General features: G+C 63.3%; 55 protein-coding genes and 2 pseudogenes (2 of these 57 only partly in view). 39 read left to right on the plus strand and 18 right to left on the minus strand.

Going from position 1 to position 56,010, the window contains the following annotated elements:
* The 11 genes from DV709_RS14775 to DV709_RS14820 form a co-directional block, all read left to right on the plus strand.
* Positions 1 to 643: the 3' portion of a hypothetical protein gene (locus tag DV709_RS14775; RefSeq protein ID WP_117595159.1), read on the plus strand. 41 nt of this gene lie to the left of the window's left edge; the window shows 643 of its 684 coding nt (coding positions 42–684); the start codon falls outside the window, past its left edge; it ends in the stop codon at positions 641 to 643.
* Positions 644 to 740: 97 nt separating this feature from the next.
* Entirely contained in the window at positions 741 to 1,427 is a 687-nt protein-coding gene (locus tag DV709_RS14780) for a hypothetical protein (RefSeq protein WP_117595160.1), read from the plus strand.
* Positions 1,424 to 1,831 carry a hypothetical protein gene (locus DV709_RS14785; protein ID WP_232819751.1) on the plus strand — a complete coding sequence of 136 codons (408 nt, stop codon included), beginning with the start codon at positions 1,424 to 1,426 and terminating at the stop codon, positions 1,829 to 1,831. The genes DV709_RS14780 and DV709_RS14785 overlap by 4 nt, the downstream gene beginning before the upstream one ends.
* Positions 1,832 to 1,929: 98 nt before the next feature.
* The gene (locus DV709_RS14790) at positions 1,930 to 2,196 is read left to right on the plus strand and encodes a hypothetical protein (protein ID WP_117595161.1); all 267 of its coding nucleotides are present in this window, start codon (positions 1,930 to 1,932) and stop codon (positions 2,194 to 2,196) included.
* A 262-nt stretch (positions 2,197 to 2,458) separates the two neighbouring features.
* Positions 2,459 to 3,652, plus strand: coding sequence for a hypothetical protein (locus DV709_RS14795; protein ID WP_232819752.1), 1,194 nt, complete (start codon positions 2,459 to 2,461; stop codon positions 3,650 to 3,652).
* 264 nt (positions 3,653 to 3,916) lie between these two features.
* Positions 3,917 to 4,924, plus strand: a complete 1,008-nt coding sequence (locus DV709_RS17820) for a hypothetical protein (RefSeq protein WP_157972750.1) — start codon at positions 3,917 to 3,919, stop codon at positions 4,922 to 4,924.
* Between the two features lie 211 nt (positions 4,925 to 5,135).
* Positions 5,136 to 7,376 (plus strand): hypothetical protein, encoded by a 2,241-nt coding sequence (locus DV709_RS14800; protein ID WP_117595163.1) that lies wholly within the window; start codon positions 5,136 to 5,138, stop codon positions 7,374 to 7,376.
* A gap of 222 nt (positions 7,377 to 7,598) precedes the next feature.
* Positions 7,599 to 7,850: a winged helix-turn-helix domain-containing protein gene (locus DV709_RS14805; protein WP_117595164.1), complete on the plus strand. Its 252-nt coding sequence runs from the start codon at positions 7,599 to 7,601 to the stop codon at positions 7,848 to 7,850.
* A complete protein-coding gene (locus tag DV709_RS14810; protein WP_117595165.1) occupies positions 7,840 to 8,280 on the plus strand; it encodes a hypothetical protein in 441 nt (146 codons plus the stop codon). Before DV709_RS14805 ends, DV709_RS14810 begins: the two co-directional genes overlap by 11 nt.
* Positions 8,280 to 8,819 carry a hypothetical protein gene (locus DV709_RS14815; RefSeq protein WP_117595166.1) on the plus strand — a complete coding sequence of 180 codons (540 nt, stop codon included), beginning with the start codon at positions 8,280 to 8,282 and terminating at the stop codon, positions 8,817 to 8,819. Before DV709_RS14810 ends, DV709_RS14815 begins: the two co-directional genes overlap by 1 nt.
* Positions 8,816 to 9,919 carry a tyrosine-type recombinase/integrase gene (locus DV709_RS14820; RefSeq protein ID WP_117595167.1) on the plus strand — a complete coding sequence of 368 codons (1,104 nt, stop codon included), beginning with the start codon at positions 8,816 to 8,818 and terminating at the stop codon, positions 9,917 to 9,919. The genes DV709_RS14815 and DV709_RS14820 overlap by 4 nt, the downstream gene beginning before the upstream one ends.
* Before the next feature lie 88 nt (positions 9,920 to 10,007).
* On the opposite strand, the gene DV709_RS17825 is transcribed toward DV709_RS14820, so the two are convergent.
* The 3 genes from DV709_RS17825 to DV709_RS14835 form a co-directional block, all read right to left on the minus strand.
* Positions 10,008 to 11,159, minus strand: coding sequence for a hypothetical protein (locus DV709_RS17825; RefSeq protein WP_157972751.1), 1,152 nt, complete (start codon positions 11,157 to 11,159; stop codon positions 10,008 to 10,010).
* Positions 11,156 to 12,250, minus strand: coding sequence for a hypothetical protein (locus tag DV709_RS14830; RefSeq protein WP_117595169.1), 1,095 nt, complete (start codon positions 12,248 to 12,250; stop codon positions 11,156 to 11,158). The genes DV709_RS17825 and DV709_RS14830 overlap by 4 nt, the downstream gene beginning before the upstream one ends.
* Before the next feature lie 100 nt (positions 12,251 to 12,350).
* Positions 12,351 to 12,893, minus strand: a complete 543-nt coding sequence (locus DV709_RS14835) for a hypothetical protein (RefSeq protein WP_157972752.1) — start codon at positions 12,891 to 12,893, stop codon at positions 12,351 to 12,353.
* Positions 12,894 to 13,069: 176 nt separating this feature from the next.
* Between DV709_RS14835 and DV709_RS17830 the strand changes: the two genes are divergently transcribed.
* The 3 genes and pseudogenes from DV709_RS17830 to DV709_RS18425 all read left to right on the plus strand — a co-directional run.
* Entirely contained in the window at positions 13,070 to 14,077 is a 1,008-nt protein-coding gene (locus DV709_RS17830; RefSeq protein ID WP_157972753.1) for a hypothetical protein, read from the plus strand.
* A gap of 26 nt (positions 14,078 to 14,103) precedes the next feature.
* A pseudogene (locus DV709_RS14845) lies at positions 14,104 to 14,577 on the plus strand (A/G-specific adenine glycosylase); the annotation flags it as partial.
* A gap of 160 nt (positions 14,578 to 14,737) precedes the next feature.
* Positions 14,738 to 15,106, plus strand: a pseudogene (locus tag DV709_RS18425) (NADPH-dependent FMN reductase); the annotation flags it as partial.
* Positions 15,107 to 15,339: 233 nt separating this feature from the next.
* On the opposite strand, the gene DV709_RS14855 reads toward DV709_RS18425, so the two are convergent.
* Positions 15,340 to 16,506 (minus strand): glycoside hydrolase, encoded by a 1,167-nt coding sequence (locus tag DV709_RS14855; RefSeq protein ID WP_117595174.1) that lies wholly within the window; start codon positions 16,504 to 16,506, stop codon positions 15,340 to 15,342.
* A 106-nt stretch (positions 16,507 to 16,612) separates the two neighbouring features.
* Between DV709_RS14855 and DV709_RS14860 the strand changes: the two genes are divergently transcribed.
* The 3 genes from DV709_RS14860 to DV709_RS14870 all read left to right on the plus strand — a co-directional run bounded on the left by DV709_RS14860 (position 16,613) and on the right by DV709_RS14870 (position 20,181).
* On the plus strand, positions 16,613 to 17,200 hold the full coding sequence (locus DV709_RS14860; RefSeq protein ID WP_117595175.1) for a thymidine kinase: 588 nt from the start codon (positions 16,613 to 16,615) through the stop codon (positions 17,198 to 17,200).
* Between the two features lie 7 nt (positions 17,201 to 17,207).
* Positions 17,208 to 17,840 carry a YIP1 family protein gene (locus DV709_RS14865; RefSeq protein WP_117595176.1) on the plus strand — a complete coding sequence of 211 codons (633 nt, stop codon included), beginning with the start codon at positions 17,208 to 17,210 and terminating at the stop codon, positions 17,838 to 17,840.
* Between the two features lie 214 nt (positions 17,841 to 18,054).
* Positions 18,055 to 20,181 carry a DHH family phosphoesterase gene (locus DV709_RS14870; RefSeq protein WP_117595177.1) on the plus strand — a complete coding sequence of 709 codons (2,127 nt, stop codon included), beginning with the start codon at positions 18,055 to 18,057 and terminating at the stop codon, positions 20,179 to 20,181.
* A 112-nt stretch (positions 20,182 to 20,293) separates the two neighbouring features.
* On the opposite strand, the gene DV709_RS14875 is transcribed toward DV709_RS14870, so the two are convergent.
* Complete coding sequence (locus DV709_RS14875; protein WP_117595178.1) at positions 20,294 to 21,154, minus strand: helix-turn-helix transcriptional regulator; 861 nt, start codon at positions 21,152 to 21,154, stop codon at positions 20,294 to 20,296.
* 140 nt (positions 21,155 to 21,294) lie between these two features.
* Here DV709_RS14875 and DV709_RS14880 point away from each other — a divergent pair, with 140 nt between their 5' ends.
* From DV709_RS14880 to DV709_RS14930, 11 genes are all read left to right on the plus strand, one after another.
* On the plus strand, positions 21,295 to 22,404 hold the full coding sequence (locus DV709_RS14880) for a class I SAM-dependent methyltransferase (protein ID WP_117595179.1): 1,110 nt from the start codon (positions 21,295 to 21,297) through the stop codon (positions 22,402 to 22,404).
* 1 nt (position 22,405) lies between these two features.
* Positions 22,406 to 23,689: an MFS transporter gene (locus DV709_RS14885; RefSeq protein WP_117595180.1), complete on the plus strand. Its 1,284-nt coding sequence runs from the start codon at positions 22,406 to 22,408 to the stop codon at positions 23,687 to 23,689.
* A 1-nt stretch (position 23,690) separates the two neighbouring features.
* Positions 23,691 to 24,188, plus strand: a complete 498-nt coding sequence (locus tag DV709_RS14890; RefSeq protein WP_157972754.1) for a PaaI family thioesterase — start codon at positions 23,691 to 23,693, stop codon at positions 24,186 to 24,188.
* Between the two features lie 139 nt (positions 24,189 to 24,327).
* Positions 24,328 to 26,037, plus strand: coding sequence for a tRNA uridine(34) 5-carboxymethylaminomethyl modification radical SAM/GNAT enzyme Elp3 (locus DV709_RS14895; RefSeq protein ID WP_117595182.1), 1,710 nt, complete (start codon positions 24,328 to 24,330; stop codon positions 26,035 to 26,037).
* 485 nt (positions 26,038 to 26,522) lie between these two features.
* Positions 26,523 to 27,347: a DUF4397 domain-containing protein gene (locus DV709_RS14900; RefSeq protein WP_117595183.1), complete on the plus strand. Its 825-nt coding sequence runs from the start codon at positions 26,523 to 26,525 to the stop codon at positions 27,345 to 27,347.
* Between the two features lie 60 nt (positions 27,348 to 27,407).
* Positions 27,408 to 29,531 carry a ribosome rescue protein RqcH gene (gene rqcH, locus DV709_RS14905; protein ID WP_117595184.1) on the plus strand — a complete coding sequence of 708 codons (2,124 nt, stop codon included), beginning with the start codon at positions 27,408 to 27,410 and terminating at the stop codon, positions 29,529 to 29,531.
* A gap of 155 nt (positions 29,532 to 29,686) precedes the next feature.
* Positions 29,687 to 30,397 (plus strand): DUF4013 domain-containing protein, encoded by a 711-nt coding sequence (locus DV709_RS14910; RefSeq protein ID WP_117595185.1) that lies wholly within the window; start codon positions 29,687 to 29,689, stop codon positions 30,395 to 30,397.
* 84 nt (positions 30,398 to 30,481) lie between these two features.
* A complete protein-coding gene (locus DV709_RS14915) occupies positions 30,482 to 31,417 on the plus strand; it encodes a DUF4013 domain-containing protein (RefSeq protein WP_117595186.1) in 936 nt (311 codons plus the stop codon).
* A gap of 94 nt (positions 31,418 to 31,511) precedes the next feature.
* A complete protein-coding gene (locus tag DV709_RS14920; protein ID WP_117595187.1) occupies positions 31,512 to 32,216 on the plus strand; it encodes a DUF4013 domain-containing protein in 705 nt (234 codons plus the stop codon).
* Positions 32,217 to 32,481: 265 nt separating this feature from the next.
* Positions 32,482 to 33,549, plus strand: a complete 1,068-nt coding sequence (locus tag DV709_RS14925) for an mRNA surveillance protein pelota (RefSeq protein WP_117595188.1) — start codon at positions 32,482 to 32,484, stop codon at positions 33,547 to 33,549.
* 104 nt (positions 33,550 to 33,653) lie between these two features.
* Positions 33,654 to 34,097: a hypothetical protein gene (locus DV709_RS14930; RefSeq protein ID WP_232819753.1), complete on the plus strand. Its 444-nt coding sequence runs from the start codon at positions 33,654 to 33,656 to the stop codon at positions 34,095 to 34,097.
* Positions 34,098 to 34,130: 33 nt separating this feature from the next.
* On the opposite strand, the gene DV709_RS14935 is transcribed toward DV709_RS14930, so the two are convergent.
* Both DV709_RS14935 and DV709_RS14940 read right to left on the minus strand, forming a co-directional pair.
* On the minus strand, positions 34,131 to 35,129 hold the full coding sequence (locus tag DV709_RS14935) for an ornithine cyclodeaminase family protein (protein ID WP_117595189.1): 999 nt from the start codon (positions 35,127 to 35,129) through the stop codon (positions 34,131 to 34,133).
* Positions 35,130 to 35,343: 214 nt separating this feature from the next.
* Positions 35,344 to 35,568 (minus strand): hypothetical protein, encoded by a 225-nt coding sequence (locus tag DV709_RS14940; protein WP_117595190.1) that lies wholly within the window; start codon positions 35,566 to 35,568, stop codon positions 35,344 to 35,346.
* Between the two features lie 346 nt (positions 35,569 to 35,914).
* Here DV709_RS14940 and DV709_RS14945 point away from each other — a divergent pair, with 346 nt between their 5' ends.
* Positions 35,915 to 37,291 (plus strand): MFS transporter, encoded by a 1,377-nt coding sequence (locus tag DV709_RS14945; RefSeq protein WP_117595191.1) that lies wholly within the window; start codon positions 35,915 to 35,917, stop codon positions 37,289 to 37,291.
* A 33-nt stretch (positions 37,292 to 37,324) separates the two neighbouring features.
* Here DV709_RS14945 and DV709_RS14950 read toward each other — a convergent pair whose 3' ends face one another.
* On the minus strand, positions 37,325 to 37,744 hold the full coding sequence (locus DV709_RS14950; RefSeq protein WP_117595192.1) for a DUF3054 domain-containing protein: 420 nt from the start codon (positions 37,742 to 37,744) through the stop codon (positions 37,325 to 37,327).
* Between the two features lie 227 nt (positions 37,745 to 37,971).
* Between DV709_RS14950 and DV709_RS14955 the strand changes: the two genes are divergently transcribed.
* Together DV709_RS14955 and fen are read left to right on the plus strand one after the other, a co-directional pair.
* On the plus strand, positions 37,972 to 38,592 hold the full coding sequence (locus tag DV709_RS14955; protein WP_117595193.1) for a GNAT family N-acetyltransferase: 621 nt from the start codon (positions 37,972 to 37,974) through the stop codon (positions 38,590 to 38,592).
* A gap of 25 nt (positions 38,593 to 38,617) precedes the next feature.
* On the plus strand, positions 38,618 to 39,598 hold the full coding sequence (gene fen / locus DV709_RS14960; RefSeq protein WP_117595194.1) for a flap endonuclease-1: 981 nt from the start codon (positions 38,618 to 38,620) through the stop codon (positions 39,596 to 39,598).
* On the opposite strand, the gene DV709_RS14965 is transcribed toward fen, so the two are convergent.
* On the minus strand, positions 39,599 to 40,072 hold the full coding sequence (locus tag DV709_RS14965) for a hypothetical protein (protein ID WP_117595195.1): 474 nt from the start codon (positions 40,070 to 40,072) through the stop codon (positions 39,599 to 39,601). It lies immediately after the preceding gene.
* A gap of 149 nt (positions 40,073 to 40,221) precedes the next feature.
* Between DV709_RS14965 and DV709_RS14970 the strand changes: the two genes are divergently transcribed.
* The 3 genes from DV709_RS14970 to DV709_RS14980 all read left to right on the plus strand — a co-directional run bounded on the left by DV709_RS14970 (position 40,222) and on the right by DV709_RS14980 (position 42,500).
* Entirely contained in the window at positions 40,222 to 40,827 is a 606-nt protein-coding gene (locus DV709_RS14970) for an HdeD family acid-resistance protein (protein WP_198665727.1), read from the plus strand.
* A gap of 106 nt (positions 40,828 to 40,933) precedes the next feature.
* Positions 40,934 to 41,191: a BolA family protein gene (locus DV709_RS14975; protein ID WP_117595196.1), complete on the plus strand. Its 258-nt coding sequence runs from the start codon at positions 40,934 to 40,936 to the stop codon at positions 41,189 to 41,191.
* Positions 41,192 to 41,270: 79 nt separating this feature from the next.
* Positions 41,271 to 42,500: an AGE family epimerase/isomerase gene (locus DV709_RS14980; RefSeq protein WP_117595197.1), complete on the plus strand. Its 1,230-nt coding sequence runs from the start codon at positions 41,271 to 41,273 to the stop codon at positions 42,498 to 42,500.
* Positions 42,501 to 42,503: 3 nt separating this feature from the next.
* Here DV709_RS14980 and DV709_RS14985 read toward each other — a convergent pair whose 3' ends face one another.
* From DV709_RS14985 to DV709_RS15000, 4 genes are read right to left on the minus strand one after another with little or no spacing between them, the layout of a single operon-like run.
* Positions 42,504 to 43,643 (minus strand): ABC transporter ATP-binding protein, encoded by a 1,140-nt coding sequence (locus DV709_RS14985; protein WP_117595198.1) that lies wholly within the window; start codon positions 43,641 to 43,643, stop codon positions 42,504 to 42,506.
* Position 43,644: 1 nt separating this feature from the next.
* Entirely contained in the window at positions 43,645 to 44,529 is an 885-nt protein-coding gene (locus tag DV709_RS14990) for a carbohydrate ABC transporter permease (protein WP_117595199.1), read from the minus strand.
* Positions 44,526 to 45,566, minus strand: a complete 1,041-nt coding sequence (locus DV709_RS14995) for a carbohydrate ABC transporter permease (protein ID WP_117595200.1) — start codon at positions 45,564 to 45,566, stop codon at positions 44,526 to 44,528. Before DV709_RS14995 ends, DV709_RS14990 begins: the two co-directional genes overlap by 4 nt.
* A gap of 12 nt (positions 45,567 to 45,578) precedes the next feature.
* Entirely contained in the window at positions 45,579 to 46,934 is a 1,356-nt protein-coding gene (locus DV709_RS15000) for an ABC transporter substrate-binding protein (protein WP_117595201.1), read from the minus strand.
* Positions 46,935 to 47,196: 262 nt separating this feature from the next.
* Here DV709_RS15000 and DV709_RS15005 point away from each other — a divergent pair, with 262 nt between their 5' ends.
* The 3 genes from DV709_RS15005 (at position 47,197) to gatE (ending at position 51,057) form a co-directional block, all read left to right on the plus strand.
* On the plus strand, positions 47,197 to 48,603 hold the full coding sequence (locus DV709_RS15005; RefSeq protein WP_117595346.1) for a class II fumarate hydratase: 1,407 nt from the start codon (positions 47,197 to 47,199) through the stop codon (positions 48,601 to 48,603).
* A gap of 162 nt (positions 48,604 to 48,765) precedes the next feature.
* Positions 48,766 to 48,936, plus strand: coding sequence for an HVO_2901 family zinc finger protein (locus DV709_RS15010; RefSeq protein ID WP_198665728.1), 171 nt, complete (start codon positions 48,766 to 48,768; stop codon positions 48,934 to 48,936).
* A 201-nt stretch (positions 48,937 to 49,137) separates the two neighbouring features.
* Positions 49,138 to 51,057, plus strand: a complete 1,920-nt coding sequence (gene gatE, locus DV709_RS15015) for a Glu-tRNA(Gln) amidotransferase subunit GatE (RefSeq protein ID WP_117595203.1) — start codon at positions 49,138 to 49,140, stop codon at positions 51,055 to 51,057.
* Positions 51,058 to 51,129: 72 nt separating this feature from the next.
* Here gatE and DV709_RS15020 read toward each other — a convergent pair whose 3' ends face one another.
* Complete coding sequence (locus DV709_RS15020; protein WP_117595204.1) at positions 51,130 to 51,435, minus strand: HalOD1 output domain-containing protein; 306 nt, start codon at positions 51,433 to 51,435, stop codon at positions 51,130 to 51,132.
* Between the two features lie 138 nt (positions 51,436 to 51,573).
* Complete coding sequence (locus DV709_RS15025; RefSeq protein ID WP_117595205.1) at positions 51,574 to 52,059, minus strand: Lrp/AsnC family transcriptional regulator; 486 nt, start codon at positions 52,057 to 52,059, stop codon at positions 51,574 to 51,576.
* A 192-nt stretch (positions 52,060 to 52,251) separates the two neighbouring features.
* Here DV709_RS15025 and DV709_RS15030 point away from each other — a divergent pair, with 192 nt between their 5' ends.
* Positions 52,252 to 53,208 (plus strand): DMT family transporter, encoded by a 957-nt coding sequence (locus DV709_RS15030; protein ID WP_117595206.1) that lies wholly within the window; start codon positions 52,252 to 52,254, stop codon positions 53,206 to 53,208.
* 21 nt (positions 53,209 to 53,229) lie between these two features.
* On the opposite strand, the gene DV709_RS15035 is transcribed toward DV709_RS15030, so the two are convergent.
* Complete coding sequence (locus DV709_RS15035) at positions 53,230 to 54,522, minus strand: MFS transporter (RefSeq protein WP_332871839.1); 1,293 nt, start codon at positions 54,520 to 54,522, stop codon at positions 53,230 to 53,232.
* Positions 54,523 to 54,731: 209 nt separating this feature from the next.
* Here DV709_RS15035 and DV709_RS15040 point away from each other — a divergent pair, with 209 nt between their 5' ends.
* On the plus strand, positions 54,732 to 55,172 hold the full coding sequence (locus DV709_RS15040; RefSeq protein WP_117595207.1) for a MaoC family dehydratase: 441 nt from the start codon (positions 54,732 to 54,734) through the stop codon (positions 55,170 to 55,172).
* A gap of 6 nt (positions 55,173 to 55,178) precedes the next feature.
* On the opposite strand, the gene DV709_RS15045 is transcribed toward DV709_RS15040, so the two are convergent.
* Together DV709_RS15045 and DV709_RS15050 are read right to left on the minus strand one after the other, a co-directional pair.
* Positions 55,179 to 55,949 (minus strand): RNA methyltransferase, encoded by a 771-nt coding sequence (locus tag DV709_RS15045; RefSeq protein ID WP_117595208.1) that lies wholly within the window; start codon positions 55,947 to 55,949, stop codon positions 55,179 to 55,181.
* Positions 55,946 to 56,010 carry the final stretch of a hypothetical protein gene (locus tag DV709_RS15050; RefSeq protein ID WP_117595209.1) on the minus strand. It continues 538 nt past the right edge of the window, so the window shows 65 of its 603 coding nt (coding positions 539–603); its start codon lies off the right edge, out of view; its stop codon occupies positions 55,946 to 55,948. Before DV709_RS15050 ends, DV709_RS15045 begins: the two co-directional genes overlap by 4 nt.

Genomic DNA, 56,010 nt, shown 5'->3' on the forward strand with positions numbered 1-56,010 from the left:
CAACGTCGGGGACGTCATCAGCCAGTTCACCGACGAACTCCCGCACGAGAACACGGCCATTGAACATGTCGCCCTCCGGAAAGCGTACTACTTCCTGAAGGACGCGAGCAGGGCCAGCGCCGACGCCATCGCCCTGGTGGTGTGGGAGGGGAGTAACCTGGGTCGGCAGTATCCGCGACGGTCGGCATGGTGGACGGACGCCGGGGAACCGTTCTTGCCGCTTCTCCCCGGTATCGTCCGGGATGACGTTGGCTGGCGGTACGACCCCGACGCGAACGGGTCACGGCCGCAGGTCCCGGACGACCCGACTGACCCGTCTGAAGACGCTGTCGACGCGGTCATCCAGGCGTTCGACTACCCCGGCGTGGAAGGAGACCGCGTGAAGACGAAGAATCGCCTGGGCGTGGAACGCGCCTTCGAGTACCTTCAGGAACACGCCGAAGCGGATGTCGAGGATCTGAAGGACCAGTTCACGCCGTCGGCCTACGGGCGGCAGGAAGGCCACTTCGCCAACCCGCACGACTGGTTCCGGGAGGTAGGACGTCCGGTCCTCCGTAGCCTGCCAGGAGTCGACCCGCCCCGTGTCGCGGGCCAGCCCTGGCGGTACGTCGGAGTGGACGCAGCGACCGGCGAGGACCAATGACGTCCGCCAGCATCACCACCGCCACCGACCGTGGCGACCTGGCGGGACCCATCGTCGCCCAGGACGCCGGAGAGACGACCGACACCGGCACCGAACGATGACTAACACAGAGGACACGTTAGACGACGCCAGCACGCCCATCTGTGAGTCGAAAGAGACGACGACCGACGACCCGTGCCAGCGTCCCGTGTCGAACCCTGGGGACCGCTGTTACCTTCACCGGGACGACGCCGACGGTCCTCCAGCCGGACACGGCGCACCGGAGGGGAACGACAACGCCCTTCAGAACGACGGCGGCGCACCGCCCGTGAACGGGAACGCCGAACGTCACGGTCTCCACGCCGACCGTTCGCTCTACTACCAGCGCCTGGAGGACGACGAACAGGCCTGGGTGGACGGTATGGTCAACGCCTGGCTAAAGGACGCGCCCTTTACACGCGAGAACCTGGCGGGGCTGGAACTACTCCGGAAGGCGGCCATCGACGAACACAAGCGCCGGAAGGCGAACGACTACATCGCCGCGAAGGGGGTCATCACGGAAAACGTCGTCGGCTACGACGACGAGGGCAACCCCATCGTCAAGAAGTCAGAGAATCCGGCGCACCTCCCGTACAGCCGCCTGGCCGGGGACACGATTCGGACCCTGAAGGAATTGGGCGTACTGGAGAGTCCCGACGCCCAACTGGCCGACTCCGTCGCATCCTGGGGCGAAGCCGCGCAGAAGGTGGCCCAGCGCAAGGACCGCGACATCGACGCGCCCTCCGGAGGTGACGATCACCGATGACGCCCGGCGACGGCTCTTCTGCGAACGGCGGCGGCGATCCCCTGGCCGCTGAAACAACTCAAAGCGGTCTACTCCAGTTCCTTCGAGCGGACGCTCTGGATGTCTACGACGACCTTCCCGCGGACGCTAGGGAGAACGTGGACCGTCTGTGGGCCGACTACCGAGCGGACGTCTCCGGGGACATGGACGACGACACGGAGCGTCTGCTGAAGCGCGTGGCCGTCGACCACCACCGAGAACGAGTGGCGATGACTGCCATTGTCTGGGACGGCCTGACGGTCAACGAGGACGGCGAGAACGTCCCGAACCCGGTGGTCGATGAACGGGTCCGTCTGTCCCGTCGCCAGCGTCACCGGCTTCGACGGCTAGGCGTGTATCCGGCCGGACCAGGTGGTAGTGTGTAGTTCTCAGAGGAAAGCCGTCAGGTGCTGGAATCACCCGACGGCGTTCGGACAACCGCCCCGCCAGGCTTCGAATTGACTCAACCTGAGGCAGTCATCCAATGCAGAAAAACGACACACGAACTCATAAATCCACGGCAGAGACGGAACGAGAAACGACCGACGACGAATCACTGGGTAATCCCGCATCCCGGCGAACGGCGAGTATCAATACGGACGGGTCCGGCGATCCCATCGGCGTCGCCCTGTGGGTGAACGCCGACGAACTGACCGACATCGGCATCAACCCCGCGGTCACGGATGCCGTCGACGTGTGGATCGAAGACGGCGGCCTCCGCGTCTCCCCAGCCGGAGGTGACGGCGAGTGATGACGCCGATGTCGAACCGGACGCTGACGTGCTTTTTTTGTGCGAACGTTCCGCGACGGCGTCGGGAGGGGTGTCGAAGGACAACAGGAATGACTCGGATCACCCGACTTGAACGGGATAGACGACCGACCGACGGGACGTCGAGAGGGGACGACGGTCCGTCATTTATCCTTGTCTGCCCCCAGTATGGTGTAAGTAGTGGTGGTGAGAGACCCCGGTTTACACCAGCTTGGTGTAAGCCCGTTCGTAGACGGTGGTCGGTGTGACGGTCCGTCCGAAAGTCGACTGGCGCGTCCCGTCCGACGAGTGGGATGCGTTCATCGACTTCGTCCACGGCGAACACGGGGAAATCCAGGGGTACGTCTCCCGTGAAGTCGAACGAGCGATGCTGGAGTGGGTCGACGGTGACGACTACGCGCCGGTCGAAGACCTGGTCGACCAACTGGTTCGGGCGGCTGGACACACTCCCGCGAACCTCACGGAGAAAAAACCCGTCACGGTCCCCCCAGACGGCGAGGAAACTACCCGCGTGTCCTGCCGCGTGGACGGCGAGGTGAAGAACAACTTCGCCGCGTTCGTGAAGGAGACGTCGGACGACCGGCTGGGCGTCGCCCTGGCCCGCGCCCTTCGCCAACGATGTGACGGCGGCCGCGCCCGCCGAGTCCGGGAGAAGATGGAACGAGTGGCCAACGACGCCGAAACCCTGCTGGCCGACGACGGGATCATGCTCCGCGAACGACGGACCGTGAGGATCTGCCGTCGGTTGGGCGAACAGTTCACCCAGGACGACCTTGAGGACGCCATCGCCGCCGTCGCGGGCGACTCCGCCCCGACGATTCGGGACTACACCGAGAAGGTCCTGGCCCGGTTGGAGTACGTCGAACATCCGCGGAACGGCGACCTGTTCATCTCGAAGGACGACGCGGAGGACATCGCCACCGACTTGGGCGCTCCCTCCCCGGACGCGCCCGCCATTGACCGGAAACCCTACGACTCCCTGTCCCGCACAGAGAAGGTCCGCGGGGTCCGCATTGAACTGGCGCGGGACGCACAGACGAACGGCGGGAAGAGCCAGATGAATGCGACGACAGTCCGCCGGGACATCTTCGAGGACCGGCCATCGCCAGGTCACGTCCAGGACCTCCTGCGGCTGGCGGGCGACGCGGATGGTTTCGATGTCGTCACCCGTCACGGGAAAGAACGGCTACGGGTTGACCTGTCGGATGTCACGGACTTAGATGTCCTTGAAGCCGCCTGCGACGACTTGGAACAGACCAACCGGGCAGACTGGGTCCGGCGAAAATGCACGTTTTTACCCCATAAAACTCCGGATTCGACCGGGAAGAGCGCCGTACGTGATGGCGAATATGGGGCGGATTCTAATTCCGATACAGCGTCGGTGGACGAGCAAATAGATAATCTGTTGGCCGCGATGCCCGTTACCGATGGTGGCTAGGTGGAACGATAACAACGAGTCGGGTATCCCGGTCAATTCGGTCCTGGTCGAACGTCGTCCACGCCTGAGACCTTCAGCCGTCTCCCAGTTCGACCGACGGAGAAAGGCAGAAATTGACTCCGTTGAAACCCTCAGAGTACGATAAGATCTACATGCTAAATACAGAGAATCTATTTAACACACCGATTCCCCGCTATTAGCAGATTTCACAACGTTAGTGTAGGAGTCGTTAGATTCATCTTCGCATAAATAATGTCATACTTAATGGTTAATCCGGCTTGGTTCTTTTCTACACTTTCCCAAGGAATTGCGGCAATTGTTGGTCTCCTTGTCTCTGCGCGGTTGATTCAATATCAGCTTGAAAGACAACGACGAGAAAGACGGACTGAAGACCTTCGTGAGGAGATTCAAGACTTTGACGAGAAATTTGGTCATATTCTCTCACCGATGGCTGGGACATTTGCAGAAAGTGCAGATCTCTCGTTCTGGTCTCAGTCCAGATTTTTGTGGCTGTCAGGAGACAAATTAAATTTTGATATTGCGATAAATTCGCCTACGCCGGTAGTAACCATGTACTGGATACATATGGCTCGAATTAGTCATGTACTGATGACGGGTATTTATCCATCTCCCAATCCACGAGCGCACTATTTGTTTTCACAAAAGGAGTTCGATAGGCTGCGTGAATCAATTACTTGGCTCAAAGAGAATGTCGATGAGCGGTCGCTGTTCATTGAGTATCTCTACGCGGACCTTGGGATACAGGGGAACAAACCGTATACGGCAAATGTCTTCAATCCAGATCCTCCGGGTGAGTCACTTCAGGATTGGCTGCAGCGCTACCAAGATTATGCAACCCGGCACAGTACTTTGCTATCTGGTAAGAATCTACAATCATACCAGCGGGTGTTCGGTGAGCTTCACCGAGATTTTCAGCGGCTTGACTCGCTTCGGCAGAATACAATAATTACATTCAATCCAGGTATCAATACATTTCTTGCAAAGGTATCTTCGTTGATTCTTGTAGGAGTAATACTGCCATTGGCAGCAATCACTTCTGATGTTCCTGATTTACTTGCTTGGTTGGTGATTGATTCAACGTTATTGTACCTATATGAGATTGTTTTATTGTCTACGTCAACCGTACTAATATTTGTATTACTAGATGATCTTCAGCAAGAGTTTGGGACTACATCGTTTCCGGAGTACCTGAAAGAGACAATAGGGGAGTATCAGCAGCGGGTCCGGGAACGGGCAGATTCTGTTTTGTGAGAACCGGTTGAGTGAGTTTGTTTGCCCAGTGAGATACGCACCTGCAATTCTGCACGAACGGTCCTAATAAGTCTCCGAAAAAACCTTTGTTTCACTGTATTGTCTAAGAGACGAGAATACCATTTGAAAGACTCTGGAATCAATCCACCAAATATCTGCTATTGATAAGTCACCGAAACCTTACTGTGGCATAGGCGAAAGTTAGTTCCTAATGAAGAAGCTTCAATGGATTGTTCTGAAGCTGACCGGTTTTCTTAAGCCGATATATAGGCGTCTTGGAATTTTCCCATACCGAGGATCCATTTCACTACAAAAACACGCCAAAACAAAGACGTGGGCCAACACAGGTCAAATAAAGCAGTTAGGAAGCGCACTCTATGAACAGCGACATACATCCATCACCGCCCTTCTGCTGCTGATTGGTACACTCCTCCTCACGATTGCAGCGGATATCTCACCGTTCAAAGCTGCAAGTTGGTTTTCGATTAACACGGTCTGGCAAACCCACGCAACGATAATCGGTTTGAGCTTCGTCGTCCTAATTTTCCTCTTAGAGATTGTGTCCCAAAGTCGTCTCGTTGAGGGTGCATTAGAACAATTCCTGCGGAAATCGATGGTGCTGCCTATACTGGTCTACTCATTGCTTGGAAGCCTTATCATCGGTGTCTTGGCAATCTATCCAGATCTCCGCACAGGCTGGATCAGCCCAAATTTGCCAGCCATGCTTTTTGCTGGCACTGTTTTCGGTGTGATATTCGCCTACTGGAAAGTCATAACACTGGTCTTAACTGATAAAATAGATCAAGAAGCCTATATTATCTTGAAGGAGAATATATCACAAAAAATCCAGCAGGATACCACTATTTACGAGTACGACCAAATCCTAGAAACATATCTGCCTGACGGCGTTAAAACCGAGAAAACGCTGTACCCATACTATGGAGGGCGAACAGATTCGCTGACAGCGCATGATTTGGAGCTAAACGGTGTCATCGCAGACATCCACCTACCGACCTTCGTCTACGGAATCTCTGAGATCGTACGTATCGGTGAGAAGCACCGAAAAAACGATGCAAAAACAGACGGCGATGAAACATCACCTGACGATGAAGAGGATACTCCCGTCGAGGTCCGCGTTAAAATCGGGGACAATCTGCAGGAACTCTCGTCGATACTTTACATCGACTCAGACTTCTTCCACGAAGACATGGAATCTGTCTACCCCATCATCGCTGCCAGTATCCTCACCCGGCCAGGAACAGGACGTGACGACAGCATCCAGAAAATCCACAAATACACAGACTTCATTGATCAGGAAGGAAAGCGGATAGTCAGAAATGCAGAATCAAGGGCATTCCTCCATTTTTTGAACCAATACGAAGATGTAGTACAGCACTCCTTCCAAGAACTGGACGAAGCTCGGTTCCTTATTGAGGAACACCGATATACGAACGCTGATCTCCCCTTCTACAATCTCGACCAGATACTATTCCGCGTCTTCGAAGAATCCCTTGACGAGATGAACCGTGAATTCACTAACCACATCTTAGAATTACTGGAAGCACTCGTCCATACCACTACCCAAATGGAGCTGTACGGAGCCTATCAGAGATATATGAACCAATATTCACGGTTCTACTTCGCTGTTGCACTACGGGATGACAACCTCCCGGAAAATTTTTCGGTTGGAATCATCGACCATCTTATTGAGAAATTCGAATTTTCTGCCCTAAACGGGATGCATAGAGATTATAACACCTTCGACAACCTTGACGGATTTGAATATTACATAACCAGTTACAGCGAGGTTGCATTGGAGCAGGCTCACCGAATGTTCAAGTACGCCTTTGAGAACCAGGATGCTCGTGGATTCACAAAGATTTGGGACACAGTGACCCCTCAACGAGACACCGGCAACGATGCTGTCCAAGAAACAATCCGGAAGGAAAAACAAGATCTACGGTTCAATGCTGCTGCAATGACATATGACGTCTCAAAAGACCACGAAAAGTATCAAGAGACGTTTGACACTATCTATAATCGGTGTATATTGAAGACGTATCATGATTTACCAGAATTGTTTGATATCTACTTTAGGATCAAAGAGAAGGAAGGGAATCGGACTCGATGGGGACAATGGCAGCGACAAGAGCATGACATAATTCAAGAGATGCATGGAAAGCCGTACTCAATTGAGCCAGTGTACAGTTTGGGCGAGTTCTATTGTTTCACCGGTATCTTGACAGGGTATCTCTATGATGACCGCGATGTCAACCCTTTGAATGGGAAATCTTTAAGCGAGGAGGATTTTCGCCGTATTCGTATGTCAGTACACGATGTGAAGCGGAAAAAGCCGTTTATCGACGTGCGCCAGTACATCGATGAAGACGATTATGATAATTTGGCTGACCGGTTCTTGAAATATCACAAAGAGATTGTTGACGAGACCTAACTAAGTGAAGCTGCTGTTCATCTAAAAATCCACAACAGAGAGGATTTTGTCGATTCCTATTTGTTTTGAGAAGCATGGTTGGTGGATATGCGCCCTTTTTCAGCACGACCGGTGAAATCTATCACGTTTTAATGATTTCAACAAGGCCAATGATACGAATGCGACACCGTTTCGAAGTTAGGAAACGGTTAAGTGACTGGTATCCCGTTGCGAATGTAGGATATGGCAGAAGACAGACCTTCGAAGAACGACCGCGACAACTCTGGAAAGTTCTCCGAACAGTACGACCCGGACGAATTCGTGGACGCGCTCCGTCAATTGGGCGGCGACGGGTCAACAAAGGAAGTTGCGGACAAAGTCGGATGTTCTCGCCGTACCGCTACCTATCGTCTGTCGTCGCTCCGCGACGATGGCCGAATCGGCGGCCGGGAAATCGGCCGGTCGATGCTATGGATGGTCAACGATGGGGAGTAGCAAGCACGCTGCGACGTACCCGTCCGAACAGCAGTACGAGCGATGGCAGGACTGCGCCGACGACCTAGGGATGTCGACGTCGGAATTCATTGAAGCGATGGTCGAAGCGGGAATGAAGAAGTTCGACGCTGCCGTCGAACCCGACGAGACGAACCAGGAACTGCGGACCCAGCGGAACCAGTTGAAGACGGAACTGGATCGGACCAGAGGCCGGGTTCAGGAACTGGAGGACGCTGTTTACCACGGCGAGCGTCGGACGATAAAGCGGTACGTCGAAGCGAACCCGGGGGCGACCTACGACGAAGTCATCCAGCACGTCATCAACACGGTTCCGGAGCGAGTGACGACGCACCTAGATGACCTGGAGGGCGACGAACTCTGCTTCGGGGACGGCGGGTACTACCCAGCTGACAATGGAGGCGGTTCGTGATGCCGCGAGCCGACGTCGACGTCTCAAACCGTCCCGACGACGCGCCCGGTGTCCGTGACGTCGAATACTGGCTGGGCGTCTACAAGTCGATGGACGACATCCCAGACCGCTACCGGCTGAAGAGTTTTGAATCCAGGTTCCGGGAGGAAGACACCTGGGCAGAGTACCTGGCGACACGAGACGACCTGGCCGAATCTACGAAGAAGAATTCCTGGTATCCCTGCGGGGACCGCTTCAAGAAGTATATGCGGGAGGAAATCGGCCGACATCACGTCCTCCCGCACCCGGACGACATCGAAGCGTACCTGGCGCACATCAAGGATGGAGGGTATTCGATTAAGGTGACGGAACGGTCGACAAACACGGTCTACTACCAGCACCTGTCCCCGCTGAAGACGTTCTTCAACTGGCTGGTCCATCACGTCGACTATCCGCACGTCTACAACCCGGTCCTGCTGGCGGCGCACGCCGGTGGTGTCACCCGCGAGGTGTGGTACTGGCAGACAGATTACAAACCCGACTACGAAGACAGAGAATGAGTGACAACCAGACGACCCACGAGACGATAGCACAGGCGTTCGGACGGACGACGGACCCGCTGGCGGAGTACGACACCCGCTTTCGGGATCTGGATATCGACCCATTCGAACTCTGGATGGACGAACAGGTCCACAGTCAGGACTACTCCGACGGAACGGTGACGGCGATACAGCGTCGAATCGACCAATGGCGCGAATATATGGAGGACAACCACGACCGTCACCCGGCGGTCCCGACGACCCGTCACGTCCTCGACTTTGCGCACCACTACCTGGAGGAACGAGACAACGCGAAGAACACCGTCGCGGCGAAACTGGGTACGCTCAGCCGGGCGTTCCGGTATTTCCAGAACGAACCAGCGTTCCCGCATCCGACGGACTTCAACCCGTTTGATGCCGCAAAAGGGAAAATCGACCTGAACGGCGAGGATCCCCAGGAACCGCGACCCATACAACTGGAGGAACTACGCGACGTCATCCGTGACATCAAGCACATTCGGGACCGTGCGGTCATCGTCACCCAGTTCAAACTGGGGCTTCGTGCGTCGGAGACGTCGAACATCAAACTGAGTGAACTCCATATCGCCAACACAGAACTTCAGGACCACTACGGGGAACTAGGGACGCACCCAGCCCTAGAGGGACGGGAGAACGCAGTCTACATCCCGCATGACCGGGACAGGAACAAGTCGGAGCGTCCACGCGTCCTTCCGCTGGATGACGAACTCCGACGGGTCCTTCTCCAGTACCTTCTGTGCCGTCCCGACAACGGCCGCCCGTGGCTGTTTTTGTCAAAGTCGGGCGGGAAGAAGGTCAACCACACGAACATCAACGACATATGGAAGAAACACTTCCGCCCAGAGTACGGCCCGACGGAACGGTATCGGGGCGTGTCGTCGCACTACGGGCGACACTACTTCACCACCTGGTTCCGCATCGAACGCGAGTGGTCACGGGACCTTATCAAATATCTTCGTGGCGACCGGCAGAGTGGTGGTAAGATTCGGTCAACTAGAGACGCTATTGACTCCTACATCCATGCCTGGTATGAGGATATCGATAACGAGTACCGCGAAGAAATCTACAAGCTACGAATTTAAGGTAGAATTCAATCGATTTAGATAATCAAGACCACGTGTCCTAAATCCAGAACTTTCCAGTTTTCCTCTTGTGTGATGTCAGTGATTCTTACGAGTCACTTGCGTAAGCGTCATAATCAATGTCAGTGAGTGACTCATTTGGATTCTCCCATTGGGACTTAGCCTTCTCAAAGGCAAGCCTTCCACATTCATCGGACATCCTATCTCGGAAGTGCTTGTACTTCACCATTTCTTTGATATCTCCTGCATTTTGTGAACTCCACATAATTTTGTAGTCATTTGGAGCTTCGGCGTCCTCAGAAAGTATTTCCAAGTCAAGCGCAGCCGTTATCAGATTCTCAACTTTCTCATGTACAATATCTTCGATTTCTGACCGATTGCTACCCAGTTCGATTTTGCTACGGTAGCACTCATGAAACTCAGATGCCTTCAATTCCTTAGGGTTATCCTTGTTTTCCCCTAAATGCTGAAGATAGATTCGCATACAGACTTCTCCGATTGGGAATATAGGATTTGACGTCAAGCAGTAACGAATATCATCGTTTTCAACCCGAGTTACATCGATACCACGTTCACCGATTTCACGCAACTTTGCGTGGTGTACTGTACCGTTCTTATGATGAATTGTCTGGTCATTCTCTTCAGGTAGTTCACCCTCTACGAGCGACCAAATAGCATACTCATCAGGCTGAGTGGCTATTTTGACGACATCATAGTCAAGATCGATTAGGTCTCTGTCTCGTGTGAGAGTCAAGTATTGGACACTTCTGATGTTTTTAGATTCTGAATCCAAGTGAGATTTTAGACGGTTTTTGTTATCCTCTGATTCAACTACAGTAGCGATACTGTTGATTTCTGTTGCTATCTTTTGAGAGTCCTCTGTACCGACGATACAAGAAACAAAGCAGAGGTGTATTTGACCATTAGCCTGAGATTTGGCTAATAATATCTCGGCGTCGGATTGTCCTGCCTCAAAAAGGGGGTTGACTATAGTGGTTTCAAACCCACTATCGCTACCATCAGCTCCATCTTTCGGAGAAAATCCGTCAACTACAGCCCTGAATAAGCGGTGTTTTGGTTGGACTTGCGATTCAAAGTTAGTCCGTAGACTATCAAGGATAAATTCTTCATCAAGAGATTTGTATATTCTATTATAGAGCCTTTTGAAATCCTTCTGGCTACTCTTGGGTATATTCTCATCTATCCAATCGTTTTCATCGTATTTCGACGGATCCCTCATACGACTTCGCGTGCCTCACACTCAGAATCAAAATGGTCGCTCACGAAATTGAAGATGCGAACAGATTGGTCAATGTCCGTCTGTTCCCTAGGGAATATCCGTATTTTATCATTTTTCGACTTTAGAGTTAGAAGTTCGTGAGATGAGTCATCAATAATCTCTGCTTGGAAAGAGTCTGCATCAGAGGCAGTCTGGAACTCAGAAACGTTGAATTCGTAAAAGTCCTCACTCAGATGGGACTCGAATCCCTCAAGTCCGGCTTTCTGAATTCCTCCATTCACTTTGATTTCCCACGGGGAGCTGATGTGCATCTCTCTATTCTCAAAGAATGTACTCTGCACATCACCAAATCCACCGGTATTGGCCGATTCTTTGATCGAGAGAGTTCTCTCCATTTCACGCTTTAACGCGCCCCAGAGGTCAAATATACTTCCTTTGACATGAACGAAGACACCATTCTGTTTAACTCGGAACTTAAACCGGTGTGGCCGCTCAAAGACCATAATCTTAGGAAGAATCCCATAATTGTACCTCATTTCCTTATAGGTCTCAATGCCATCTATTCCGCGGTACTGAATAGAACGTTCTACGTCAGGTCGACGACGAGCCGGAGTATTCGAGTCATACGACCTTCTGGCGCTGAAGTAGGGGATAATCAGGTCATCGTATTCAGAGACAAGCCGCTTTCTCAAATTATCTATTGCCCTTTTAGGAAGTTGAAGTCTCCCTACGTCCTGTGTCTCCTGCAGAAAGGCCCAAATCGTCGGCGGGAGTTCGTCGGTCTTGTTCGCAGTCGTAAAGAATACCGGAAAATCATCCTGAAGATAAACGTAGGTGTAGACCGATTTTCCTTCGTATGAGGCTCGTAGAAGCTTCAAATCATCTGATTCCTCAGAGATGACAAAGTGGTCACTCAACTTGACAGCCTCCAGGAACTCTTGTTTATCTTTTAAATTATTCACCGCTGCGAATATGTTGAATTCACCTGACAGCGATGAGAGGTCCGCCTCTGTGTCAAGATAATGGACAAGATTATCCGCCGAAGTGAACCGACGGTCCATCAATTCTAGGAAGTCGGGCTTCTGGCTCATAGAATCTCACCCACCACTTCGAATAGCGAGTTGAATTCTGGCGAGTACCCGTGCATAACTGATGATAAACCCTTTCATAGAAAGTCCTTATGCAAAACGACTAACTGATAAACGAGTTAGAATCGATTATCTGGTTACGCCTGAGAGAGATATCTTCGATATCGTCATAGAGGTCTTCCTGATCTGCGTCCGAAACCTCTTCGTTTCTCACATCCTCAATTATCGATTTGTACCTCATTACCTTGGAATAGAACTCTACGACCTCCTCCAGTTCCTTAGTGTTAAAGAATGATCCAAGTAAGCCTATTTGGCCCGTGTTATTTTCGTAGACGACGGTAGGTATCGAGTTGGGAGCGGGGACATCATCCGGTTGAAGAGGACGTGAAGAAGGATCTGTTGAGATTCCGTCCATCTGGTCAGCACACTTCTTTATACCATTCATCTGTCTCACCTCAGTGAGCAGGGCTATTCGAAGTTTTCTCCTCTCCCAGGCTTGTCGGGCGGAATAGACTATCAACGCCGCAATGACGGACACTGCGATACCGACGAGTGTCGAGTCCGGTAATCCAGAAGAAACGGACTGAGCAGCCGTAGTTGTGACTTGAACGCTGTCCGGAGTAGTGGGGACCGTTACAGGAGTCATATTGATTATCAGTCTGCGTTGCTATCTGCTGGTGTAGCGAATGACATAAGATGCGTTGATAACTCTTCTAACAGTGACTCATGAGTTGAAGTGACATACGATACTTTCCCTTATTATCGCGCTTAAGGATAAATTTGTGTAGGTAGTCTTTAGTATCTCTCCTACGGGGAAGGGACATGGCAGGTCCATTGGAAGTAAAGAGAAGAGAATGGAGACCGTCTATGAAAGATGATCCACTGGCGGTTGATATTGAAGATAGAAGACATACTGCATCCCAAATAGATACTCATCCAGCGGATATTGAAACTCTTGATTCGTATGAAGAACGAATTGGAGATTATAAAGCAAGAGGATTTACGTATATACCAATGCCGAAAAATGGTAAATATTATAACACAGAAGAAGGGTGGATTAGGGACCTGAATTCTAGCCAATTGATTGACGAAGAAACACATCTGCTGGAGGTTTTACGCTTGTTACAGGAAGAAGCGTTTTTGCTGGTGGATTATTCTTCAATAAGTGCTGTCCTGATATATGAGGGAGATGAGCCTTACCTCCTTTACGGACAAAAGGATGAGGGCAAAGAGTACACATCAAGTGAATATGCAAGATATGTTGATAGTTTAGAAGAAGAACGAACAAAAGATGCTCATTTCTATACTATTGGTGAAGCGAAAGAGGAATTCCCGGAATTAGCCGAATTGATCGATAGACAAGCCTGGGAACATATAGAGCATGATGAAGACCGATATGGGATAATTACCCTGGCAGATGTTAACCGAAGGGGAGTCAAACTGATGATATATGTTGTTTTATCTGGACTAGTGTCTAAACTATCGCATAAGATAGAGGATGAATATCCTGAGTCCGAGCCAATATTGAAATATTTGCGAGCTGACACCATTGGCAGATGGTACAAGAATCAAATGGAGGGGCTAGAAATCCACGCTGCCGAACAAATGCATATGATCGAAATAATGCAGGTAATTCAGGCATCTGATGAATCTTTTGTGAAGGAATGTGGATTTGATTCGAAAAGTGAAGTACAGGACTTAAATTCTATCAATGAAATTCGGAACAGCGTAATGCATGCCAACCGATCACTTATTTACGATAGGCGTGATATTGAAGATATCCTGACAGCAATCAAGAGGGCTCAGGAGATCGTTTCCAATATCTCCTAAACACATATATTGTATATTTCTGCAATTACCGCGCGTTCGACGTTCCCGACGACGACGCGGCGTTCGAGGCGGCGGCAGCCGAACTGATGCCCGAGGGCGAGTCGCGCGTCTGGAACAACGCCATCATGGAACTCGGCGGCGTCGCCTGTACGAAGACGCCGACCTGCGACGAGTCGGGGTGTCCGTGGCGGAAGTGGTGTCACGCCTACGAAACCGGTGACTTCACCGCGCCGGACGTCCCGACGCAACCGAGTTTCGAGGGGAGTCGACGGCAGTTTCGCGGGCGGGTGATTCGGATTCTCGGCGAGTACGACGAACTCGCGCTCGACGCGCTCGGCCCGCGAGTCCGCGTCGACTACGGCGGCGAGACGGGTCGCGAGTGGCTGCGCGGGTTGGTCGGCGACCTGGCGAGCGACGGCCTCGTCGAAGTCGTCGCGGTCGGTGGCGAGGACGAGGGTGAGAGCGGGAGCGACGAGACGCTTGTTCGTCTCCGACGCTGAGCCCTCGGTTCGGGTGACTTCGAGGTACGCGTAGCCGTCGGTCTGTCGACGCGTGAGTTCGGCGACGGCCTCCTCGACGGCGACGACGCTCGGAGGGATGAGTGTGGGGTGACGACTACTCGGCCGTACAGTTTTGTCGGGCGGCATCCGAGAACTCGTCATGCCGACACACGTCGTCGCCGTCTGCGGGAGTCTCCGAGAGCGAAGCTACACCCGACTGTCGCTGCAGCGCGCGCTCGAAGCCGCCGAAGAGGCCGGCGGAACCGGTGAACTGGTCGACCTTCGGGAGTTCGACCTCCCGATGCTGGACGCCGACGAGCGGACCGCGGGCGACGCCGAGCGGTTGCGTCGAACGCTCCGCGAAGCGGACGCGGTCTTGCTCGGGACGCCGGTGTACCATGGGTCGTACTCGGGCGTGCTGAAGAACGCGCTCGACTACTGCCGGTTCGACGAGTTCGAGGGGAAGACGGTCGGACTGCTCGCCGTCGCCGGCGGCGCGTTCCCGGTGACGGCGCTCGACCACCTCCGCTCGGTCTGCCGGGCGTTCAACGCCTGGGTGCTCCCGCACCAGGTCGCCGTCCCGCGCGCCAGTGGCGCGTTCGAGGACGGGGAGTTCGTCGACGAGCGACTCGACTCGCGCGTCGCCACGCTCGGACGGCGCGTCGTCGAGTACGCGACCATCGAACCCGACCCGCCGACGTTCGAGAGCGACCAGAACGTCGGCGCGGGCGAACGCTCCGCGGAGTGACTCGGGCAGAGAACTCAGTCCGTCTCGGCGCGGGTGAGGTCCGCCGGCAACCACGACGGTTGTCGGCGTCGCTCCTCGAACTCCGCCGAATCGTCGCCCGCGAGCGCTCGCGCGTCGACCGCCGAGTAGACGCTGCCGTCTCGGTGAAAGACGCCGTTGATTCGGCCCTTCTCGCGCTGGTCGGGGAGGTACGCCGGTTTCAGCATGAGCGACCAGAAGAAGTCGCCGTCGACGGGGCCATCGCGGATGGTCCCGGCGAGCGACGCGTAGTTCGGGAGGAACTTGTTCGGCGGCTCTTTGCGCGTACGCTGCCACTCGGTGAGCCACACCGGTCTGCCGTGGTCGTCGGCGAACTCGCGGGCGTTCTGCATCCGCTCCTCCATCTTTTTCGCCGTCGGCGGTAGGTTGAGGTGGAACTGGAACACGTCGAGTTCGGGCTCGTCGTACAGCGCGTTGTATCTGAGACCCTTACAGCCCATCGTCAGCGGCACGTCCGCTCGGTTGTCGTCGGCGACGCGGAGCATCCGACGCGCGAACTTCAGGCGTCGGTCCCAGTCGCCGGGTTCGTTCATGATTTCGAGCGCGAGCAGCGCGTCGTCGTCGCCGTAGCGGTCGACGAACCACTCGACGTACTCGCGCGGACCGCCCGCTCGCCGACCGAATCGGTCGTCGCCGTCGCGTCCTTCCTCGGCGTGTGTCGCGTCGTCGCCGAGGCCGAGCGCCCGCTTCGCCTCCGAGAGGACGCCGCCGTCTCGGTCGTCGCCGTCCCCGCTTCCGCGGCCGTCGTCTCGACCGCTCCACCGACTCTCGTCGTTGATGACGTCGTGCGACGGCGACCGGACGGCGCAGGCGGTGTGCGGGTCGCGGTCGCGACGGCGTTCGCGCGTCGGCTCCTCGCCCGCGCTCTCGAAGAGAATCGGGACGATTCGAAGTCCCTCCTCCTCGGCGGTCGACAGCAGGTTGTCGACGCGTCGTTCCATCGCCTCGGGGGCGTCGAACCAGTACTCGTAGCTGAGAAAGAGGCGGAGTGCGTCGCGGTTCAGTCGCTTGGCGAGGCGAAAGTCGCGCTCGGTCTCGTCGGGGTCGTACGCCTCCCAGAACTGGTAGGCGTTGAACGCCCGCGCGGGGACGTACACCGCGCCCCGAACGTCCGAGAGAGCTCGGTCGCTGGCGGTCGTCATGGTGTTGACGGGTGCCACTCGGAGTCGGTTATCGGTTCGGTGCGATGCGACGACAGTCCGACGAAGAAGACAATCGTTTTGGTCTCGCTCGCACCGAGGACACCTCATGCACGCCATCACCCGGAGCGGATGGGTCGAACTCATCACCGGCTCCATGTTCTCCGGAAAGACCGAGGAACTGCTGCGACGCCTCCGTCGCGCCGAGATCGCGGGACAGGAGGTGGCGGTGTTCAAACCGGCCATCGACGACCGCTACGGCGAGACGACCATCGGGTCGCACAACGGTCGGCAGTGGGAGGCGGCCGTCGTCGACAACGAGGGCGAGGGCGTCTGGCAGATGCTCGACGACCTCAACGGCGAGCAGGTCGTCGCCGTCGACGAGGCGAACTTCTTCTCGGAGACGCTGGTCGAGGTGTGCGAGGCGCTCGCCGCCGACGGCCGCCGCGTCATCGTCTCCGGAACCGACCAGACGTTCCGCGGCGAACCGTTCGACCCGGTTCCGCAGTTGATGGCGCTGGCCGAGTACGTCGACAAGCTACAGGCGATCTGTACGGTCTGCGGCGAACCGGCGACGCGGAACCAGCGGCTCATCGACGGCGAACCCGCCCACGTCGACGACCCCACCATCATGGTCGGCGCCGAGGAGTCGTACGAGGCGCGCTGTCGGAACTGTCATACCCTCCGGAGCGACTAGGTCGACCGTGACTACGTGGGTGGAGAATCCCCGGAACGGTCGCGACCGCGGCCCGCGCGGCCTCGCCCGCGCGTGGGTCGAGGTGCTGATTCGCCCGCGGCGCTTCTTCCGCAACGGCGTCGCCCCCGGCGACCAGGCACCGGGGCTGGTGTTCGGCGTGCTGGTCGCGCTCTGCTTCGTCGGCGGGATGCTCGCGTTCTCCAGCGAGACGGTGCTGGGGACGGAACTCGTCCCCCTCGTCGCCGACAGCCGAGCGGTGACGAGCCTCCTCGTACTGTTGGTCGTCGCGCTGTTCGTCGCGCCCGCGACGCTTCACCTGACGGCGGCGCTGCAGACGGTGCTTCTCGTCCTCGCGGTTCGGGACCGCGCGGGCGTCAGCGAGACGGTCCAGACCATCGCGTACGCGACCGCGCCGTGCGTGTTCGCCGGCGTCCCGATACCGGAACTCCGGGTCGTCTGCGCGCTCTACGGGGCCGGACTCCTGACCATCGGCATCAGCGAGATACACCGGACGTCGCTGTTTCGGGCGGCGCTCGTCTCGGCGATTCCGTCGGCGTTCGTCTTCGGCTTCGCCTTCCGTGGGCTCGGTCCGCTCGTGGCGCTCGCCGAGGAACTGCTCCGCTCGCTGACGCTCATCTGAGCGTCTCGGCCGGTACGGCGACCGTCGGCGCACCGCGAGGGCGACGCGGAATCTGAGAATTAGTCCGGGAATCGACAGACTCCGTCGGGGTCAGCGCCGACCCGCGTGAGCGAGCGTTCGCTCGAACGCGGCGCGTCGTCGCGGTTCGCCTCGCCGCTCGCTCGCAGAGGACTTTCGACAACCGTTTTAGGGCGGGGCCATTTTCTCCGAGCAAATGGGTACGTGTATCATTTGCGGCACGCCCGTCGAGGGCCGAATTTGCGACAGCCACCAGGAGGACGTCGTGTTCGAGTTCCGTGGTAACGAAGCTTCACAACTAACCCCCGGCCGCTTCTACAGCGGCGTCGTCGACGGCTACGCCGACTTCGGCGTGTTCGTCGACCTCGCGTCGGGCGTCACCGGTCTGCTCCACCGCAGCGAGCTGGACCGTCGATTGGAGAGTCTCGACTGGGAGCCCGGAGACACCGTCTTCGTGCAGGTCAAGAACGTCCGCGACAACGGCAACATCGACCTCGGTTGGTCGATTCGCCAGTCCGAGCGCGACTTCCGCGGTGCGCTCGTCCAGGACGCAGACGGTGACCACGACGCGGAGGAGAGCGACGAGAGCGGCGACGCGGAGGACGAAGTCGAGACGCCGACGGTCCGACACGGCAGCGCTTCCCGCGACGAGAGCAGCGAAAGCGACGAGAACGGCAAAAGCGACGAGAACGGCAAAAGCGACGGAAGCAAGGAGAGCAGCGAGAGCAGCGAGAACAGCGGGGCCGACGACCGAACCGGCGACGCACGCGAGGCCGAACCCACCGCCGACTACGAACGGGTCGAGATCGGCACGCTGAGTGACCGCGTCGGCCAGACCGTCCGCATCGAGGGCGAGGTCGTCAGCGCCCAGCAGACCGGCGGACCGACCGTCTTCGAGGTCCGCGACGAGACGGGCGTCGTCGACGCCGCCGCGTTCGTCGAGGCGGGCGTCCGCGCCTACCCCGAGGTCGACGTCGGGTCGGTCGTTCGCCTCGACGGCGAGGTCGAACTCCGCCACAACGAGATTCAGGTCGAAACCGAGGCGCTCGTCTCCCTCGAGGGCGACGACGCCGAGACGGTCCAGTCCCGCCTCGACGACGCGCTCCGCGGCCGCGCGCGCCCCGACGACGTGACGCCGCTCGCCGACCACGACGCCATCGCCGCGGTCGGCACCCAGTTGCAGGACGCCGCCGAGGAGATTCGCCGCGCCGTCTTCGAGTCCCGCCCCATCATCGTCCGCCACACCGCCACCGCCGACGGCTACGTCGCCGGCGCGGCCGTCGAGCGCGCCGTGCTCCCGCTCATCCGCGAGGAGCACGCCAAATCCGACGCCGAGTACCACTACTTCGACCGACGCCCGCTCGAAGAGGCCGTCTACGGCATGGACGCCGCGACCAACGACGTGACTCGGATGCTGCAGGACCGCGACCGACACGGCGAGAAACTGCCGCTCGTCCTCCTCGTCGGCACGGGTTCGACGGTCGAATCCAGCGACGGACTCGACCTGCTGAGCATCTACGGCGCCAAGCGCGTCGTCGCCGACGCCGCCGCCGTCGACGCCGAGATAGAGGAGTCCACCGACGTGCTCGTCTCGCCGGTGCTCGCCGACGCCGACGCGTCGGACCTCTCGACGGGCGCGCTCGTCGCCAACCTCGCCGCCGCCGTCAACGACGACGTGCGCGACGACCTGCGCCACCTCCCCGCGGTGAGCTACTGGGAGGACGCCCCGCAGGCGTACCTCGACGCCGCGACGGACGCGGGCTACGACGAGACGTACGTCCGCGAACTCCGCGAGGCCGTCGCGCTGGAGGCGTACTACCAGTCCTACGAGGACAAGCGCGAACTCATCACGGACCTGCTGTTCGACAACGGCGTCACGCCCGACGGCGAGGGCGAGAACGCGGGTAACCTCGCCAGCCACGTCTCCGAGCAGTTCCGCCTGAAACTCGACGCGGAAGTCGAGACGGCGAAGGCGAACCTCGAATCCCGCGAGGCTGAGGGCGTGCAGTTCGCCGTCCTCGACACGGACGCGTACACCCACCGCTTCGACTTCCCACCGACGGCGCTGCTTCTCGACGAACTCCACCGCCGCGAGCGCGAGGGCGAGAAATTCGTCACCGTCGGCGTCGCCATGGACGAACTCTACCTCCGCAGCACCGCCGACGTGGACCTCCGAGCGGTCGCCGAGGCCGCGCGCGAACGCGCCCCCGAGGCCGGAATCACGGCCGTCGGCATCCGCGAGGGCCGCATCGAGTTCCTCTCGGGTCGCCGCGAACAGGTGAAGGAAGCCGTCGTCGAAGCCGTCGCCGAGCAACTGGCGTAGACGGGGTCGAAACGCACCTTCTCTCGTCTCTGTCTCTCCCCCTCTCGTCTCCGTCTCTCTTCTCACCGCTCCTTTCTCGCCGCACCAGCCGCGTTCGACAGCGGTCGCGCCGTCACGTCTCGACCGTCGATTCCAGCGGTACCGAGTCGCGGCGGTACGCCTCGAAGACGCGGCGCGCCCACTCGCGGGCGATACCGTCGTCGGTGTCGACGAAGACGCGCATCGTCCCGGTCTCGTCGTCGTAACCGCCGATACCGACGCGGCCGTCGAAGATGGCGAGGCCGTACGGGAGCGCCTCGCGGGTCCGCAACGCGAGGTGTCCGTGTCCGATGGCGTCGGCGACCTGCTCGGGGTGCGTCGAGCGGAGCGTCTCGACGACGACGGGGAGGTAGATTAACTCGGTCTCGGTGTCGTCGAACAGCGAGGCGTAGAATCGCCCGACGCCCGGCGGGACCATGTGCGTCGTGTTGAACCCGCGGAAGGTGTTGCTGTTCTCCAGGAGTGAGAGGAACCGTTCGACGGGTTTGTAGGGGTCCTCGGGCGTCGGCGTCGTCACGACGGCGTCGGCGAACGGTTCGATGATGAACTCCTTGTGGTCGGGGCAGATACACTCCAAGAGCGGTTCGAGTCGGGCCGCCGCGCGGAGGTTCCGCTCGAAGCGAAGCACCTCCTCGGCGACCGTCTCCCCGTGCCCGGTGAGACCCCAAAGGCCGTCGCGACGCTCGGCCAACCCCTGTTGTTCGAGCCAACGCGTGAATCGGTGGCTGGTCGCGCGCGAGACGCCCAACTGCGTCTGGATGTCCCGCCTGTCCGACGGCCCCTCGATGAGCAGTTCCAGAAGTTCCCGGTGTCGGAGCACGTCCAGCAGTTCGTCCGTCTCCAGTCGTCGGCGTCCGGTCTCTCGCTCCAGCGAGTCCCGCCGGAGCGCGTACGACTGCTGGAGTAGCTCCTCGAATAGCGATGTTCCGTTCATTGTCTCCCCCGTGAGGTGCCCTCACAGAATCGGAGGCCGTGTCACGCCATAACCCTTGTCTCAGGGGTCGAGACACGTCGCTTCTCGGAGTATTACTCTCAGAAATTAACTATAGCAGGGTCGGTCGCCTCCGATTCTCTATGGCAGAGACAGCCGACACGACGACACCGACCCCGACCGACCGGACCGAAGCGCTCGCCGAGGAACTGTTCGCCGGCACGAACGCGGCCCTCACGCTGTTCAGCGTCTACCTCGGAACGCGACTCGAACTGTACGACGCGCTCGCGGCTGCGGGAGCGCAGACGTCCGCCGAACTCGCCGCGCGCACCGGAACCGACGAGCGGTACGTCCGCGAGTGGCTCGAACACCAGACCGTCTCGAACGTCCTCGCCGTCGACGACGAGCGCGCCCCGGCGGACGAGCGACGCTACTCGCTCCCCGAAGCGCACGAACCCGTTCTCGTCGACGCCGACAGCCTCTACTACCTCGCGCCGCTGGCGCAGGCGGCCGCCGGCCTCGTCGGTCCCTTAGAGGATGTCGTCGACGCCTACCGCACCGGCGAGGGCGTCGCCTTCGCCGACTACGGGGCTGACCTCCACGAGGGGCAGGCGGCGATGAACCGCCCGGCGTTCCTCTACCTGCTCGGCGAAGAGTGGCTACCGAGCATCCCCGACGTTCACGAGCGACTCTCCTCGGAGACGCCCGCCCGCGTCGCCGACATCGGCTGCGGCCACGGGTGGTCAAGCGTCGGTATCGCGCAGGCGTACCCGAACGTCAGAGTCGACGGCTACGACCTCGACGAGGCGTCTATCGACGCGGCGAGACGGAACGCCGAGGCGTACGGCGTCGCGGACCGCGTCACGTTCGAGGTGCGCGACGCCAGCGACCCGGAGTTAGAAGGCACGTACGACCTCGTCACCGCCTTCGAATGCGTCCACGACATGGCCGACCCGGTCGGCGCGCTGGCGACGATGCGCCGCCTCGCCAACGGCGACGGCGTCGTCGTCGTGATGGACGAACGCGTCGGCGACGAGTTCAGCGCCGACGCGGGCGAGATGGAGCAGTTCCTCTACGGCTGCAGCGTCTTCCACTGCCTGCCCGTCGGGCGCGTCGGCGAGCACTCGGCCGCGACGGGGACCGTGATGCGAACCGAGACGCTCCGCGGCTACGCCGAGGAGGCGGGCTTCGGGACGTTCGAGGTGCTGCCGATCGAGAACGAGTTCTGGCGGTTCTACCGCCTGGAGGCCTGAGATGAGCGCGACGGCTTCCACGGAAAAGGCGTCGGTCCCGTGGCGCTCGCCGGTCGTCCAGGTCGTCCTCGCGAGCACGCTGCTCGCGCCGCTGGGCGTCCCCTTGGTCAGTCCGGCGCTGCCGGTCATCAGAGACGTCTTCGGCGTGACGGACGCCGCGGCGAGCCTGCTCATCACCGCGTACTTCCTGACGGGCATCGTCCTCTCGCCGTTCATCGGGATGCTCGCCGACCGAATCGGCCGGCGGCGCGTGCTCGTCGTGAGCCTCCTGGTCTTCGGTCTCTCCGGCGGCGCGGTGTACGTCGCCGCCGACTTCGCGACGGTGCTCGCGCTCCGCCTCGTCGGCGGGACCGCGGCGGCGGGGGTGTTCATCACGACCGTCACCATCATCGGCGACGCGTTCGACGGCGTCCAGCGCAACGCCGTCCTCGGCGCGAACACGGCGTTGCTGTCGGCGGGCGCGGCGGCGTTTCCCATCGTCGGCGGCGCGCTCGTCGCCTACGGCTGGAACGTCCCGTTTCTCGCCTACCTGCTGGCCGTGCCGCTTGCGGTCGTCGCGTGGTTCGCCCTCGCCGATCTCGAACACGACACTGAACCCGAGGACGAGGGACCAGTCCGGTACCTTCGCGGCGTCGCGGCGTCGCTCGTCGCCTCCGGAACCGTCGTGTACTACGTCGCGACGTTCGCCGCGGAGTTCCTCTTCTTCGGCGCGGTGCTGACGACGCTGCCGTTTCTCCTGACGGGAACGTTCGCGCTCACGCCGCTTCTCGTCGGGCTGACGCTGACCGCGGCGGAGGTGGTCGCCGTCGGCGTCTCGGCGGCCAACGGCCGGTTCGCGGCGCACGCCTCCAACGGGACGCTCGTGGCCGCCGGCTTCGCCTGCGCGGCCGTCGGCCTCGTCATCGCGTGGGGCGCTACTGGCCTCGGCCCCGCGTCGGCGGTTTCGGGCGTGCTCGTCGTCGGCGTCGGCGTGCTGTTCGTCGGCGCGAGTGCGGGGCTCGTCCTCCCCTCCGTCGACGCCGAGGTGAGTCGGCTCGTCCCGACGCACTTCCGCGCCGGTGCGCTCAGTCTGCGCAACAGCGCCACGTTCCTCGGGCGCGCCGCCGGACCCGTCGTCTTCGCCGGCGTCGCCGTCGCGGCCGGCTACGCGACGTTGCTTCTGGCTGCGGGCGTCGCGTCGCTCGTTTGCGCCGTTGCGCTCGCGGTGCTGACCGGCCGCGTCGTCGACGATGCGGCCGACGAGGCGGTCGTCGACGAGGCCGTCACCGCGTCGGAGGCGCGCTGAAATGGCCGCCAAACGACGCGAGGACGGTTCTCCGCCGTTCACCGCCGCCGACATCCCCGTCCAGTCGTCGTGGCCGGAGTTGACCTGCTACGGCTGCGGCCCGGCGAACCCGCACGGCCACCACCTGCACAGCTATCTGAGCGACGACGGCGAGTCGCTGGTGGCAACGGTCGACCCCGACGCTCGGTACAACGCGGGTGCGCCGAACGTGATGTACGGCGGCTACGTCGCCTCGCTGCTCGACTGCCACTCGATATGGACCGCGATGACGTTCGCGGCACAGGCCGAGGGGATACCGCTCGACAGCGACCCGCACGTCGCCTACGTCACCGCCGAGTTGCGCGTCGAGTATCGGCGACCGACGCCGCTGGACCGACCGATTCGTCTCCGCGCGTGGGTCGACGGCGACGTGGGTCGGCGGATGCGTATCCGGAGCGAACTCGGCCCCGAGGGCGAGGTGACGGCGACGGGGACCGTCGTCGCGGTGCGGGTCGCCTGACGCCCGCGGCCGTCGACGCTCGGCACTCTGCGCTCGACGCTCGACCGTCGCCCCCGGGAGCGACACCCTTAACCCCGAAAACCGACGACACGGAGGTAATGAATCGACTCGTCGCCCACGCGGAGGTCCCACCGACGCGATGAGTACCGACAGCCCCGACGCCTCCGAAGAGGAACCCGAAGCGTTCCGCGAGGCGTGTGCCGAACTCGCCCGACGCATCGTCGACGGCGAGATCGACCGCGACGACCTCGAATCCGAGAAGCTGAGCGTCTGCTCGGAGTTCTCCTCGCCGAAGGTGCCGAAGAACGCCGAGATTCTCGAACACGCGCCCGACGAGCACCGCGACGACGTGAAGGAGGTCGTCCGCCGGAAACCCGTGCGGACGGCGTCGGGCGTCTCGCCGGTCGCCATCATGACGTCTCCCGAGATGTGCCCGCACGGGAAGTGTCTGTACTGCCCCGGCGGGCCGGCGTCGGAGTTCTCCTCCTCGCAGAGCTACACCGGCCACGAACCCGCCGCCGCCCGCGGGGTGCAGAACGACTACGACCCGTACGGGCAGGTGACGCTCCGGCTCGAACAGCTCCGGCACATCGGCCACCCCGTCGACAAGGTCGAACTCATCCTGATGGGCGGGACGATGACTGCGCGGAGCCACGACTACCAGGAGTGGTTCGTCAAGCGCGCGCTGGAGGCGATGAACGACTACGACCTCGACGAAGAGCCGGCGCCCGCCGAGGACCAGTCGTTCAAGCCCGACCCCGACGAGGTCGAGTTCCGCTACCTGGAGGACGTCATCGCCGAGAACGAAACCGGAGACATCCGGAACATCGGGACGACGTTCGAGACCAAACCCGACTGGTGCGACCCCGAGCAGATAGACAGAATGCTCGACCTGGGCGCGACGAAGGTGGAAGTCGGCGTCCAGACGACGTACGAGCGCATCAACCGCGAGATGCACCGCGGCCACGGCAATCAGGCCTCCATCGACGCCAACCGCCGCCTCCGCGACGCGGCGTTCAAGGTCGGCTTCCACATGATGCCCGGTCAGCCGGGGATGACCCGCGAGATGTGCATCGAGGACTTCCGCCAGCTGTTCGAGAACCCGCAGTGGCGACCCGACTACCTCAAAATCTACCCGACGCTCGTGGTCCGCGGGACGCGCATCTACGACTGGTGGCGGCGCGACGACTTCGACCCGCTGACGAACGAGGAGGCCGCCGACATCGTCGCCGAGGCGATGGGGAAGATTCCGAAGTACACGCGCCTCCAGCGCGTCCAGCGCGACATCCCCGCGGACTTCATCGACGCCGGGGTCTGGAAGTCGAACCTGCGTCAGTTGGCCGAACAGCGCGCCGAAGAGCGAGGAATCGAACTCCGCGACATCCGCGCCCGCGAGGTGGGGATGAACGAGGCGAACCCCAACCCGGAGGACGTGGAACTCGACGTGATGACGTACGAAGCCGGCGGCGGCGTCGAGAAGTTCATCAGTTTCGAGGACACCGAACAGGACTTACTCGTCGGCTTCTGTCGGCTCCGCTTCCCGTCGTACTCGCACGCCGCCCCCGACGGCGGCGCGGAACTCTCCGCGCGCGACCCGGTGCGTCGCGAACTCGAAGACGCGGCGCTCGTCCGCGAACTCCACGTCTACGGGAGCGAGGCGGGCATCGGTGCGGAGGGCGAATGGCAGCACAAGGGCTACGGGAAGAAGCTGTTGAGAGAGGCCGAGGATATCGCCACAGACGCCGGATTCGAGAAGATTTCGGTCATCTCCGGCATCGGCGTCCGGCAGTACTACCGCGAGAAGATGGGCTACCATCAGGACGGACCGTACGTCAGCAAGCGGCTGTAGCTGTCCTCGTCACCGCTCCGTGAGCGAGTGAAACGAGCGAACGGGTCGAGGAGGAGCGGAGACGCCACCGGCGTCGGAGTGACCGACGAGCGCTTTTGGCCGAGCTTTTGCCGAGGGCCGCTTGCGGCCCGTAGCGCAAAAGGTCGTCGTGGCATCGGCGTCCGGCAGTACTACCGCGAGAAGATGGGCTACCACCAGGACGGTCCGTACGTCAGCAAGCGGCTGTAGCTGTCCTCGACGCCGCTCCGTGAGCGAGTGAAACGAGCGAACGGGCCGAGGAGGAGCGGAGACGGACGGCCGCACGCGGACGAGACCGTCTCGCGAACGGACCGTGCCACTTCTCTGAGATACCGTTGTCGATTATTGTACGTCACTGCGGAAGAACTGCCAAATGAACCAATTTGTTCGCCACAATTTCCAAAATTTTTGAAGTAGTAGAGACTTTTGATGGTAGAACACCAGATACTGCATGGAGGAAACTCGAAATGATAGACACGTCACGTCGAACAGCACTGAAAGTTCTCGGGGGGAGCGCACTAGCGTTGGGAGCGGGGTCCCAAACCGTCGCCGCACAGCAGCAGCAAACCGTCCGGGCGAGGGCGGTCCACGCGTCGCCAGACGCGCCAGCCGTCGACGTCTACATAGACGGCGACGCCGCGGTCGAAGGTCTGGAGTTCCAGGACGTCAGTCCGTACCTGTCGGTCCCGGCCGGGACGTACCAGATCGCCATCGCCCCCGCGGGTGCCGGCGAAGACCAAGCGGTGATAGACCAGGAGGTCTCACTCGAGAAGGGTAACTACTCGCTGGCTGCCATCGGGCAGGTGAGCGACGGAAGCATCCAGCCGCTCGTTACGCGGACGCCGGTCATCCACGGTCAGGCGGGACAGGCGTTAGCGGTCGCGCAAGCAGTGCACGCGGCGCCCGACGCGCCACCGGTCGACGTGACGGCCGTCGTCGAGGACGAACAGCTCAACCGGCAGCTACGGATGCTCCCGCCGGAGCTGGTGATGGGTATTCCGGAGAGCCAACTCCGGTTCACCGACGAGGACCAGGCCGAACTGACGCTCATCGACGGGCTCAGTTTCGGTAACGCGAGCGACCCGCTGCCGGTGCCGGCGACCGAGTACACCCTGCAGATTCGCGCCGCGACGCCGAGCAACGACGGCGACGTGGTAGCGAGCGTTCCCGTCGCACTCGACGGTGGCGTCAGCTACACCGCCTTCGCCTCCGGCTACCTCGAACCGCCGCAGGAGATCGTCGACGAGCTCGGTAACCGCGACTTCGAGCTGTTCTTCGGGACGACCGAATAGACGCCGACGAGCGGTCGCGGGAACGACACGCCTTTTTTGCCGCCGCGGGAACCGAACGACATGGACCCAAAGCGGGAGCTTTCGAGCATCGACCTCGCCGCGCTCGTCACCGAGCTGCGCCGATACGAGGGCGCGAAGGTCGACAAGGCCTACCTGTACGGCGACGACCTCCTGCGCCTCAAGATGCGGGATTTCGACCGCGGCCGCGTCGAGCTGCTCGTGGAAGTCGGCGACGTCAAGCGCGCGCACGTCGCCGCCGCAGAGCACGTGCCGGACGCCCCCGGCCGCCCACCGAACTTCGCGAAGATGCTCCGCAACCGCCTGTCGGGCGCGGACTTCGCCGGCGTCGAGCAGTTCGAGTTCGACCGGATTCTCGTCTTCCGCTTCGAGCGACCGGACGCCGACACGGAGATCGTCGCGGAACTGTTCGGTCAAGGAAACGTCGCCGTCCTGGACGAGAACCGCGAAGTGGTGAGCAGCCTCTCGACGGTGCGGCTCAAATCGCGGACCGTCGCGCCGGGGAGTCAGTACGAGTTCCCGAACTCGCGGGTGAACCCCCTCGACGTGCGCTACGAGGCGTTCGCGCACAAGATGGACGACTCCGACACCGACGTCGTGCGGACGCTCGCGACGCAGCTCAACCTCGGCGGCCTCTACGCCGAGGAGGTGTGCAGTCGCGCGGGCGTCGAGAAGACGCTCGACATCGCCGACGCGGGCGACGAGCAGTACGAGAAACTGTACGACGCGCTCGGCCGACTTCGAGACCAACTCACCCAGGGGGAGTTCGACCCGCGCGTCTACCTCGAAGACGACGCCGTCGTCGACGTGACCCCCTTCTCGCTCGAAGAGCACGAATCCGAAGGGTTGGACGCCGAGGCGTACGACTCGTTCAACGAGGCGCTCGACGAGTACTTCTACCGCCTCGACCGCAGCGACGACGACGGGAGCGGCGGGAGCGGGGCCGCCGGCGACACCGGCAGACCCGACTTCGAAGAGGAGATAGAGAAGAAAAAGCGCATCGTCGAACAGCAGGAGGGCGCTATCAGCGGCTTCGACGAGCAGGCGCAGGAGGAACGCGAGCGCGCCGAACAGGTGTACGCGCGCTACGACCTCGTGAACGAGATTCTGACGACGATACGCGGCGCGCGCGAGCAGGGCGTTCCGTGGGACGAGATCGGCGAGAAGTTCGAGGAGGGGAAGGAACAGGGAATCGACGCGGCCGAGGCCGTCCGCGGCGTCGACGGCGCGAACGGCACCGTCACCGTCGCACTCGACGACACGACGGTGACGCTCGACGTGTCGATGGGCGTCGAGAAGAACGCCGACCGGCTGTACAAGGAGGCAAAGCGCGTCGAGGAGAAGAAGGAGGGCGCGCTCGAAGCCATCGAGAACACCCGCGAACAGCTGGAGGCGCTCGAAAAACGCCGCGAGGAGTGGGAGGCCGACGACGAGGACGAAGCGGCCGACGACGACGAGGACGACGAACGCGAGGAGATAGATTGGCTCTCACGGGAGTCGGTGCCGATTCGCCAGCAGGACCACTGGTTCGAGCGGTTCCGCTGGTTCCGCACCAGCGACGACTTCCTCGTCATCGGCGGGCGCAACGCCGACCAGAACGAGGAGCTGGTGAAGAAGTATCTCGGCAAAGGGGACCTCTTCTTCCACACGCAGGCCCGCGGCGGCCCGGTGACGATTCTGAAAGCGACCGGCCCGAGCGAGCCCGCCCGCGACGTGGAGATACCCGAGCGGAGCAGGGAGGAGGCCGCGCAGTTCGCCGTCTCCTACGCCTCCGTCTGGAAGGAGGGGCGCTTCGCCGAGGACGCGTACATGGTGACGCACGACCAGGTGTCGAAGACGCCCGAGAGCGGCGAGTACGTCGAGAAGGGGTCGTTCGTGATTCGCGGCGACCGGACGTACTACCGCGACGTGAAAGCCGAAGTCGCCGTCGGCATCGCCTGCGAACCCGAGACGCGCGTCGTCGGCGGACCGCCGTCGGCCATCGAACCGCAGGCCGAAACGTCGATTCGGGTCCGACCGGGTCGCTACGCGCAGAACGACATGGCGCAGATGTGCTACCGCGAACTCCGCAAGCGGTTCGCCGACCAGTCGTTCGTCCGTAAAGTTGCGAGCGCGGATAAGATTCAGGAGTTCCTCCCGCCGGGCGGCAGCGAGATAGTCGAGTAAAGGGGAGGGAAACCGTCCCGAACCCCGGACAATCCGTTTTCCACGGAGAAAGAGATATATCCTCACGAGGAGTATCAAGAGGCTGAGAACTACACGAGGAGCGTCGCGTTCGTCACGAACGCCCGAGCGACTCGCGGGGGTTCTCGGAGAACATCATGCTTACCGAATCACTCTCGTACGTGCGAAACAGCGACGACTGGGCGAAGAACGTCCTCATCGGCGGAATCCTCAGTCTGCTCGGCTTCCTCGTCGTCCCGACGTTCCTCGTCATCGGCTATCTGCTCCGCGTCGTCCGCAGTTCTATGCGCGGCGACGAGGAACCGCCCGCGTTCGACGAGTGGGGTGAGATGGGCGTCGACGGGCTGAAAGGGTTCGCTATCGCCCTCGCGTACGGCCTCGTCCCCGTGGTCCTGGCCGTCGTGTTCGCGGTGCTCGCCGGCCTGACGGCCAACGGCGGGAACGTCGGCGTCGTCAGCGGTCTCTTCGGTCTCGTCGGCGCGCTCCTCGTCTTCGTGACGGGGTTGGCCGTCGCCTACGCGCTGCCCGCCGGACTGGCGAACTACGCCGAGACCGGCCGGATGGGTGCCGCGTTCGACACCGGAACGCTCCGCTCGACGCTCACCTCCGGAACCTACGCGACGGCGTGGGTGACGGCGGTCGTCGTCTTCCTCGCCGCCGGCCTCGTCGCGGGCGCGTTGAACTTCGTTCCGGTGCTCGGCACCGTCGTCGGCGTGTTCGTCACGTTCTACGCCGCCGTCGCCGGCTACTACATCATCGGCCGCGCCTGGGGTGAGATGCACCCCGTGGAGCTGTCCGACGGTGAACTGTCCGACGGCGAGATATCCGACGAGCGCGCCGCCATCTGAGCGCCGCCGGCGACCGACTTGATTTTTTCTGACGGACCGCGTCGGAGGTACGGTTATGTGTCGACGGTTCGACTGTGCGAGTAGATGTTCCGCGACGCGCTGAACGCACCGGCCCGAACCGCCGACGCGATTCAGACGCTGTTCTTCGGTGGGTTTCTCTCGCTTCTGGCTCTCGCCTTTCCGCTCGGCTGGCTGGCGGCGGTCGCTACCGTGCCGCTTTCCGTCCTCGCGCTCCCGCTCGCAGTTCTACCGTCGCTGTTGCTTCGGGGCTACTACGTCCGGACGATGCAAGCGGGATTCGAGAGACGAGACGCCGCGCCGTCGTTCGTGCAGTGGAGCGGACTCGTTCGGGACGGAGTCCGGTCGTACGTCGTCGCATTCGTCTACTTGCTGCCGGTCGTCACGCTGTGGCTCCTCGTCGCAGCGACGGCGATACCAGTTCAGCTACGTGGCGTCGGGGGAGACGCTGGCGGAAGTTTGATCGCCATCTCGGCGGCGCTCTCGGCGGTCGTCAGCGTGCTCTACCTGCCACTCTTCGCGTACCTGTACCCGGCTGCGCTCGTGAGCTACGCAGCGACGGGGCGGCTCGGCGCGGCGTTCTCGCCGCGGACCGTCGGCCGCGTCCTCGTCGACCGGGAGTACGCAACCGGGTGGCTGCTGGCGAGCGGACTGCTGTCGGTCGTCGTCTTCGTCGGCCTCCCGCTGTCGCTGTTTCTCGTCGGCGTGGTCGCCGTTTTCTACCTCCAGACCGTCGTGTATTCGGTGTACGGTCGGGCCGCGCGGACGGCCCTGGCGACCGAACTCGACGGCGGGAGGCCGAAACCCGAGACGCCCCGACGCGAACCCGAAGCGACGGCGGCGGTCCAGGTCGGGCGAAGCGTTGCCTACACCGGGGATCGTCTCGAAGTCACCGTTCCGGTCGACAACCCGGACGACGCCGAGAGAACGTCTCCACGGGAATCGACCGACGACGCGCTGACGACCGACGACGCGCTGACGGCTGACGAGACGACCGAGTAGACGGAGGCCGTTCGGCGACGACGAGTCCGGGGGTGTCGCACTCCAGCGACGCGGAGCGATACCGTGAAGCGACTCGCTCGAAAACGACCCACCGATGCTACGGGAGTCGCTTCGGTATCCGCTCGGCGGCGACGGCGCAGCAGAGCGGATAATCGTCGGCGGCGGTCTCCACGTCGTCACCGCGTTCGTCCCGCTCGTGCCGCTGATTCTGGTGTTCGGCTACCTCGTTCGGGTGCTCGACCACGTCGGCGACGGTCCCGCGGCGTTCAGAGACGGGACGCCGCCGGGATTCGGGGACTGGCGCGCACTCGTCGTCGACGGGGTGAAGGCGACGCTGGTGATTCTCTGCTACGTAGCAGGTCCGCTCGTCGTGCTGCTCGTAACCCTCGGTGGAGCGAGCGAACTCTCGCCGGAGACGTTGGCCGGAACGGCCAGTATCGCCGTCCTCGCCGGGTCGACGGCGGCGCTGCTCGCGGCGCTCGGTGTCGCGTACCTCCTCCCGGCGGCGCTTGCCGGGTACGCGCGTGAGCGTCGGGTGCGAGCCGCGTTCGACCGGTCTCTGCTTCGGACGACGGCGACCGACGCGCGCTACTTCGTCGCCGTCGTCGCCGCCGCCGGCCTCCTGAGCGTCGCTGCGGTGCTGTCGTCGTTGGGCGCACCTCGGTCGGTTCCCCGCTTCGTCGGCTTCTTCCTGTTGTTCTACGCGGAAGTCGCGGCGGCGGCGCTGGTCGGCCGCGTTCTCGGCGAGAGCGTCCCGGCGGGAGAGAACGTCCCGGCGGGGCGGACAGAGGCGGGTTGACGCACGGCTACCGCGACTGACTGGCGAACTGGCGGTCGTCGTCTCGGTCTGCGGGCGGCGACCACGCGACGGCTTCGACCCCGCTCCGATGGTTGCTCGGAGCGACCCGCAGTCAGGTTTCGACGCACGGGACGGTGTGGTCCCGTTATCCCTCATAAGGGTTCGTTGCGCGTCTCCTTCTGCACGTCGTCGGCTGTCACGGTCGCACGCGGCCGCGACTGCGACGATGCAAAGCCACCTTAACCCCCGAGGGCGAGATTCGAACATGCGAATCGCAGGCCGTGGTCGCGGCGAGGAGGGGCGCGAGCGCATCACGCTCGTCCCCGAGAACGTCGACGACCTCTGGCACCTCTCGTACGTACTCGAGCCCGGCGACCGCGTCTCGGGCGACACGACCCGGCGCATCCAGCGGGCCGACGACCAGATGCGCGACACCGGCGGCGAGCGCGAGCACCTCAACGTCACCATCGAAGTCGACGACGTGGAGTTCGCCCGCTTCGCCAACCGTCTCCGGGTCGGCGGCGTCATCGTCGGCTGTTCCCGCGAGGACCAACTCGGCCACCACCACACGCTCAACGTCGAGGAGCGCGGCGAGATAACCGTCGAGAAACACTTCAAGCCCGACCAGATAGACCGCATCGAGGAGGCCGAACGAGCCACCGAGAACCCCGACGTGGTCATCGCCACCGTCGAGGAGGGCGAGGCGTACATCCACACCGTCGCGCAGTACGGCACCGAGGAGTACGCGTCGTTCACCGCGCCGACGGGGAAGGGCGAGTACGCCCGCCCGCGGAGCGAGCTGTTCGACGAACTGGGCTCCGCGCTGTCGCACGTCGACGCCGACACCGTGATTCTGGCCGGCCCGGGCTTCACGAAGCAGGACGCCCGCGACCACATCGCCGACAACTACCCCGAGGTGGCCGAGAAGCTGACGACCGTCGACACCGCGAGCGTCGGCGACCGCGGCGTCCACGAGGTGCTGAAACGCGGGGCGGTCGACGACGTGCAGAAGGAGACGCGCATCGCCCGCGAGGCCGAGCGCATCGACGACCTGATGGAGCGCATCGCAGAGGGCGCGAAGGCCGCCTACGGCGTCGAGCAGGTGGCACAGGCCGCGGAGTTCGGCGCGATAGAGGAGCTGTTGATACTGGACTCCCGCCTGCGCGACGAGCGGCAGGGCCGCGGCGACTGGGAGCGGGACGTCAACGAGATAATCGAGACCGTCGAACAGAAGGGCGGCGAGGTCACGGTGTTCTCGGCGGAGTTCCAACCCGGCCAGCAGTTGAAGAACCTCGGCGGCGTCGCGGCGCTGCTCCGCTACCGGCTCGAATAGCGCTCCGGGCCGTCGTTTCTCCGCCTGCGGTCGACGCATTCACCCGTGAGAGACCGTCACGTCTCGGGGATGACGCTTTTGCCCGTCGAATCCTACCTCCGTCCGTGGCGCGCCGCAGACGGGACGGACGGACGACGACCGACCGGTTCGAGCGGTGGCTCGGCTTCGTCTTCTTCGCGGCGATGGAGGTGTCGTTCCTCACGCTACCGGTGCTCGTGCTCCTGCTGGGCGTTCGGCCCGCGGGGCCGGTGTCGGCAGCGGCGCTGGCCTCGCTTTCGATCGCCGTCGTCGCCGTCGGCAGTTTCCGGGGACGGTATCTCGACGTCGGCGCGTGGCCGCGCGTCGGTCAGGTTCGGACGATGCCGATTCGGTCGGCGTACTACGGCGGCGCCGTCGCCGCCGGGACGCTTCTCGGTACCGAACTCTACCTCCGTACCGGCGTTGGCTGGCTGGGCGTCTTCGCCCCGGTCGTCTTCGTCTTGCTCGCGTTAGCGGCGTTTCCCCGTGCGCTCGATGGGCTGTTCCGCATCTCCCGAGCGACCATCTAACTCTAACCGGCGGCGGGCCGAAACGGAGCCCGCTCACTCGCCGGTGAGCGCCTCGCTGGCGGGCGCGAGGCCGATGGACGTTCCGAGCCCGTCGTCGCGCGCCTTCTCGTACAGCATGTACGCCGCGGCGACCGTCTCGATACCGGTACCGCCGCTGTCGAACAGCGTGATCTCCTCGTCGTTCTCGCGTCCCGGCACCTCGCCGGCGACCACGTCACCGAGTTCGGCGTAGATGTCCTCCTCGGTGACGACGCCCTCCTCCATCGCGTGGAGGAACGCCCCGGCGTCTCTGGTCGCGCGCGCTCGGAGGTCGGGGACGTACTTCGCGCGCTCTATCGTCGTCGTGTCGACCTCTCGTTTGTCGGCGTTGTACTGGCCCATCGCCGTGACGTGAGTCCCCGGTTCGAGCAGGTCGCCGTCGAACACCGGTTCAGAGGCGTTCGTCGCGGTGACGACGACGTCCGCACCCTCGACGGCGGCGGCGCTGGAGGCGACGGCGGCGACGCTCGCGTCCAGCAGTCGGTCCATCTCCCCGGCGAACGACTCGCGGTTCTCCTTCGTCGGCGAGTACACCCAGACGGTGTCGAGGTCGCGGACCGCGGCCGTCGCGCGCAACTGGCCGCGGGCCTGGGCACCGCTGCCGATGATGGCGACCGACTCGGCGTCCTCGCGGGCGAGGGCGTCGACGGCGACGCCGCCCGCCGCACCCGTCTTGAAGGGGTTCATGCTCGCGCCGTCGAGCAACGCGAGCGGTTCCCCCGACTCGGCGTCGAAAAGCGGTGTCATGAACCAGGCGTCGCGCTCGCCGAAGCCCGCCGCGTACATGTAGCCGCCCATCGCGCCCGTCTCGGGGAGGACGGCGGCGTAGGTGGTGAACATCCCCGGCGGGTCGCCGTTGACGAGTTTGGTCCGGGGCTCGGCCGGCGCGCCCTCGCCGCGTTGCCGATACCCCTCTCGCACTGCGTCGACGTACTCTGCGGGCGTTGCGAGTCCGGCGACGTCCTCGCTCGTGAGAAACAACGCGTCTGTCATACCCGACGAGACGGACGCGGGACCTAAAACCGTGAGGGCGTCGGACAGAAAGACGAGAGCTCGCCGAGGAGGCGAAGAAATGACGGGAGAACGCGACCCCGAGAAGAGAGAGGGTGGAGAAGAGAGGGGAGAGAGGATGGAGAAGAGAGGGGAGAGAGGATGGAGAAGAGAGGGGAGAGAGGATGGAGAAGAGAGAGGATGGTCGGGAGCAGACTCAGTCGGCGTTGAGTTGCTGGCTCTGGGCGTTCTGCGAAACGGCACCGGGCTGACTCTCCACCGGACCGTTGACGAACAGCGCGTGACCCATGATGCCGACCGAACCCATCGCCGCAATCGGGACGGCGGTCGTGAGACCGACGCCGGTGATGGTGAGTATTGCAGTGACTCCGAACAACACCAGAGGAATAAGCCCGAGAACGTAGTCGTAGTATCCGGTCATAATGTATTACAAAGTATGCATGGGGGATATATAATTCTTTCCTGTGACCAAACGGCAACCACCAGAAAATCAGTGGGTGAGATTTCTATAACTTATGAGAATACGAGTTCGCTCCGCGGTTTCGTCGACCGGGAGAACTGCTCTGAAGAGAGCCGCGTTTCGAGCTTCGAGGCGGCCGATATCGGCGGCTATCGTGAAATCCTAGCGTGTGTAGGTATCTCAAAGGTAGCTTGCAGCGTCCGTGTGACGACTCCGCTATTCTCCTTCGGTAGCGCGCGTCGGCCGGGGTTTCGTCCGGTTTGCCCCCATCGGTGAGTTAAACCGTTCCGTCGTCAGAATCACCACCGTGAACCGTAACGACCGTTCGATCGTGGCGCTCGTGATGCTCGCACACGGGATGGTCCACACCTACGAGTTGTCCGTTCCCATCTTCGTCACTATCTGGTTGAGCGAGTTCGAGACCATCAATCTCGGTCTCGCCCAGTTCCCGGTGAACTCGGCGACGCTCGGCTTGGTCGTCACCGCCGGTTACGGCCTCTTCGGTCTCGGCGCGCTCCCCGGCGGCGTACTCGTCGACCGACTCGGCTCGCGCCGCCTCATCACGCTCTGTCTTCTCGGGATGTCCGTGTCGTTCTTCGTGCTCGGCGTCTCGCCGAGCGTTCTCGCAATCGCCGCCGCCTTCCTCTGCTGGGGCGCGGCCGCGAGCGTCTATCACCCGGCGGGACTGGCGCTCATCAGTAAGGGCGTCGAGGAGCGCGGCACCGGCTTCGCGTACCACGGGATGGCCGGAAACATCGGCATCGGCCTCGGCCCGCTCGTCGCCGCGATTCTCCTCTTGTTCGTCGACTGGCGCATCGTCGCGATCATCCTCGCCGTTCCGGCGCTTCTGGCGGCGCTGTTCGCCAACCGCGCCGAGTTCGACGAGACCGCGGCCGTGAGGGGTACGACGGCCGAGACCGACGGGGGAACCTCCGGGTCCGACGACCCGGAGGCTCGCCAGTCGGCGGAGTCGTCCGGCGGCGGCTCCAAGGCCGACGCCGGCGTCGAGTCGTGGGGCGAGTTCGTCACCGAGTCGAGACGGCTGTTCGCCGGCAGTTTCGTCTTCGTCTTCGTCGTGGTGATGTGCTCGGGGCTGTACTACCGCGGCGTTCTCACGTTCCTGCCGCAGTTGCTGTCGGGACTGCCGGGCGTCGACCCCGTGTCGATTTCGTCGTTGGTCCCCGGCGACTTGCTCGCGTCGGTCGGCCTGGAGGCCTCCGGAGATAGCCAACTCAACCCCGAGCGCTACATCTACTCGGGGCTGCTCATGATCGGCGTCCTCGGCCAGTACGCGGGCGGGAAACTGACCGACAGCGTCGCTCCCGAGAAGGGTATCGCCGGCGCGTTCGCCGGACTGGCGATTCTCGCGCTCGTCTTCCTCCCGGTGGCGAACCTCGGTGTCGTCCCGCTGCTCGTCGTCGCCGCGGTTCTCGGCTTCGCGCTGTTCGTCGTGCAACCGCTGTACCAGGCGACCGTCGCGGAGTACACGCCCGCCGGGACGCGCGGGCTCTCGTACGGTTACACCTACCTCGGCGTCTTCGGCGTCGGCGCGCTCGGCGGCGCTATCGCGGGCGCGATTCTCGAGTACGCGTCGCCGGACGTGCTGTTCGTCACGCTCGCCGGCTTCGCCGCACTCGCGTCGCTGGTCGGCGTGTACCTTTCGCGGAACGCGTCGACGGCCTGAGTCGGTCTCGACCGCCGGAGCGGGAGTCTGTTTTCAGCGCACTTTGAACACGAGCCACCGGTAGACGCCGAGGCCGACGCCGACGGTGACGAGCGAGATGACGATGAAGATGGGGTCGGCACCGCCCTCGAAGAACGGTGAGGCGCGGAGGCCGAGCCCGACGATGTCCGCCGGGACCCACGACCGAACGGCGAGCGGAATCGACGCCTTCGCGGACTCGCCCGCGCCGGCGGAGTACGCGCCGACCAGCGGCGCGCAGACGAGCCAGCCGACGTAGAACGGTACGAGCGTCGAGAGCCAACCGACGGTGTCGGTCGTGAGGTAAGAGACGCCGTTGTGCGTGACGACGCCGAACGTGAGCACGAGGCCGATGACGAGCAGGTCGCCGACGGCCAAGGGCAGCGTTCCCCTGTCGATTCGTTGGTCCCAGAACGATTCCGATTGGGTGGCCATATCGGGAGATTCGCATGGGGCCTAATGATTGTCCGGTTTGTCGTCTTCGCACGTGAGAGCGTGACACGCTGGTCGCAGCGCGGCGTCCCGCTCGCGGTCGCTTCCGACGAAGCGGACGGGTCGACCGCGGACCGCGCAGTTCGACTGCGAACCACACTGTTCGACTGCAAACTGCATAGTTCGACTCGGACCGCACGGCCTTTGTCGCGGCGTGCGAATCGGACGGTATGGAGTACCGCGTGCTCGGCTGGCCGGCGGACGGGCCGACGCTGCGCCTCGACTACCGGCAGTTCAGCTACGCCGGGAAGTTCGTCATGTCGAACACGGGGAAAGCGGTCGTCCGCGTCGACGACGAGACATCGGCCGAGGAAGCGCGAGGGGCGGACGACGGTGACGAGTTCGACCGCGACGTGCTCGCCGCCGTCGCGTTCAACGAGGACCGAACGGACTCCGGTACGCTCTGGATTCGTTACGTCACCGTGCGCCAGGATTTCCGCGGCGACGGACTCGGACCGGGACTCGTCGCGTTTCTCGCGGAGCGAGCGACGGGTCGAGGGTACCGCCGTCTCCGAATCGCGGTCAACAACCCGTTCGCCTACGAGGCGCTGTACAAAGCCGGGTTCGCGTACACGGGTCGGCAGACCGGGTTGGCGGAGTTGGTGCTGGAGCGCCAGTTGGGCGACGAGTGCGGCGAGGAGACGGACTACCGCGAGCGCGGCCGCTACCAGTCCGGACTGGACGTCTATCGAGCGCGCGACCTCGGCGACGACGAGCGAGCGTTTCTCGAATCGAGAGTCGACGCCGACCCGCCGGAACGAATCGACGCGCCCGAAAGGGCGGACGTTTAACTCCGAGACCGCCTAACGACGGCCGATGGGAAACGCAGCGTTGCGCCAGTTGGCGGCGCTCTCCGAGGTGTCGTTCGACGACCTCGACGGGAGAATCGTCGCCGTCGACGCGCACAACTGGCTCTACCGGTATCTGACGACGACCGTCAAGTGGACCCGCGACGAGGTGTACACCACGAGCGACGGCGAGGAAGTCGCCAACCTCGTCGGCATCGTTCAAGGGTTGCCCAAATTCTTCGAGCACGACCTCGTCCCCGTCTTCGTCTTCGACGGCGGCGTCACGGAGCTGAAAGACGACGAGGTGGCCGAGCGACGCGAACAGCGCGAGAAGGCCGAAGAACTGCTCGAGGACGCCCGCGAGCGCGGCGACCACATCGAGGTCGCCCGCCTCGAAGCGCGCACGCAGCGGCTGACGAGCGTCATCCAGCGAACCAGCCGAGAGTTGCTCGACCTGCTCGACGTCCCCTACGTCGAAGCGCCCGCCGAAGGTGAGGCGCAGGCGTCGTACATGGCCCGCCGCGGCGACGCCGACTACGTCGGCAGCGAGGACTACGACACGCTGCTGTTCGGTGCGCCGCTGACGCTCCGCCAGCTCACGAGTTCCGGCAATCCCGAACTGATGGATCTGGACGCGACGCTCGAAGAACACGACCTCACCTACGAGCAACTCGTCGACGTGGGCATCCTCTGCGGGACGGACTTCAACCCCGGCGTCGACGGCATCGGTCCGAAGACGGCGCTCAAGTTGGTGAGAGAGCACGGCGACCTCTTCTCGGTTCTGGAGGCGCGCGGCGAGCACGTCGAGTTCGCCGACCGCATCCGCGACCTGTTCCTGGACCCGCCGGTGACCGACGAGTACGAGTTCGACACCGACCTCGACCCCGACATCCCGGCGGCGCGGGCGTACGTCACCGAGGAGTGGGAAGTCGACGCCGACGAGGTCGAACGCGGCTTCGACCGCATCGACGACGCGCTGAGTCAGACGGGTCTCGACCGCTGGACCTGACTACCGGAGTTCGACCGAGACGATCTCTGCGGGCGTCTCACCTCGTCGACGGTATCGGAGGTCGCCCTCACTCGCATCGTCGCCGTTGCCGTCGCCGAAGCCATCGCAGCCGGCGTCTTCGCCGCGTTCGACCTCGAAGACGCGGAGCGAGACCACCAGGCGACCGGGTTCGAGCGTCGCTCGGAGCATCGGCCCCGTCGCGGTGACGACGACGTACGGCGGAGCGGCGACCGGCGGGGCCGCGAGATCGTACCCAGCGGCGTCGACGCAGCGGGCGAGCAAGCTCGGTAACTGGTCGGTGATACCCGCGCGGGCGAGGACAGTTTCGAACGGGGGAACGACGTTCGAGCGGTCGGTCGTCGTCCGCTCGGGCCACCCGGCGGCGACGGCGTCCGCGCAGTCTACGATGCCGGCGAGAAGGTCGGACTCCTCCGAGACGAGGTGCGCTCGAACGCGCTCGGTGACAGACGACACGGCGGGTGCTCACGCCACGGACACTAAACGGTGACCACCGGAGGCAGCGTACCGTCCCGTAACCCGACCGGTTCCGGCGAGCGATTGTCGCAGCATTTATAAACGCTAGCTTATGCTCTCACGTGGCTATTACGTCACTGTCGATTACTATGAGTACTGAAGAAACATCCTCGATGCAGATGAGCGGTCCCGTCGCCGACGTATCCGCGACGTGGCGCACGCTCATGATCGTCGGGGGAATCATCGCGGTGATGGGCGTTGTCGCCATCCTCGCACCGTTCGTCACGGGCGTCGCCCTCTCGATGCTGCTCGGCGCGCTGCTCGTCGTCGGAGCGGCGCTTCGCGGTATCCACGCGTTCGGCGCTGAGAGTTGGGCTGGTGCGCTCCTGCAGGGCGCGCTCGCGATTCTCTACACCGTCGCCGGTGTGGCGCTCATCGCGAATCCGGTGTACGGTCTCGTCTCGCTGACGATACTGCTCATCGCGTACTTCCTCGTCGACGGGCTGCTGGAGGTCGCGATGGGCCTGCGCCTCCGTCCCGAGGCCAACTGGGGCTGGGTCGTCGCCAGCGGCGTCCTCGGCCTCGTCGTCGCGGCGCTGCTGTTCGTCGGCTTCCCGAGCACCGCCCTCTGGGCCGTCGGCCTCCTGTTCGGCGTGAACCTCCTCGCCTCGGGCGTCTCGATGGTGATGGTCGCTATGGACGGCCGCAGCCACGCCCGCGAGGAGAGAACGGCGGCGGCGGCCCGGAGCGCCTGAGCGGAGATTCGCCCGACGGAGCCGACGGCGGTCCGCCCGACGGGCCGCCGTAACTATTCCTAGAACATTCGCGTCGTTTTTAGTCGTTGCGCGCCCCGCATCCGATATGGATCTCAGCGAGATAGAGCGGCTCATCGAAGCCAGCATCGAGGGCGCGGACGCGACCGTGTCGAGACCGCGAAGCCCCGACGAGAATCACGAAGACGCCCACTTCGCGGCCGTCGTCGTCTCCCCGGCGTTCGAGGGGAAGTCGCTCGTCCAGCAACACCAGATGGTGTACGACGCCCTCGGTGAACGCATGACGACGGACATCCACGCGATGGAGATCAAGACGTACACGCCCGACGAGTACGACGGGCAGTAGCCGACCGCTCGGCGTCCCGCCGCTTCGACTGCCCACGCCCCCACGCTTTTGCACCGCGCTCGCGTCGGGTCGCACAGCAATGACCGACCGGTTTCGGGACCCAGCGTGGCTTCGCGGCCACGTCGCAGACGTGCTGACGTTTTACTATCCCACCTGCATCGACGAGACCCGCGGCGGCTTCGTCGCTCAACTCGACGAGCAGACGGGCCGCATCTACGACGCCGACTCCCGACATCTCGTCTCCTCTGCGCGGTTCGTCGTCAACTTCGCCCGCGGCGCGCGTCTCGACGAAGCGGCGACGGGCGCCGACGCCGCCGACGCCGACGCCGACGCGCTGAGTTGGTGCCGCTCCGCGGCGACTCGCGGCGTCGACTTCCTCGCCGACGCCCACCGCGACGCCGACACCGGCGGCTATCACTGGCTCCTCTCTGGGAGCACCCCCGTCGACGGGCGTCGCTCCTGCTACGGCCACGCGTTCGTCCTGCTCGCGTACGCCGAGGCGACGGCGGCGGGCGTCTCCGGCGCACGCGAACGCCTCGAAGAGACGGTCGACGTTATCGACGACCGCTTCTGGGAGGACGAACACGGTCTCTGCCGGAGCGAACTCGACGCCGACTGGAACCCCGTCGAACCGTACCGCGGCCAGAACGCGAACATGCACATGTGCGAGGCGATGCTCGGCGCGTACGAGGCGACCGACGAGCGCCGATACCTCGACCGAGCGCTGACCATCGCGCGACGGATGACTGTCGACCTCGCCGAAGAGACGGGTGGGCGTATCTGGGAGCATTACACCGATGCGTGGGAGCACGACTTCGAGTACAACCGAGAGAAACCCGACGACCAGTTCCGGCCGTGGGGGTATCAACCGGGCCACCACGCCGAGTGGGCGAAGCTCACGGCCGCGCTCTCTCGACACGGCGACGAACCGCGGCTCCGAGCGCGGGCAACCGAACTGTTCGGGGCGGCGCTCGACGGCTGGGACGACAAGTACGGCGGGTTCTACTACACGCTCGACCGCGAGGGCGACCCGGTCGTCGACGACAAGTACGGCTGGCCGGTCGCGGAGGCCATCGGCGCGGCGGCGGCGCTGTCGGACGTCGTCGACGAGGGCGACCGGGAGCGCTATCTGGAGTGGTACGACCGACTCTGGTCGTACGCCGAGTCGAATCTCGTCGCCCCCGGCGGAAACTGGTACACGAAACTCACGCGCGAAAACGAGTACGTCGACACCGACGAGGGGCCGGCGGTCGAGCCGGGCTATCACCCGGTTGGAGCCTGCTGGGAGGCGCTGCGGAGTCTGGACTGAGCCTCAGAGCTGCGGTTCGGTGTCTTCGAGTTCGTCGAGCGTCCGGTTCTGCAGCGCCTCGCCGCTCTCGGCGTCGAAGAGGTGAATCGCGGACTCGGGAATTCGCACGACGACCGGTTGCCCCGCCTCGACCGAACGCATTCCGCCGATGGTCGCGACGAACGTCGTCGCGCTGTCGGCGGAGAAGTTCAGGTAGACGTTGTTCTCGTTGCCCATCGGTTCGACCACGTCGACGACCGTCTCGTAGTCGTGGTCGCCGTCGGCGTCGGAGACGAGTTCGATGTCCTCCGGACGGATGCCGAGGGTGACGTGTTCGGTCCCTCCGATGCTCTCGCGGGTTCGTTGCGAGATGGGGTAGGCGAACTCGTCGCCGACGAGTCTGTCGTCCCGCACCTCCATCCGGAAGAAGTTCATCGACGGGTCGCCGATGAAGCCGGCGACGAACTGGTTTGCGGGCTGGTGGTACGCCTCCAGCGGCGTCGCCACCTGCTGGAGCTTGCCGTCGTCGAGGATGGCGATGCGGTCGCCCATCGTCATCGCCTCCGTCTGGTCGTGCGTGACGTACATCGTCGTCACGCCGAGGTTCTCCTGGAGGCGCTGGAGCTCCGTCCGCATCCCCGACCGGAGTTTGGCGTCCAGATTCGACAGCGGTTCGTCCATCAGGAACACCTCCGGGTCGCGGACGATGGCGCGGCCGAGCGCGACTCGCTGGCGCTGGCCGCCGGAGAGCTCTCGGGGTTTGCGGTCGAGCAACTCGCCGATGTCGAGCATCTCCGCGGTCTCGGTCACTTTCCGCGATATCTCGTCGTTCGAGAGGTCGGTCGACTCCTCGAGCCCGAACGACATGTTCTCGCGGACGGTCATGTGCGGGTACAGCGCGTACGACTGAAACACCATCGCGATGTCCCGGTCGCGCGGCGACGCGTCGTTGATGACGCGGTCGCCGAGGCGGATGTCGCCGCTGGTCACCGACTCCAGGCCGGCGACCATCCGCAGCGTCGTCGACTTGCCGCAGCCGGAGGGTCCGACGAGAACGAGGAACTCGCCGTCGGCGAGGTCGATGTTCACGTCGTCGACGGCGACGATGTCGGTTCCGTTGTCGTCGAACACTTTCGTGACGTGGTCCAGTGTGAGTTGTGCCATGTTAGGTTTCTCCCGCGACGCCTTCCGCGAACTGTTCGCCGAACAGCACGTAGACGACGAGCGTCGGAAGCGCCGCGACGAACGCGCCCGCCATCTGTAGGTTGTACTGTTGGACCATCGAGCCCTGTAACTGGTTCAGAGAGAGGGTGACGACCTGGTTGCCCGGGCTGGTGAGAAGCACCAGCGCGAACAGGAGGTCGTTCCAAATCTGGGTGAACTGGTAGATGAGCGTCACCGCGAAGATGGGCACCGACAGCGGCAGGATGATCTTCCAGTAGATGCGTGCCACCGTCGCGCCGTCGAGCCGAGCCGCCTCCAGCATCTCCGGGTCGATGGTCGCGTAGTACGACCGAAAGAGGATGGTGCAGATGGGGATGCCGTAGGCGGTGTGGGTGATGATGAGTTCGATGAGACCCGAACGCTCCGCGAGCATCGGGACGGCCGCCAGAATCTCGTCGAGTCCGACCATCGTCCAGAACTGCGTCAAGGGGACGAGTACCGACTGGTAGGGGACGAAGATGCCGGCGACGAACAGCACGATGACCGCGACCTGTCCGCGCCAGTTCACGTTCGTCAGGCCGTACGCCGCGAGCGAGCCGAAAACCGCCGACAGCGCGGTGGCGGGAATCGCCAACAGGAGGCTGTTGAACACGCCCAACTGGAGGCGACTCCACGCCTCGAACCACGGTTCGACCGTAAAGCCAGACGGCGGCGGCGGGACGAACGGCGTCGACCCGATGAACGCCTCCTGGGATTTGAACGCCGTCATCAGACCGCTTTCGAGCGGCGAGAGATAGAACGCGGCCATCACGGCGAGCACCGCGTACAGTCCGATTCGCTGGAAGTCGATACCGCTCGTCGAATCGTTCGCTGTCTGTGAACTCATAGGTCACCTCGGCTGTACTGGAGATAGAGGTACGGCCCGATAACGCCGAGCGCCATCACGAAGAGGACGGTGGCGATAGCCGACCCGTACGCCCAGTTCGTCGCGCGGAACGCCTCGCGGAACATCATCACCGAGAGGATGTCCGTCGAGGGGCCGGGCGTCGGCCCGAACAGGACGAACAGGAAGTCGAACGCTTTCAGCGCGAACACCATCAGCACGACCGCGGCGCTCGTCGTCGAGGCGCGCAGTTGCGGGATGATGACGCGGCGGTACATGCGGAGCGTGCTCGCGCCGTCGGTACGGGCCGCCTCGTACTGTTCTGTCGGTATCGCCCGCAGTCCGGCGAGGTAGACGACCATGCAGTAGCCGGAGAACTGCCACATCAGCGCGAAGATGACCGCCCCGAGCGAGAAGCGCGGGTCCGACAGCCACGCGTACGCGAGGAAGTCGAGACCGAGCGACCGGAGGCCGACGTTTATCAGCCCGATCTCGGGGTTGTACATCCACGACCAGAAGATAGCCGTCACGACGAACGAGAGGCTCATCGGCAGCAGGTAGATGGTCCGGAACGTGTTCTCGAACCGTATCTTCTGGTCGACGAGAATCGCCAGCAACAGCCCCAACAGCAGGGTGACCGCGGTGAAGACGATGAGCAGGACGAACGTGTTCTGCGTCGCCGTCCAGAACGTCGGGTCCGACAGCATCTCCTCGTACATCGCGAAGCTCAGAGAGTCGTAGTCGGGTTGGCCGAGGCCGCTCCAATCGGTCAACGAGATGAGGACGTTCCAGCCGATAGCGCCGTAGACGAACAGACCGATGAGCAGCGCCGGCGGGAGCCAGAACGGCAACGACCCGACCAGGTCGCTGTCGAGGGCCTCCTGTACGCGCGAGCGACCGACGGTCTGTTCTTTCGTCACCGTTCCGCCGTCCGTCCGTGCTTGGCCGTCGGCCCCGACTCCACCCTCGGTCCGCGCGTCGCCGTCGCTGTCGGGAGGGCGGCGGCCACGTCCAAACAGTCGAAAAATAAACTCTCGCATCACTCGCTCCGGTTAGAACGAGTTCGCGATGCGGTCGTACGCGCCGTCGACGTCCCAGTTCTCGTTGAACGCCGCGAACGCTTCCTCGAGGCTACTCTTGACGTCCGGCGAGACGGCGGTGCCGTGCGCGATGGTCGGCGGCTGCGCGTCGGAGTTCTCGAAGTCCTGGCGCTGCTGCTGGAGGAACGGCCCGAACGGTTCGTTCGGCACGTCGGTCCGCGGCGGAATCGACCCCTTGATGGGGTTGAACCGCTCCTGTGCGTCGACGGAGCCGCAGTAGGTGAGGAACTGGCGGGTCGTCTCCGGCGACGGGTTGTTCGTCGGCATGACGAACGAGTCCGTGACGACGGCGTAGAGGCCGCTCGTCCCCGGGAACGGGACGTGCTCCCACTGCTCGCCGTAGTTGAAGTCGTCGGCGCCGTCGTACTGGCCGGCCGCCCAGTCGCCCTGGTGAATCATGGCGGCGTCGCCGTTGATGACTTTGCTGTTACCCTGGTCCCACGTGATGGAGCCCGCGTCCTCGTTGAAGTGGTCGCTGTAGGAACTCAGCCGCGAGAGCGCGTCCTTGACGCCCTGCTCGTGGTTCGAGACGTTACCCTGCGTGAAGTCCAGGTAGGCGTCGATGCCCTGTTCGGCCTGGAAGATGGCCTCCCAGAGCTGGAGCGACGACCACGGCGACTGCGTCTGGTGGGCCATCGGCACGGCGTCGGTGTTGTTCGAGATGGTCTCCATCGCGTCGAGCAGCGCCTGTGGGCTGTCGACGCTCTGCATGTCGACGCCGGCCTCCTCGACCACCGAGACGTTGTAGAACAGGTTGTTCAGCCGGTGGATGTTGATGGGGACGGCGACGTAGCTTCCGTCGGACTGCGCGGCGTCGCGGACGCCCTGGAGGTACGCGTCCTCCATGTCGCCGGACCAGATGTCGCTGATGTCTTCGAGCATGTCGCTCTCGGTGTACGGCGTCAGCGCCTGTCCCGGCCAGATTTGGAACGTACTCGGCGGATTCTCGTTGAGCACGCGGTTCCGGATGACGGTGTCGAGCGCGCTCCCCGCGCCGCCGGGGGCGGGGTTGTTGTTCACGCTCGCGTCCGGATACTCCTCCTGGAACCCTTCGAGCAACGCGTTCAGCGCGTCCTGCTCGCCGCCGGCGGTCCACCAGTGGACGATTTCGAGTTCCTGGTTGCCGCTACCGCCGTCGCCGTCACCGCCGCCGCTCTGATTGCCGCTGTCGTTACCGCTCTGGTTGCCGCCGTCGTCGCCGTCGCTTCCCTGCGAACAACCGGCGAGGGCGGTGACGCCAGCGGTGCCTGCGAGGCCGGTCAACTTCAGATACGAGCGTCGAGAGACGGGTGTGTCGTTATCGGTCATGGTGTATCCTCAACGAGTTACGCGGATATATGTCCCCTATCGATAGTTAAGTATTGTCCTAGGTTTCTTCAGTAACGAGTGAATTGTTATCACGTGTGATAACTGACCGTCTAGCGAACCTGTAACGGTGTCCGAGCGTCTCGCAGACCGGCAGGCGTCGAGCGTCGAGACCCGCGAGATGGTCGGAGAACAGCTCTATCGGTTCGCGCGCGTGTCGTCCGGTACCGGTGGCTTTTACGCCTCAGTCTACGTGGGGGCGACCATGAGCGACGACTACCGCACGGAGCGGGACAGCCTCGGCGAGATGCAGGTACCGGCCGACGCCTACTGGGGCGCACAGACCCAGCGCGCCGTGGAGAACTTCCCCATCTCGGGCATCACCTTCGGGCGACGATTCGTCCGCGCGCTCGGGGTCGTGAAGAAGGCGGCCGCGCAGGCGAACCGCGACCTCGGACTGATTCCCGAGGAGAAAGCCGACGCCATCGTCGAGGCCGCCGACGAGGTCATCGCCGGCGACCACGACGACCAGTTCCCCGTCGACGTGTTCCAGACCGGCTCCGGCACGTCGTCGAACATGAACGCCAACGAGGTCATCGCCAACCGCGCCGCCGAACTCGTCGGCGCGGAGATCGGCTCCCGCGAGGTCCACCCGAATGACCACGTCAACTTCGGGCAGTCCTCCAACGACGTCATCCCGACGGCGATGCACGTCTCGGCGCTCGAAGCCGTCGAGAAGGACCTGCTTCCGGCGCTAGAGGAGCTCGCCGCGGCGCTCGGCGAGAAAGAGGAGGAGTTCGACGGCGTCGTCAAGACCGGTCGAACGCACCTGCAGGACGCGACGCCGGTCCGCCTCGGCCAGGAGTTCGGCGGCTACCGTACCCAGATAGAGAAGGGAATCCGCCGCGTCGAACACACCCGCGAACACCTCTCGGAGCTGGCGCTCGGCGGTACGGCCGTCGGGACGGGTCTCAACACGCACCCCGAGTTCCCGGAGAAAGCCGCGGCGTACATCGCCGAGGAGACGGGCGTCGAGTTCCGCGAGGCCGACGACCACTTCGAGGCGCAGGCCGCCCACGACGCGATGGGCGAGGCCCACGGCGCGCTTCGGACGGTCGCCGGGTCGATGAACAAGATAGCGAACGACCTCCGCCTGCTCGCGTCGGGTCCGCGAAACGGCCTCGGCGAGATAGAGCAGCCCGAGAACCAGCCCGGCAGTTCCATCATGCCCGGTAAAATCAACCCGGTCGTCGCCGAGGCCGTCAACCAGGTCCACAAGCAGGTCGTCGGCAACGACGCGGCCGTCGCCGCGGGTGCGGCGGAGGGCCAGATAGACCTCAACCTCTACAAACCCGTACTGGCCCACAACTTCCTCGAATCGGCGTCGCTGCTGTCGAACTCGGCGACCGTGTTCGCCGACCGGTTCGTCCGCAAACTCGAAGCCAACGAGGAGTACGCCGCCGAACAGGTCGAGCGGAGCATGGCGCTGGCGACGGCGCTCAACCCCGCCATCGGCTACGACAAGGCGTCGAAAGTCGCCAAGAAAGCGCTCGCGGAGAACAAGACGGTCCGCGAAGTCGCCGTCGACGAAGGGTACCTCACCGAGGAGGAGGCCGACGAGGTGCTCGACCCCGAGAGGATGACCCACCGAGGCATCCTCGGCGACGACTGAACGAGCGAAACCGGACTCGGTTCTCGTTAGTGAACGACAGCTGACTGCGCGTGACACAGTGTCGCCGAGGCGAAATCAGCAGACGGCGACACGACGCGTCGACCGGTCACGAAACCGGCGAAAAGCGACATCTTGATGGGGTGTGCGCGTGATTTTCCCGTCATGGTCGGGATGAACGTCCTACGCGAGTCGAAGGGCCGCGACATGTTGCTGTGCCGAAAGTGCGGAGCCGAGTTCCCGGAGGGTCAGGCCACCCGAGACGGTTGGCACTATCGATGCCCGGAGGACGACTGCGACGCCGAAGGACTCGGCGAGGGACTTCGGCGCGCCTGAGCGCGCCTCGCAAACCGCATCGCCACGAAAACGCCCCACTGCGGCCCTTCGAAACGTCGGCGGCGGGCGACCGCGCCCGTGCCGGACGCTCTCATCACTCACGTTCTCCCCGTCTCCTCGCCACCGAGAGGGCGCCTCCGACGACGCTCCGCGGACGGGAGACTGAACCATTTTTACGCCCCCCGCGCACAGGGAGAGACAATGACGGAGTACGACTACGAGGAGCTCGGCCTCGTCGCGGGGCTGGAGATTCACCAGCAGCTCGACACCGCGACGAAGCTGTTCTGCGACTCGCCGACGGTGCGCCGCGAACCCGAGGAGGCGACGCGAACGTTCACGCGCTATCTCCACCCCACGCGGAGCGAACTCGGCGAGATGGACGAGGCGGCGCTGGAGGAGAGCCGCGTCGACCGCGAGTTCGAGTATCTCGCCTACGACACCACCTGTCTCGTCGAGGAGGACGACGAGCCGCCGGCGGAACTCGACGGCGAAGCGCTCGACGTGGTGATGCAGATCGCGGAACTGATGGAGATGTCGGTCGTCGACCAGGTTCACGTGATGCGCAAAATCGTCGTCGACGGGTCGAACACCTCGGGGTTCCAGCGCTCGTCGCTCGTCGCCCAGGACGGCGAAATCGAGACGAGCGAGGGCGCGGTGGGCATCGAGGACCTGATGCTCGAAGAGGAGTCCGCCCAGCGCATCGAAGAGCGCGACGACGGCGTGCTCTACGGCCTCGACCGCCTCGGCATCCCGCTGGTCGAAATCGGCACCAAACCGGACATCGCCTCGCCCGAGCAGGCGCGGGAAGCCGCCGAGACCATCGGGATGCTGCTCCGGTCGACGGGCAAAGTCAAGCGCGGGCTCGGCACGATTCGACAGGACGTCAACGTCTCCATCGCCGACGGCGCGCGCGTGGAGATGAAGGGCGTCCAGAGCCTCGACGACATCGACGACATCGTCCGCAACGAGGTCGGCCGACAGGTCGAACTGCTCGCCATCCGCGACGAGTTACGGGAGCGAGACGCCCACGTCGGCGACCCGCAGGACGTGACCGACGTGTTCGCCGACAGCGATTCCGGGGTCATTCGCGGCGCGCTGGATAGCGCGGAACGGAGTTCCGCGGATAGCTCGAGCGGGCAGAGCCCGCGAGAGGCGGGCGGCAAGGTCACCGGCGTCCGCCTCGCCGGCTTCGACGGGCTGGTCGGACGCGAGCTCCAGCCGGACCGCCGCCTCGGCACCGAACTGTCGGACCACGCCAAGCGCCACGGCGCGGGCGGCATCTTCCACACCGACGAACTGCCCGCCTACGGCGTCACCGAGGAGGAGGTCGAAGCGCTCCGCGAAGCCGTGGGAGCCGAGCCCGACGACGCGGTGGCCATCGTCGCCGCCGACGCTCAGACCGCGGACCTCGCCATCGACGCCGCCGCGGCGCGTGCGGCGGCCGCCATCGAGGGCGTCCCCGAGGAGACGCGAGGCGCGAACGACGACGGCACGACGCGCTACCTCCGGCCGCTGCCGGGCGCGGCGCGGATGTACCCCGAGACGGACGTGCCGCCGGTCGAACCGGACCCCTCGGAGGTCGAGACGCCCGAACTGCTCACCGAGAAGGTCGACCGCTACCAGTCGGAGTTCGGTCTCGACGCGGGACTCGCCGAACAGGTGGCGTACGGCCGCCGGATGCCGCTGTTCGAGCGAGCCGTCGACGACGGTGCGGACCCGACGTTCGTCGCCGGGTTGGTCGAGAGTACCGTGACCGAACTGCGACGCGACGACGTAGCCGTCGAGAACCTCGGCGACGGCCACCTCCTGGCGGTCGTCGAACTCGTCACCGACGGCGACCTCGCCAAAGAGGGCGTCAACGAAGTGCTGACCCTCTTGGCGGAGAACCCGCAACTGTCCGCCGAGGAGGCCGTCGAGGAGGCGGGCCTCTCGGGCGTGAGCGAGGACGAAGTACGGGACGCTGTCGTCGGCGTCGTCGAGCGCAACGAAGAACAGGTCGAGGAGGAGGGGATGGCCGCCTTCTCGGGACTGATGGGCGAAGCGATGGGCGCGCTCCGCGGCCGCGCCGACGGCGAAGTGGTGAGCAGCGTACTCCGCGAAGAGATTCAAAAGCGCGCCTGAGTCGCGAGCGCCCCGATTCTGTCGGTTGTTTTGGTTCCGACCGCGATTCACCGGTCCGTCGGCTCGCGTCCGCTACGCCGTCTCGACGGGGGAGAGGGTTATACAGCCGGGGCTCCGAACCGTCACCTCGAACCCCTCGTAGTCGAACGTGACGACTCGTCCGTTCGGTCGCGCTCCCGTGGCCGACTCGCCGAACAGCGTTTCGAGCGCATCGGGGTCGACGGCCGTGTACAGCGGGGTGATTTCGGTGGGAGAGCTGTTGCGTAGCGCCGAAACCGTCCGGACGAGCTCTTCGACGACGGAGTCGACGCACGGGTTGAACAGCGTACAGTAGTCGCTCGGAATCGAAGCACCGCTCACGTAGTTCTGTGCCGACATCAGACGGGTTACGGAACCGAGGCAAATAACCCGGCGTATCCCCCCAAATTTGGCTGCTTCCACTCGTTCGAGAGAGTCGTCTCGGCGAACCGATACGTCGGCCGAACGCCGAGACGGCGAAACGAGGAAACGGAGCGGTCACTCCTCGCCGAGTTCCTCGACGAGCGTTTCGACGCTGTAACTCTGTAACACCCGTTGGCTGTCGCGCAGCGTCGAGATGACGTACGTCGAGTTCGTCCGGTCGACCTCCTCGATCGACTCGAACTCCGAGATGAGTCGCTCGACCATCTCGCTGCCGGTCAGCCGAGCGATGACGATGAAGTCCGTCTCGCCCATCGTGAAGTACGTCTGCGTGACTCCTTCGACCGCCATCAGCTTCTCGCCGACGTCCTCGTACGACCCGCTGTAGTCGGCCAGCACCTCGACGATGACGGTGACGCCGAGTCCGAACTTCTCCAGGTCGACGTCGTAGAGGTCGTTCTCGATGATGCCGTCCTCCTTCAGGTTGTTCAGCCGGTAGTGAATCGTCGACACCGGGATACCCGTCGCTTCGTGGAGGCGCTCGGGGCTACCGGTCCCGAGGTCGGAGATGGCCTTCAGAAGCGTGATGTCGCGTTCGTCCATTGCGAACCGATTCGACCGTCGACCCTATGTAGCCACCGACGGGGGCGAGTTGGACGATTCTCCAACGATTGGGGTCCACGGGGCAGGTATCTACAGCGACCGCGACGGCAGTAACCCTCACGTTCTATCGGATGGGATTTTGTTGTAGCCAGATTTAATAAGGAGCGTAAATTACGAACGTGATACGAATCCATGTCTCTTCGCCGGCTCTATCGCCAACATTCGACCGCAGTGTTGTTCGCCTTCCTCGCCGCGTTCTGGGGCACCTCCTTCGTCGCCATCGAAGTCGGTCTCCACTACGTCCCGCCGCTGTACTTCGCGGGCGCGCGGTACGCCGTCGCGGGCGCGGTCGTCTTCGCGTACGCGTACGCGAAGGCCGACCGGTGGCTCCCCTCGGGACGCGACGAGTGGCTCGTCGTGAGCATCGCCGGACTGTTCCTCATCGGCGCGTACCACGGGCTGCTGTACCTCGGTGAGCTCCGCATCTCCGGTCCCGTCGCCGCCGTCGTCATCAGCCTCACGCCCATCCTCACGGCCGTCTGCGCGAGCGCGCTCCTCCCCTCGAACGACCTCGGCGCCGCCGAACTCGCCGGTCTCGGGCTCGGTCTCGTCGGCGTCGTCGTGCTCGTCGCCCCCGACCCGACGGCGTTCGAACTCGGGTCGGCGCTCGGCGTCGCGCTCGTGTTCCTCAGCGCCGTCTCGTTCGCGCTCGGCGCGGTTCTGACCCGGCCGTTCGACTCCGACCTCCCGCTCGTCTCGATGGAGGCGTGGGCGATGCTACTCGGCGCTGGGTCGCTTTTCGTCGGCGGTGCGCTCCGCGGCGAATCGCTGTCGGCGGTTCACGTCACCCCGGTCGCCGTCGCCTCGTTTCTCTACCTGACGTTCGTCTCCGGCGTCGTCGGTTTCCTGCTCTACTTCGAACTGCTCGACCGGACCGGCCCGACCGAGATAAATCTCGTCGGCTACGCCGAACCGGTCGTCGCGACGCTGGCGAGCGCGGCGCTCGTCGGGCACGTCGTCGAGACGAGTGCGGTCGTCGGTTTCGTCGCTATCTTCGCCGGCTTCGCCGTGTTGAAACGCGACGCGCTTCGGGAGTTCGCCACGCGGGACGTGCCGGCAACCAGCGACGTGTACCCGGACGCGGACTAGCCGTCTCCGGTGGGGCTCCGCTCAATCGGCCGAAAACGGCGACCGTCGGGTCGTCACGGTCTCTTCGACCTGCGTCCAGACCAACACCGCGCCGACGGCCGCCAGCGCCGCCCCGAAAGCGAACGGAACGGCGAACCCGAACGAGACGAGAAAGCCCGCCGACAGCGGGCCGAACGCGACGCCGAAACCGAACGCCATCGTCAACACCGAGAGCGTCGTCCCCGACTTGCCGTCGGGCGCGAGGTCGCCCGCGAGTGCGAGCGCCGGCGCGAACACCATCGCTCCGGCGACGCCCTGCCCGAAGCGGGCGGCGAACATCAGCCACGGGTCGTACAGCACGCCCTGGACGAGCGTCGTCGGAATCAACAGCACCATCCCGACCAGGATGAATATCCGCCGACCGTAGAAGTCGGTCGCCCGGCCGATCGGCACCTGGAGGAATATCTGGGCCAACACGAACGCCGCGAACTGGAGCCCGAACAGCGTCGGCCCCTGGTCGAGCCGCGTGTTGATGATGTCGCCCAGCGTGGCGAACAGCGCGATACCGACCGCCATGAAGAAGGAGACGACGCCGAGCGTGAACACCGGGTCGAGCACGCCTCGGCCGCTACGGTCGAACACGGAGAAGCTGTCCAGCGCGCCCCCGTCCTCGCCGGGCGACGCGTCCGCGGTGACGTTCTCGGGGTCGCGGATCAACCAGAGAATCAGGAAGAAACTGAGGCTCGCGGTCAGCGTCGCGAAGTAGAACGCGGCGTCGAAGCCGCTGAACTGAAGCTGCGTCCCGCCCACGCCGAACGCGTACGGACCCGCCGAGACGACGGCACCGGCCGCGATGGGGCCGACGCCGAAGCCGACGAGTCTGAACGTGTTGTACGTCCCCATGTTGCCGCCGCGGTTCGTCTCCGAGGCCAGGTCGTTGACGAGCGCGACGGTGGTCGGGATGATGAGCGCGCCGGCGACTCCCTGGAGCACGCGCAAGCCGACGAGATGCCAGTACGACGACGCCAACGAGTACGAGAAACTGGCGACGCCGATGAGCAGCAAACCGACGAGGACGAATATTTTGCGCCTGCCGGTGCGGTCGGAGAGCCGCCCGGTAAAGGGCTGCAGCGGGCTGTTGACGAGGCCGAACAGCGAGAGGACGATACCGGTGATGGCGACTTCGGTCAGCCCGAACGTGTTGCCGGTGACGAACTCGCTCCCGATGAAAAGCGGGAGCACGACGATGAGAAACGAGTTGCCGACCGACTCGGTCATCCGCGCCAGCGCCAACGCCAGCACCTGCGGGTCGACTCCCAACCGGTTCGAGGTCACTCGGACCTCACCGAGGCTGTCACACTCATACACACGGTTGGGGGCATCAGCCCAATACGGTTGTGGAAGCGGCGGTCGGCGAGTGCACCTATCTGAGCGAGCGCCGGCGACCACAGCGGCTCCGAAAGCGACCGTCCGGGCGGTTACGCCGCGTCGTCGGGGACGGGACGCCGCAAAACTATTTGGACCGCTCGCGTGTCTGGACGGACATGCCCATCTACTTCGAGGATTTGGAGGTCGGAGCGACGACCGAGTTCGGCGAGTACGAAGTGACCGAAGACGAGATAATCGAGTTCGCCGAGCGCTACGACCCGCAGTTCTTCCACGTCGACCCCGAGCGCGCCGCGGAGACGATGTACGGCGGCCTCATCGCCTCCGGATGGCACACGGCGTCGATGACGATGCGGATGCTCGTCGACGGCTTCCTCTCGAACGCCGCCTCGATGGGCGCGAAGGGCGTCGACGAACTCCGGTGGTACCGCCCGGTGCGGCCGGGCGACGTGCTGACGCTGCGAAACGAAGTGCTGGAGAAGACCGTCGAGAGCGACGAGCGCGGCCTCGCGCACGTGCGGACGACGACGCTGAACGGCGACGGCGAGGAGGTGTTCTCGATGGTCGGACTGGTGATGTTCGGTCGAAAACCGGAGTAGGTCGAGCTATCGCCAGCGGTCGGGTTCGTCGTGCTTTTCGAGCAACTGGCGTCGGTGTCGGAGTTGGCGGTTCGTCCGCCGAAAGAGGCCCAGAAGCGTCGAAATCTCGCGGTCGGTCGGGTGCGCTCGGCCGACGAGGCGGCGCATCAGCCGCGTCGTCTTGTCGCGTTTGTGCTCGTCGTAGCCCGTCGCGTCGAGCAGGTCGCCGAAGAGGTCGTAGAATCGTTCGATATCCTCCTCGGGCGCGCGCGACAGCTCCACGTCGGGCAACTGCGTCTCCTCGACGGTCAGTTCCCGAAGTTCGTACATGAGCACGGTGGCGGCCTGTCCGAGGTTGAGCACGGGGTACTCCTCACTCGCGGGAATCGAACAGATCTCGTCCATCCGCTCCAGTTCCCCGTTGTCGAGGCCGGTCCCCTCGCGGCCGAAGACGAGCGCGGTGCGCGTCTCGACCTCTTTCAGGCTCTCGCGGAGTTCGACCGGCGTCTTGAACGGGTAGCGGACGTGACGACGGCTGTCCTCGTTCGTGATGGCCGTCGTGGCGACGGTGTGGTAGTTCTCGACGATATCGTCGAACTCGACCGTCTCGGCGTTCGGCAGGATGTCCTCGCGGGCGTGGCCGGCGAACCCGTAGGCGTCGCCGTCGCGGTGCAGTTCCGGGGGGTCGACGAGCTTCAGTTCCGAGAGCCCGAAGTTCTTCATCGCCCGCGCGATGGTGCCGACGTTGCCGGGCGTCTTCGGGTCGACGACGACGACGACCGGTTTCCGCCCGCTCATTTCTTCGGGTACTGCTGGCCGAGGTCCACGCCGTCGAAGTCCATCTCCTCGGGTTCGTCGT

The sequence above is a fragment of the Haloprofundus halophilus genome (assembly GCF_003439925.1).
GTDB lineage: Archaea > Halobacteriota > Halobacteria > Halobacteriales > Haloferacaceae > Haloprofundus > Haloprofundus halophilus.

What these genes read in the sequence shown, in the direction of transcription:
- DV709_RS14780 (WP_117595160.1), top strand. Translation starts at nt 741, where the DNA reads ATGACTAACACAGAGGACACGTTAGACGACGCCAGCACGCCCATCTGT.
- DV709_RS14785 (WP_232819751.1), top strand. Translation starts at nt 1,424, where the DNA reads ATGACGCCCGGCGACGGCTCTTCTGCGAACGGCGGCGGCGATCCCCTG.
- DV709_RS14790 (WP_117595161.1), top strand. Translation starts at nt 1,930, where the DNA reads ATGCAGAAAAACGACACACGAACTCATAAATCCACGGCAGAGACGGAA.
- DV709_RS17820 (WP_157972750.1), top strand. Translation starts at nt 3,917, where the DNA reads ATGGTTAATCCGGCTTGGTTCTTTTCTACACTTTCCCAAGGAATTGCG.
- DV709_RS14800 (WP_117595163.1), top strand. Translation starts at nt 5,136, where the DNA reads ATGAAGAAGCTTCAATGGATTGTTCTGAAGCTGACCGGTTTTCTTAAG.
- DV709_RS14805 (WP_117595164.1), top strand. Translation starts at nt 7,599, where the DNA reads ATGGCAGAAGACAGACCTTCGAAGAACGACCGCGACAACTCTGGAAAG.
- DV709_RS14810 (WP_117595165.1), top strand. Translation starts at nt 7,840, where the DNA reads ATGGGGAGTAGCAAGCACGCTGCGACGTACCCGTCCGAACAGCAGTAC.
- DV709_RS14815 (WP_117595166.1), top strand. Translation starts at nt 8,280, where the DNA reads ATGCCGCGAGCCGACGTCGACGTCTCAAACCGTCCCGACGACGCGCCC.
- DV709_RS14820 (WP_117595167.1), top strand. Translation starts at nt 8,816, where the DNA reads ATGAGTGACAACCAGACGACCCACGAGACGATAGCACAGGCGTTCGGA.
- DV709_RS17825 (WP_157972751.1), bottom strand. Translation starts at nt 11,159, where the DNA reads ATGAGGGATCCGTCGAAATACGATGAAAACGATTGGATAGATGAGAAT.
- DV709_RS14830 (WP_117595169.1), bottom strand. Translation starts at nt 12,250, where the DNA reads ATGAGCCAGAAGCCCGACTTCCTAGAATTGATGGACCGTCGGTTCACT.
- DV709_RS14835 (WP_157972752.1), bottom strand. Translation starts at nt 12,893, where the DNA reads ATGACTCCTGTAACGGTCCCCACTACTCCGGACAGCGTTCAAGTCACA.
- DV709_RS17830 (WP_157972753.1), top strand. Translation starts at nt 13,070, where the DNA reads ATGGCAGGTCCATTGGAAGTAAAGAGAAGAGAATGGAGACCGTCTATG.
- DV709_RS14855 (WP_117595174.1), bottom strand. Translation starts at nt 16,506, where the DNA reads ATGACGACCGCCAGCGACCGAGCTCTCTCGGACGTTCGGGGCGCGGTG.
- DV709_RS14860 (WP_117595175.1), top strand. Translation starts at nt 16,613, where the DNA reads ATGCACGCCATCACCCGGAGCGGATGGGTCGAACTCATCACCGGCTCC.
- DV709_RS14870 (WP_117595177.1), top strand. Translation starts at nt 18,055, where the DNA reads ATGGGTACGTGTATCATTTGCGGCACGCCCGTCGAGGGCCGAATTTGC.
- DV709_RS14875 (WP_117595178.1), bottom strand. Translation starts at nt 21,154, where the DNA reads ATGAACGGAACATCGCTATTCGAGGAGCTACTCCAGCAGTCGTACGCG.
- DV709_RS14880 (WP_117595179.1), top strand. Translation starts at nt 21,295, where the DNA reads ATGGCAGAGACAGCCGACACGACGACACCGACCCCGACCGACCGGACC.
- DV709_RS14885 (WP_117595180.1), top strand. Translation starts at nt 22,406, where the DNA reads ATGAGCGCGACGGCTTCCACGGAAAAGGCGTCGGTCCCGTGGCGCTCG.
- DV709_RS14890 (WP_157972754.1), top strand. Translation starts at nt 23,691, where the DNA reads ATGGCCGCCAAACGACGCGAGGACGGTTCTCCGCCGTTCACCGCCGCC.
- DV709_RS14895 (WP_117595182.1), top strand. Translation starts at nt 24,328, where the DNA reads ATGAGTACCGACAGCCCCGACGCCTCCGAAGAGGAACCCGAAGCGTTC.
- DV709_RS14900 (WP_117595183.1), top strand. Translation starts at nt 26,523, where the DNA reads ATGATAGACACGTCACGTCGAACAGCACTGAAAGTTCTCGGGGGGAGC.
- rqcH (WP_117595184.1), top strand. Translation starts at nt 27,408, where the DNA reads ATGGACCCAAAGCGGGAGCTTTCGAGCATCGACCTCGCCGCGCTCGTC.
- DV709_RS14910 (WP_117595185.1), top strand. Translation starts at nt 29,687, where the DNA reads ATGCTTACCGAATCACTCTCGTACGTGCGAAACAGCGACGACTGGGCG.
- DV709_RS14915 (WP_117595186.1), top strand. Translation starts at nt 30,482, where the DNA reads ATGTTCCGCGACGCGCTGAACGCACCGGCCCGAACCGCCGACGCGATT.
- DV709_RS14920 (WP_117595187.1), top strand. Translation starts at nt 31,512, where the DNA reads ATGCTACGGGAGTCGCTTCGGTATCCGCTCGGCGGCGACGGCGCAGCA.
- DV709_RS14925 (WP_117595188.1), top strand. Translation starts at nt 32,482, where the DNA reads ATGCGAATCGCAGGCCGTGGTCGCGGCGAGGAGGGGCGCGAGCGCATC.
- DV709_RS14935 (WP_117595189.1), bottom strand. Translation starts at nt 35,129, where the DNA reads ATGACAGACGCGTTGTTTCTCACGAGCGAGGACGTCGCCGGACTCGCA.
- DV709_RS14940 (WP_117595190.1), bottom strand. Translation starts at nt 35,568, where the DNA reads ATGACCGGATACTACGACTACGTTCTCGGGCTTATTCCTCTGGTGTTG.
- DV709_RS14950 (WP_117595192.1), bottom strand. Translation starts at nt 37,744, where the DNA reads ATGGCCACCCAATCGGAATCGTTCTGGGACCAACGAATCGACAGGGGA.
- DV709_RS14955 (WP_117595193.1), top strand. Translation starts at nt 37,972, where the DNA reads ATGGAGTACCGCGTGCTCGGCTGGCCGGCGGACGGGCCGACGCTGCGC.
- fen (WP_117595194.1), top strand. Translation starts at nt 38,618, where the DNA reads ATGGGAAACGCAGCGTTGCGCCAGTTGGCGGCGCTCTCCGAGGTGTCG.
- DV709_RS14970 (WP_198665727.1), top strand. Translation starts at nt 40,222, where the DNA reads ATGAGTACTGAAGAAACATCCTCGATGCAGATGAGCGGTCCCGTCGCC.
- DV709_RS14975 (WP_117595196.1), top strand. Translation starts at nt 40,934, where the DNA reads ATGGATCTCAGCGAGATAGAGCGGCTCATCGAAGCCAGCATCGAGGGC.
- DV709_RS14980 (WP_117595197.1), top strand. Translation starts at nt 41,271, where the DNA reads ATGACCGACCGGTTTCGGGACCCAGCGTGGCTTCGCGGCCACGTCGCA.
- DV709_RS14985 (WP_117595198.1), bottom strand. Translation starts at nt 43,643, where the DNA reads ATGGCACAACTCACACTGGACCACGTCACGAAAGTGTTCGACGACAAC.
- DV709_RS14990 (WP_117595199.1), bottom strand. Translation starts at nt 44,529, where the DNA reads ATGAGTTCACAGACAGCGAACGATTCGACGAGCGGTATCGACTTCCAG.
- DV709_RS14995 (WP_117595200.1), bottom strand. Translation starts at nt 45,566, where the DNA reads ATGCGAGAGTTTATTTTTCGACTGTTTGGACGTGGCCGCCGCCCTCCC.
- DV709_RS15000 (WP_117595201.1), bottom strand. Translation starts at nt 46,934, where the DNA reads ATGACCGATAACGACACACCCGTCTCTCGACGCTCGTATCTGAAGTTG.
- DV709_RS15005 (WP_117595346.1), top strand. Translation starts at nt 47,197, where the DNA reads ATGAGCGACGACTACCGCACGGAGCGGGACAGCCTCGGCGAGATGCAG.
- DV709_RS15010 (WP_198665728.1), top strand. Translation starts at nt 48,766, where the DNA reads ATGGTCGGGATGAACGTCCTACGCGAGTCGAAGGGCCGCGACATGTTG.
- gatE (WP_117595203.1), top strand. Translation starts at nt 49,138, where the DNA reads ATGACGGAGTACGACTACGAGGAGCTCGGCCTCGTCGCGGGGCTGGAG.
- DV709_RS15020 (WP_117595204.1), bottom strand. Translation starts at nt 51,435, where the DNA reads ATGTCGGCACAGAACTACGTGAGCGGTGCTTCGATTCCGAGCGACTAC.
- DV709_RS15025 (WP_117595205.1), bottom strand. Translation starts at nt 52,059, where the DNA reads ATGGACGAACGCGACATCACGCTTCTGAAGGCCATCTCCGACCTCGGG.
- DV709_RS15030 (WP_117595206.1), top strand. Translation starts at nt 52,252, where the DNA reads ATGTCTCTTCGCCGGCTCTATCGCCAACATTCGACCGCAGTGTTGTTC.
- DV709_RS15040 (WP_117595207.1), top strand. Translation starts at nt 54,732, where the DNA reads ATGCCCATCTACTTCGAGGATTTGGAGGTCGGAGCGACGACCGAGTTC.
- DV709_RS15045 (WP_117595208.1), bottom strand. Translation starts at nt 55,949, where the DNA reads ATGAGCGGGCGGAAACCGGTCGTCGTCGTCGTCGACCCGAAGACGCCC.